Raw genomic sequence first — 54495 nt, 5'->3', positions numbered from 1 at the left:
CGTCTGGGGTCTGATCGCGTCGTTGTTTATCGCCAACCTCATGCTGGTTATCCTCAACATTCCGATGATCCGCATCTTCACCCGCATACTTGCGGTACCGAACTGGGCGCTGGTGCCGGTAATCGCCATCATCACCGCGATTGGCGTCTACGCCGTTCACGCCACTACCTTCGATCTGTTCCTGATGATCGGTATCGGAATCTTCGGTTACATCCTGCGCAAGCTGGACTTCCCGCTGTCGCCGGTGTTGCTGGGCTTTATTCTCGGCGGTCTGATGGAGCAGAACCTGCGCCGTGCGCTGTCGATCTCCAACGGTGAACTGCAAATCCTCTGGTCGAGCCCGATCACCTTTGGCGTCTGGGTGCTGACTGCGCTGATGCTGTTGTTCCCGCTGATCCGCATCTGGCGCAAGCGTTCCCTGCAGCGTCGTGCCGTGGCCGATGTCTGAGGTCACCTTTAGACACTGGTGGGGAACACCACTGGTCGGCCTGGCAGGCGGTTACCTCGCCAGCCAGATCGGCTGGCCGCTGCCATGGATGGTCGGCTCGTTGCTGGCGATCATCCTGGTGCGCTGCCTGACGCCGTGGCAATTGGCAGAAATCCCCGGCGGGCGCAAATGCGGCCAATGGGTGGTAGGCATCGGCATCGGCCTGCACTTCACCCCCGTGGTGATCGAGCAGGTGATGAGCCACTTCGGCCTGATCTTCTTTGGCGCGCTGGTCACCAGCCTGTCGAGCATTGTCGGTGTGTGGTTGATGCGCCGCAGTGGTGAAGACCGCGCCACCGCGTTTTTCTCCAGCATGCCCGGGGGCTCCGGCGAGATGGTCAACCTCGGAGCACGCAATGGTGCGGTACTCAGCCGGGTGGCGGCGGGGCAAAGCTTGCGGGTGTTGGTGGTGGTGCTATGCGTGCCGGCGGCCTTCAAGTATCTGCTGGGCGAAGGCACCCCACAACTTCATCCGGCAGCCGTCAACTGGGTCTGGCTGACGCTGCTGTTTCCCTTGGGTGCATGGGTGGCCTGGGGGTGGCAGCGTTTGCGTCAGCCCAATCCGTGGTTGTTCGGGCCGTTGCTGGTCAGTGCCATCGTCAGTATTACCTGGGACCTGCACATCGGCCTGCCCGATGGAGGTAGCCAGATCGGCCAGTGGCTGATCGGCAGTGGCCTGGGCTGCCACTTCAACCGGCAGTTCTTTCGACGTGCACCGGCGTTCATGGGCCGTACCTTGATCGGCACGGCGTTGACCATGGCGATCGCGACCCTGGCAGCGGTGGGTTTGAGTGCCCTGACACAGTTGGATCTACGCTCGCTGACCCTGGGCATGATGCCCGGCGGTATTGCCGAGATGAGCCTGACGGCAGAAACCCTGCAACTGTCGGTACCGTTGGTGACGGCAATGCAGGTAATGCGGTTGTTGTTTGTGTTGTTTCTGGCAGAGCCGTTGTTCCGGCATTGGAACCGGCAGCCGGAGAAAACCTAGAATTTTCCCTTTTTGGCGAGTGGCGCTTGTGCCCTCGCCACTTTTTTTACCCACTCACACTGGCGGCAACCGCCACTCAATCGGCGTCTCGCCGTTCTGCTCAAGAAACTTGTTGGCGCGGCTGAAATGCCCGCAGCCAATAAACCCCCGATACGCCGACAACGGCGACGGATGTACCGAGGTCAGCACCAGATGTTTGGTGGCGTCGATCAGCTTCTGCTTGCCTTGGGCATGGGCGCCCCACAACAAAAACACCAGGTGCGGCTGATGCTCGCTGACAATCTCGATCACCCGGTCAGTAAAGAACTGCCAGCCCTTGCCCGCGTGGGCGTTGGCATTGGCCCGTTCAACGGTCATGGTCGTGTTGATCATCAGCACGCCCTGGTCGGCCCAGCTTTGCAAATGGCCGTGGCTGGGGATGTCGATGTTCAGGTCGCGCTTAAGCTCTTTATAGATGTTGACCAGGGACGGTGGCGCCGGCACACCAGGCTGCACCGAGAAGCACAGGCCATGAGCCTGGCCCGGGCCGTGATACGGGTCCTGGCCGAGGATCACCACCTTGACCTTGTCCAGCGGCGTGGAATTGAGCGCGTTGAAAATCATCGGTCCCGGCGGGTAGATTTCCTTGCCAGCGGCGTGTTCCTGGCGCAGAAATTCGCGCAGCTGCGTCATGTACGGCTGGTCGAACTCATCGCGCAGGGCCTGTTTCCAGCTCGGTTCGAGTTTGATACGGTCGTCGGAGGTCATGGTTACATCCAGAGAAAACACAATGTGGCGAACCCTAGGAAAGCCCACTCCGCTTGTCAATTGATCTGATGCAGAAGCGGCACTTTCCCACGAAGGGATCATACTCAACGTTCAATTTATGGATTGAGGTCACGATGAACCTGCACTTCGAAGAGCTGACCGGCACCGACGGCGCCCGCATCGCCATCGCCAGCCTGGATGCTGAAAAGTCCCTCAACGCCCTCTCCTTGCCCATGATCCTGGCCCTCGGTGAACGCTTGGACACCTGGGCCAAGGACCCGCAAATTGTCTGTGTGCTGCTGCGCGGTAACGGACCCAAGGCGTTTTGCGCAGGTGGCGAAGTGCGAAGCCTGGTGCAGGCATGCCGTGAACATCCCGGCGAAGTACCGTCTCTGGCCGCGCAGTTCTTTGCGGCCGAATACCGCCTCGACTATCGCCTGCATACCTACCCAAAACCACTGATCTGCTGGGGCCATGGCTATGTGCTCGGCGGTGGCATGGGCCTGCTGCAAAGCGCGTCCGTGCGCATCGTCACCCCGAGCAGCCGCCTGGCGATGCCGGAAATCAGCATCGGTCTGTACCCGGATGTCGGCGCCAGTTGGTTCCTCTCACGTCTGCCCGGCAAGCTGGGGCTGTTCCTGGGCCTGACCGGCGCCCATATGAACGGCCGCGATGCCCTGGACTTGGGTCTCGCCGACCGCTTCCTGCTCGATGAACAACAGGACGAATTGCTCGACGGCCTGCTGCAACTGAACTGGCAGGAACAGACGGCGATGCAACTCAACAGCCTGCTCAAGGCCATGGCCCAGGAAGCTGCAAGCCAACTACCCGAGGCGCAATGGCTGCCGCGTCGGTCGCAGATCGACAAATGGCTGGATGTGGGTGACGTGCGCTGCGCGTGGCGAGCCCTGAGTCAACTGCGCGAGCACGCAGACCCACTGTTCAGCCGTGCTGGCAAGACCCTGAGCGACGGCTGCCCGCTGACTGCGCACCTGGTATGGGAGCAGATCCTGCGCGCCCGGCATCTTTCCCTGGCCCAGGTGTTCCAGATGGAATACACCATGAGCCTCAATTGCTGCCGGCATCCGGAGTTCAGCGAAGGGGTGCGGGCCCGGTTGATCGACAAGGATCAGCAGCCGCGCTGGCATTGGCCAGATATCAACGCTATTCCCGAGGCGGTGGTGGAGGCGCACTTTCACAAGGTGTGGGAAGGACGGCATCCGCTGGCGGATTTATCTGACTACTGACAGGTTTACATCGATACGGCGAATCGAGGATTTGCCATGGGTTGTCAGTGTTTGAAGTTATCGATGATGAACGAACAATTGTCCGGCTGGCTGTCATCGCACAGATAGACCTCTTGATCAAAAGGGCCGATGGCAAGGCGCCAGTGACTGGTATCGGTCAGCGACATGCTCAAAGGGCCATCAGGTGCCCAGTATCTCAAGGCAACTGAGCGACCACTTCCCGCCGTGTAGATGCATTTCTCCAGATAGCCCTGTTTGCGCTCAAGCCCCTCGCCGGGGATAAAGACAGCGCCGGAAAACGTGTCCAGGAAATCCCCAGCCTTCACGCTTGAACCTCTCCAGGGGCTGTCGGTGCCCGTTCCTTGAAAGTAGCCATCACGGTATTTGACCGAAGACGGATAGGGGCAACCTCGCTCCGCAGCCGCGTGGGTAATGGAGGAAAATCCTAGAAAGAGCAAAAAGAGTACGCGGATAGTCATATGCCGTTCCGTTAACCCACGTTGAGTGCGGCAAGACGCAGTGCCTTGGTCCTCAGTGGAGTACAAGCGAGGCCTATAAGGTAGCTGTGAAATATGACAGTAGCGACAGGCGGTCACCCACAAAAAAACGGCGCATTACGCGCCGTTTTAAGGAAAAGCTGATTAACGATGCCCGCCGCGCCCTCCGCCATGATTCGAACCACGGCCATCTCCTCGGCCACGGCCGCCGTTGCCCCAGTGATCGCCACCGCCCCGATTGGGGTAAGGCCGGTAGCCAGCCCTCGGCCCTGCCGGGTAGTAATGGGGCGCAGGCTGGTAATAACGCGGCGCCGGGTAGTAACGCGGCGCCGGTGCATAGTAGTCACGCCGGTACTGATAGGACGGGCCACCGCCGTAGTAATAAACGGGCGCCGGCGAGGTATAAACTTCCGAGCGGTAGTAGCTGCGACCTCCTCCATCGTAATAGGGCGCGCAAGCAGAAAGGGTTAAACCGAGCAAAGCGATAAGGAGCAGTCGACGATACATGGCGGCCTCCTGGACCGCGGAAGAGCACACACCAGCGACGCTGGGGAGCGACAATCAGCTTTCACCGAATGACGAAATATCTGACATCAAAAAGCGAATCTGGTGCGATCCTGACATAGATTGATACATCTAACGATCACTTCATTGCAGTGCAACCTCACGCCCTGCCTCTTGCGTGCAGGAGTCATCACAGGTTCGCGGCACCGCTAGGCGAAGACACACCCTAGCGGGCTAACCAACACAGCATCGACAGCCATATCGCCGGCAATCTCTGGTAGGTGCAATTGGCGGCGGGCAACGGGTGGTGGTGGTGGTGGAGCGCGATTGACCAGCCTGGGTAGCTTGCAAAGGTTCGGCGCTGTATCGTGCAAGGTACACCGGGTTCCGCCGGGACTTATCCGCTACAACCTGAACCGACCGATGACCATTCCAATACTTTGCCCGGCCTGCGGCGCCCGCAACGATTGCGCCCTGGCCGACCCGCGTACCGCCGACCAAGCGTGCTGGTGCTACAGCGTCAGTATCGACCCAGCGGTGCTTGAAGCGCTGCCCGATGAGCTGCGCAACAAGGCCTGCCTCTGCCCGCGTTGTGCCCAGGTCGACGAACAGTTGCGTGAGGCCGAGCAGCCGTAATGCGTGTCGACCGTTTCCTCAGCAGCCTGCCCCGCTTCAATCGCCAACAGGTGCGCCTGCTGCTGGTAGAACGGCGGATTAAAGTCGATGGACAAGTAGTCAGCGATCCCCATCACGACGTGCGCGAATTCAGCCGCGTGGAGTGCGACGATGACATCCTCCAGGCGGGTAAACCGGCGCGCTACTTCATGTTGCACAAACCGCCGGGCTGCGTCAGCGCCACGTCGGACCCGCAACACTCCACCGTGCTCGACTTGCTGGATGAACCGGACATAGGCGAGTTGCACATCGCCGGTCGCCTGGACTTCAACACCACAGGCCTCCTGCTGATCACCAACGATGGCCAGTGGTCGCGGCGCCTCACCCAGCCGCAAACCAAACTGCCCAAGGTCTACTACGTCGAGACCGAACAGGAGATTGGCCCGCAATATGCGACAACCTTTATGGCCGGCCTGTACTTCGCCTTCGAAGACCTCACCACCCAACCGGCGGACTTGGTGATATTGAGCCCCAGAAGTGCGCGCCTGAGCATCATTGAGGGGCGTTATCACCAGGTCAAGCGCATGTTCGGGCACTTCGACAACAAGGTGACGCGCCTGCACCGCGAATGCATGGGGCCGCTGGTATTGGATGAAAACCTCGCCCCAGGCCAGTATCGACCGCTGACGGACGACGAAATAAAGCAGGTCTGATGACCGTTCAGCCGCTGATGGCAAAAACCCATGCCCTCAACTTGCGACATGGCCCCTATCCTGCTTGAATCAAAACGCCAGCCGCAATCTGACTGGCTAGTCACCCAAACCTCCAAGAAACACTTTGCCCGCCCGCACGGCTTGATCTGCGGGCATCTTCGGCAAATTGCCCGCCATAACAATACCCGTCGGCCAGCATCAGCGGATCGACATGGGCCCTCACTTTTTTCAGGCGTATGCCTACCTGTCACAAAGCTCGTGCAGAGTTATCTGTGCGCACTACCCGCTTGCCAGGAGTCTTACGACATGAGGCCAGAAATCGCTGTGCTAGATATACAGGGTCAGTATCGGGTTTACACGGAGTTCTATCGCGCGGATGCTGCTGAAAAGACCATCATCCTGGTCAACGGCTCCATGGCCACCACCGCATCTTTCGCCCAAACCGTGAAAAGCCTACACCCGCAATTCAACGTGGTTCTGTACGACCAGCCCTACGCCGGTCGCTCCAAAGCCCACAACCGCCACGAGCAAATGCTGACGAAAGAAGTCGAAGGCCAGATCCTCCTGGAACTCATCGACCATTTCGCCGCAGAGCATGTGTTGTCCTTCTCCTGGGGCGGCGCCGCCACACTCGTCGCCCTCGCCCAGCGCCCCCGCCGGGTAGAAAAGGCCGTGATCAGCTCGTTCTCCCCAGTGATCAACACCCCCATGCACGACTACCTGGAACGCGGCGTCGGCTACCTCGGCAACCTCGACCGCCACAGCGTCGGCCACCTCGTCAACAGCACCATCGGCAAACACCTGCCCAGCCTGTTCAAACGCTTCAACTACCGCCACGTCAGCACCCTGGCCGAACACGAATACGGGCAAATGCACTACCACATGAGCCACGTCCTCAACAGCGACCGCCTGTGCTACCTCAAGTCCGCCAAACAGATCAACATTCCGGTGTTGTTCCTCAATGGGGAATGGGACGAGTACACCAGCGCGCAGGATGCGAAGTTGTTCTCGCAGCACATTGCCAACAGCAGCTTCGGCACCATCCAGGCCACCGGGCATTTTCTGGATATGGAGCACAAGGCGGCGTGCAATGACAGTCGCCTGGCGTTGATGAGCTTCCTCAAACCGGAGCAGCAACCGAGTCGACTTCGGTATCACCAGGGCCAGACACACCATGCGTTTGCCATTTGAACGTGGAGCGAACTGGCTCGCGATGATCACCAACGATACCGCGCGCTTGCTGAATAAGCGCAGCGATATTGGGTGCATCGCGAGCAAGCTCGCCCCTACAAACGGCCTGCCCGACGGCTCTGCGACAAATCGTAAACTGCACATTCTCCAAAGAAAAACTTCAAATCCACGCGCACATCTGGTACAAAGTCAGCCGCTCTGAGCGGGTGTCGTATAATGGTATTACTCCAGCTTCCCAAGCTGATCACGCGGGTTCGATTCCCGCCACCCGCTCCACTTAGATTTTTGGTCTCGCGTCAGGATGATTTTGACGAGAGATGTAGATACATAAAAAAACCGGCTCTTGGTGGCCGGTTTTTTTATGGGTGGAATTTGGAGGTTTGAGTTTTTGACGTTGTCAGTGACGGGTAAATAAATCCGTCCCCTTTTCCAACTATATCGGGGGCACGTAAGGTCATTTCACTTTGATCGCTTGGAGTCTGACGGGCTTCCAGCCGACCCGGGCGATCGACAATGACAGCAGTTGGAAACCGATGATCAGCGCCACGCAGCCGGTCCAGCCCCAATGCCCCCAGATGATCGCCGGAGCAATGGCGCCGAAGCTGCCGCCCAGGTAATAGCAGGTCAGGTAAACCCCCACAGCGCCAGCCTTGTTCTGTCGTGCGGTAGCAGTGGTGAATGCGCTGGCGGCGGCCTGGGCGAGGAACACCCCGGTGGAACTCAGGGCCAGGCCCAATACGATGCTCCACAGAGAAGGCAACAAGGTGAGGACCGAGCCGCTGATACCGAGCACTGCAGCAACCGTCAGCAATTCGGATTGCGGGCGGGATTTGTTCAGGCGGCCGGCGATGGGGATCACCACCAGTGCCAGCAGGAACACCATGTAAATGGTACCCAGCGCCGCAGGACCCAGGTTGAACGGCGGTTGGCTGAGGTACAGGCCGGCGTAGGTAAACGTCGCCACTTGAGAGAACAGCACACAAAAGCCTACGGCGTAGGCGGCCAATAGCGGCTTGGTGAAGACGCCTGCATGGGTGGCCGCAACTCCCACGGCTCGGGTCGGATTGGCCGGTAACAGGAACTGGATAAAACCGCCCACCACCAGGCTCAGCACCGCCAACAGCTCGAAGGCTTCGCGCCAGCCTACGTACTCGGTCATCACCCCGGTCACAAAACGCCCGGCAAAACCACCCAGCACGGTCCCGGCCACGTAGAGGCTGGTGACTTCGGTAACGGTGCTGCCGCTCCAGTGGTCGCCGATGTAGGCGACGCTGGTGGCGAATACCACCGGGATCAACATCCCCTCAATAAATCGCCACACCAACAATTCGGCAAAGCTATCGACATAGGCCGTCATCAGCGCCGGCTCCGCCAACAGCAACGCTGCGACGACGATCACTGTGCGTTGCTCGAACTGACCGGTGAAGCGGCTGACAAACGGTGCGGTAATTGCCACGGCCAAGGTGGTAACAGTAATGCTCCAGCCAGCCTCTTTGACGCTCACCTGAAAATCCAATGCAAAATTCTGGAGAATGCTCTGGGTTGCATAGAGGTTGAGAAAAGCCGCGCAGCCACACAGGAACAAGGCAAGACGGGCACAATGCAGGCGCGGTTTCATGAAACCTCTCGTTTTATTTTAAGAAGGCTTTATAAAATGCGCGACGCGATGAAGACCAATACCGATTTCCGACCGATCAATACCCTGGGGCCAGGATGCTCGACCTACGCAAGCTGCGTTACTTTCTGACCGTCGCCGAAGAATTGCACTTCGGTCGCGCCGCCCTGCGTCTGCACCTGGCCCAGCCGCCGTTGACCCGACAGATTTCGGCGCTGGAGACTGAACTGGGTTTTCGTCTATTTGATCGCACCAGCCGCACAGTTTCCCTTACTGCTCAGGGTCGCTCCTTCTTGCCTTATGCCCGCGCGGTGCTGGAGCAGGTCGACCTGGCCGAAGTCATCGCCGGTAAGCTGGCCGCAGGTTCCGCCGGGCAATTGGCGCTGGGTTACGTCAGTTCGATCGCCCTCTCGGACTTGTTCAGCCAGACCATCCAGGCCTTTGCCCTACGCTTTCCCGATGTACAGTTGACGCTGGTGGAATGCGCGTCCGGTAGCATGGGCTCGCAAATAACCGACGGTCGCCTGGATATCGGCCTGAGCCGGTTATTGCCGCAAAGCGGGCAAACCGAGGTACAGGCGCTGTCTCTTGGTGAGGAGCCGCTGGTTGCCGCCGTCTCCAGCGACAACCCGCTGGCTAGCCAGGCGCAGATCAGCCTGACGCAACTCAGCACGTACCCGTTGATTCTGTTCCCCAACGATTACGGCTCGGGGCTTAACCAGTCCATCGAACAACTCTACCGACGCAATGGTTTGCCGCTGCGCCCAGGCCCGTCTGGGCGGCAAATCACCTCTATCATTGCCTTGGTGGCCGCCGGACAAGGGGTCGCGCTGGTGCCTGAGTGCACCCAAAGTTTGATGAGCAAAGGTGTGACCTATCGGCCACTGACAGATCCTGATGCTTGCGCGCAACTGCTGGTGCTTACGCGTATGCAAGGGCGCAGCCTGTTGGTCGAGGCGTTCATGACGGTGATTGATGAAGTGTTACTGGCGCGCCAACACGTCTGAGCCACCTGCAAAAAATCGCAATAACTCTCTCCAGCGGCGTCCCCGCGCACTCTTACACTGCATGCACCGCCCACGGAAACATCGGTTATCGACCGTTGGTAGGTAGAGTGCTGATAATTTATTAGCAGTGGTTATAGTCACCACTAACACACCACAAGGAGGTGATGTGGACAGCCGATATTTGATAGGTCATATCGTCGCGGACGGTTGGTACCTGGTTCGGATCAGAGGTAGTCATCACCCTTTCAAACATCCAACGAAGTCTGGACTGGTAACGATTCCTCATCCCAAGAAAGACCTGCTGGACAAGACCGCGAAGAGCATTTTGAAACAAGCTCTGCTCAGTTAAACCGTCCCTGGAGAACAACGAATATGCTGTACCCGATTGCAATTTCAACCGGTGACCAAGACCACGCCTGGGGCGTTGAAGTCCCGGACATCCCTGGCTGCTTCTCCGCCGGCGATGACCTGGACGACGCCATGGCCATGGCCAGGAAAGCCATCGAAGGCCACTTCGAGATACTCGCGGAGGACGGCTCGCCGATTCCCAACGCACAGAAGGTGACCCTGCACGCAGCCAACCCACAGTACGCCGGCTGCACCTGGGCGGTGGTGGACATTGATGTCACCAAGTACCTGGGCAAGGCGCAGAAGCTCAACATCACCCTGCCCGGTTATCTGCTGAGCCGTATTGATGAATATGTGCTGCACCACCCCGAAGAAAAAAGCCGCTCAGGCTTTCTCGCTTCAGCGGCACTCAAAGTGTTGCAACAAGACCGGTGAATGCAGTTAAGCAAACTCTAAATGCAGCGGCGGGCTCAGGCCGCAATGATCGTCAGTCCTTCAAACGCTGAATCAGGAACAACCGTAATGTTCTCTCCAAACCAACGCAGTTCAGGACCTGTAATCAGGAAGGTAGTGGGCTTGGTGGTGCTGCTCCCACTGTTGCTCACATTGGTAAAATTGCCGTTTTTCCTGGCTATAACCATGAGCCTGACTGCTATCGCATCGTCCTTTTATGGCTTCTGGTTTGCCGTACGTAATGCTGGCCGATGGCTGGCGGCTTTCGCTGGGGCAATGGCGTTACTCAACCTTATCTCGTTGATTGCCATGGGCACGCCCTCGGTACTCAAAGGTCTCTATTACATTGCCTGGCTCTACGGGTACCCCATTTACTCCAACTGGGCTTACTGGAACCTTTAAGCCTTTCGTAAATTTAACCGCAAGAAACGTAGTTTCTCCATGGGCTGGCAAATCTACAGTGGCGTCGTACTCTTTCACATCTGTTCACCAAGGAGTCAGCCCATGTCTTATGAATACACACTCATGCCTTCTCCCGTCGGCCAACTGACCCTTGTTGCCCGCAGCGGGAAACTCGCCGCCATCCTGTGGGAAAACGAACGCGTCAACCGCGTACGCCTGGGCCCGTTGCAGAAGGCCAACAACAGCCCGGTGTTGCTGGAAGCGCAGCGGCAGTTGAAGGAATACTTCGCTGGTACCCGTAACCGTTTCGAGCTGGAACTGGACTTCGCCGGCACTGACTTTCAGAAAAAAGTCTGGCTGGCCTTGCTGACCATCCCCTTCGGCGAAACCCGCAGCTACAGCCAGATCGCCTTGCAGATCGGCAATCCGAAAGCCGTGCGTGCGGTGGGCGCGGCTAATGGCCGAAACCCGATCTCGATTGTTGCGCCGTGCCATCGGGTGATTGGCGCATCCGGGGGGCTTACAGGATTTGCCGGGGGGCTTGAGGCCAAGCAATATTTGCTGAGCCTTGAGGGGGAAGATCAAACGGAAATCGCCGTCTGATCCCAATCTGACCGGCGTCAGCCCACGGCAGCTTCGCCAGGGTGCGCAGCCTTGCGGCCACGCCGCTACTGCACCGTAAGCACTCTCCGAAAATCCCTGGAGAAAAACGCCAAGGCCTACTTATCCGCCTTCGAGTCCTGCATTTTTACCGATGATTTGCTGCCACTGGTGTTGTCCTGGGTTTCGTTGTTCGAACTGTCAAAACAACCTTGCAGGGCAAACACACAGCAGGCCAGACACACGCTACGGATGATGTTCATGATTACGCTTCCTGTAGAAGGATTGATGCAGTAGTGACCATCGGCGAAAGCAACACTGTCAGCCTCAACAGTAGCTGCACACCGCCGTTTTTCATTTCAGCGCCAATAACGATGCCGCAGCAATCAACCTTCGCCTCGGCGGCTCTTGCCATAGGTCAAAGCCAGCGCCCGGGCTTTTTCCAGGCGGGTTTCCAGCGTGGGCAGGGTCTCATCGACCAGGGCCTTTATTTCCGGAACATCGGACGCCGCGCCTTCCTGCTTGAACAGCGCGATGGCGTCTTCATTGGCCTTGACCTGCTGGGCGGTGTAGGCGGCGTCGAAGGAGTCGCCGTCCTTGAGTTCGGGCATCAGAGTTTCGGCCTTGTCGACGATCTTGTCCCGAGGCGCCACCGGCAAGTCGAGCTTCTTGGCGATGGCCGCCAGGTGCTGATTGGCCAGGGTACGTTCGTTGATGACCTCGATGGTGTAATCCTTGATTTCCTTGGATGAGGTCTTGGCGTGGGCCATGCGACTGGTTTCGATATCGGCCATACCCTTGGCCGAAGCCTGCTCGATGAAATCGGCAGGCGACTGGGCGAAAGCATTGCTGGCGCCGAGGCCCAGCAGCATCGCGAAACTGGCGGTGCGTAACCGGATAGCCATGCGGCTCATGATGAGTTCCTCCAGGTAATAATAAGTGCCGGGGAGCGAGCCCCGCCTTGAATCTGAATTTTCAGGGCGGCAAAGGTTTAGAAAAAACTTTTCGGTGCGACGAACGGTCATCAAACCTGCGGCGTCATCACCTTGCTTCGACGCGCCCGCTTGGCGCCGTACATGGCCTCATCAGCATGTTTGAACAACGGTTTTTCCTCGGTGCCGTGCTCCGGGTACAGGGCAACACCGATGCTCGGTTGAATGGTCAGGCAGTGGCCTTCCAGGTTCAACGCAGGTAGCAGCGCGCGCTCCACATTAGCCACGACGACAACCGCGTCTTCGGGTTGTTGGACGCTGTCCAGCAGGATCACAAATTCATCGCCGCCGATCCGCGCCACGGTGTCGGTTTCCCGGACACAGGCCGTCAGGCGATGGGCGACTTCCTGCAGCAACAAGTCGCCAACGCCGTGGCCAAACGTGTCATTGACCTGTTTGAAGTGATCAAGGTCGACATACAGCAGCGCCAGGCGGCCGCCTTCCCGGCGGGCACGGGCCAGTGCGCTGTGCAGGCGTTCATGGAGCAAGGCGCGATTGGGCAGGTGGGTCAGTTGGTCGTATTGCGCCATGTGTTGCAAGCGAGCCAGTAGCAGCTTGCGCTCGATGGCCGCCGTGACTTGGGCGCAGACGTATTGCAGCAGTTCCTGGTCCTGTTCGGTGTAGCGGGCATCCCCTGGCGCGCGTTTAACGAGCAACGCGCCGATGGTCCCGGTCAGGGCGTTGAGAGGCACACCCAGCCAGCATGTCGTCTCATGGCCGCTGAACGCCTCCAGGACGTCCGTCAGAGCCCCATGGTTGCCAGGTGTCAGCAACAGCGGCTGGCCACTGCGGATCACTTCGGCGCAGATACTGCCCGTAGCGGTGCCAGGCAGTTGTGGCTGCGGTTCACGGTCATCGACATGATAGGGAAAGCTCAACTCATCCTCGGCCTCGCTGTACAAGGCCACGGAAAAATTCGAGGCGGGCAACCATTCACCGAGAATCTGGTGGATGCGTTTGAACAGGGTCAGCAAATCCTCGGCACCATGGGCCGCTTCGGAAATGGCATACAGCGCCGTCTGCTTGGATTCCGCCAGCTTGCGCTCAGTGACGTCACGGGCGACGGCGATGCGCAGTTGATCAACTTCGGACCAACGCGCCGACCACATGATGTACACCACTGAACCGTCCTTGCGCACATAGCGGTTCTCGAAGTTGGGCTTGGCCTGGCCGGCCATGATCTCGCGCGCAGCCTCCAGGGTGCGCGCCCGATCGGCGGGATACACCAGTTCGATCATCGACCGTCCCACAAGCTCTTCGGGGGTATAGCCGAAAATGCGCTCACAGGCCGCGCTGACAAAGACGAAGCGACCGTCTACATCGACCGCACAAACGGCGTCCAGCAGAAGGTCGATGTAACTGGCTAGCGGTGCAGCGTTTCTGGTTTCCATCAAGATAGGGGAACCGTGCGATGCCAGCGTTGAAAAAGTCCCTGGACCGGTCAGGCGTCTGCGGTGCCGACCCGTGAAGCGGTTGCTCCGTGCAACGCCCTTAGGTCTTGTTGCCCAACAGGCCCGGCAACGCGTGAGCCAGGGCGTTGACGGCAAAACCGATAAACATCACGCCGCACAAACGGGTGATCATTACCTCATGGCGCTGGTACACCGCGCGTACCTGGCGAGCACCGACAATGCCAATGAGGATAGCGTAAGCGACGAGACCGCCGACAAAAATCAGCAAGATCAGCCACGGCAGCATCGACCAGGTGAGCAACTCTGCGCGGCTAGAGAGCAGCGCGGTGAAAGTCGCCACGGCCACCGGGTAGGCCTTGGGGTTGGTCAGGCCGAACAGAATGCCGTGCCAGAATGGTTGCCGCGCCGCGCCTTGGGGCGTTTCCTCGCTGCTGCGACGGGTGCGGATGGCGCGCGCACCCAGCCAGAACAGGTAGAGACCGCTAAGCACGCCCAACACATCAAAGGCGCTGCTGCCGATTTCCCGCGCACCGACGATGGCGATCAACGCGGTGCTGCACCACACCACGTCACCCAGCAAGTGCCCGCATAAAAACCCGGCACCAGCGCGACGGCCACGGGCCGCACCAATGCCGAACACTGCCAGCACGCCGGGGCCTGGGGTGATGCCATAAATAAAGCCCGAGGCGATAACAGCAAACAGCAACGATGGGGTCATGGGTAACATGCTCTGACAAAAAAAGGTGGCCGGTTGATTCTGCACAATCTGCAAGGCACTGCAATGTTAGTCAGGGTAAAACTTCATTCCCCGTACCTGCTCATTCAACCACTGCAACGCCGTATCCCCGCCCCGCCGCTTGTGCCACGCCAGCACAAACTCAAAGGACGGAATGTGAAACGGCGGCGGCACCACCAGAAGCTTTTGCTGATCGATAGTAAGCAAGCCACGAGATGACACGGTGAGAATCAGGTCCGTACCTTCGATCAGCTGCGGCGCAACACTCCAGTGAGGCAGGCTGATGGCGACATGCCGACGTTCGCGGATGGCGGTCAGTGCCCGTTCGATTTCCGGAGTGCCGCTGCCGCGCATTTCCAGCAGCACATGGGGGCGTGCCAGGTAGGTGGGCAAGTCGAGCACGCCGTCTTCCGGCAGGCTATTGCGGTCCACCAGACAGGCGTAATGCTCTTCGAACAAGGGCGTGCTGCGCAGTTCAGCAGGCAAGTCGGGAAAGACCCCAGCCGCCAGGTCGATCTCGCCGTTGAGCACGCCATCCAACATACCTTCGCGGCTGGCATGGATGATCAACAGGTCGATGCCGGGCGCTGCCCGGCGCAAGGTGCGCACCAACCCCGGCAGCAGGATCGCTGCGCCGTAATCCGACATAGCCAGGCGAAAGGTGCGCTTGGCCGAGGCCGGGTCAAAAAGGTTCGGTGCCAGCAGCGATTGCACCTGGGCCAGAGCTTCGGCCAGGGGCGCGGCCAACTCCAGGGCGCGGGCGGTGGGCACCAGGCCGCCGCCCTGACGCACCAGCAGCGGGTCTCCCAGCACTTCGCGCAACCGCGCCAGCGCGTGGCTTACCGCTGGCTGGCTCAGGTGCAGGCGTTCAGCGGCACGGGTCACGTGTTGCTCGCTGAGCAAGGCGTCGAGGATCACCAGCAGGTTGAGGTCGATGCGACGAAGGCTATTCATTACGTGCATGTTCCGCATAAGAACTTGGAATTTAAATTTGCGCGACGAATAGTTTAGAGTCCAGTGAAACCTTTGGGAGAATCTTCATGACGACGTTGCATTGGCTGGGTTTGTTGCTGTTGGCGGTGATTGCCGGGGCGGTGGTGCCGTTTCAAAGCGCGATCAATGCCAACCTGGGACGTGGGCTGGGGCATCCGCTATGGGCGACGCTGGCATCGCTGCTGGTCAGCATCGCCGTACTGCTGCCGGTGATCCTGGCCCTGCGCTTGCCGTTGCCCAGCCTGGGTTTCATCACCAAGGCACCGCTGTGGATGTGGACCGGTGGCGCGTTCGGCGTATGTTTTATTTCCCTGGCGCTGATGCTGTTGCCCAAGCTGGGCGCATCTGGATTTATCGCCCTGGCAATGGCCGGGCAGATCCTCGCCTCGTTGCTGCTGGATCACTTTGGCCTGTTCGGCCTGGTGGAGCGGCAACTGACAGCGCCCCGATTGATCGGAGTGCTGATGTTGCTGGGCGGGGTGGTGTTGATTCAGTTCAGCGCAGTGCCGGTTAAAGCATTGGCAGCCGCTTGATAAGGCATCTGCCAACCCTGGTGCAGCAAGGTTTCACCGGCATCTGCAGCATCAGGCGCGCTCGGCGGCCAGGCGATTGATGTCCTTGGGCTCGATCACTGCTTGCGGCGCTCCATGGCGAACAACCGCCAGCATCGCCCGACCCACGGTCTCGGTGCTCACCATCCAGGCCGGGCGCACGCGGCGAATCAGCGACAGCAATGGGCCGATCACGTTGTAGACCGATTGGTAGAGCGAGGTTTTCGAACGCACGCCATGCAACGGCTGAATGATCCCCGGACGAAACAGATACACCGCCTTGAACGGCAGGCGCAGCAAGGCATTCTCGGTCTTGCCCTTGATCCGCCCCCACATCACCTTGCCTGTCTCGCTGCTATCGGTGCCGGCACCGGACACGTAGATAAAGGTCATGTGTGGATTGAGCCGGGCCAGGGTGCTGGCGGCTACTAGGGTCAGATCATAGGTCTGTCGCGTGTAGGTGGCTTCGTCCATGCCCACGGAAGACACCCCCAGGCAAAACAGGCAAGCATCAAAGCCTTGCAGCAGATGCTCAAGGGGCTGGAAGTCGAACATATCGGCATGCAGCACTTGATGCAGCTTGCCGTGTTCCTGGACCAGCGACGTACGGCCGACCGCCACCACTTCCTGCACGTCGCTGGCCAACAAGCATTCACGCAACACGCCCTGGCCGACCATACCGGTGGCACCGAATAACAGAACTCTCATAAGGGTGGTTCCTTAGCGACAAGCGGTAAGCTTCAAGCTGCAAGTTAGAAGCAGTAAGAGACGAAAAACCGATCAACTTGTAGCGTGCGATTTGAAGCTTACCGCCAAAAGGAACTTTTGCCCCTTGAAAAGCGCCACTACCCTGGCAATCGCTCGCAGCGCGGCCTTCCTGTCTTTATGGTTGGTTCAGCACTTGGGGCGTGTCGGTGATGGCATGGGGGATGGCGTTGGTGATGTGCGGCAGCACGATGATGTTGCTGGGCAGTCTGTTCGCCAGCCTGCTGGCGAGTCAGCAGGCTTGGCCGTTGGCGGTACTTTGCGTAGTGCTGGCCGCAGGCGTAGCGGCAAGCCACACGCGTCAAGCCTCAAGTAAAGCAACCACTTGAAGCTTGCAACTGCCTCTATCAAAACGCGCTACGGAAGATCTCTTCAATCTGGCGCTGATCCGCACGCCGTGGGTTGGTCAGGCCGCAGGCGTCCTTGAGGGCATTGGTGGCCAACAGCGGGATGTCCTGCAACTTGGCCCCTAGCTCGCGCAGGCCGGCGGGAATATCCACGTCACGGGACAAGCTGCGAATGGCGGCGATAGCAGCCTGGGCGCCCTCTTCCGGGGTGGAGCCCTTGAGGTTGACACCGAGGGCGCGGCCGACGTCACTCAGGCGCTGGGCACTGACGCTGGCGTTGAAGATTTGCACATGGGGCAGCAGCACCGCATTGCACACCCCGTGAGGCAAGTCGTACAGGCCGCCCAACTGGTGGGCCATGGCATGAACGAAGCCAAGGGATGCGTTGTTGAAGGCCATGCCCGCGAGGAACTGCGCATAGGCCATGTTTTCCCGCGCGGCCATGTCGCTGCCGTCGCGCACGGCCAGGCGCAGGTTGGCGCTGATCAGTTCGATGGCCTTGATCGCGCAGGCGTCGGTGATCGGCGTTGCGGCAGTGGAGACGTAGGCTTCGATGGCGTGGGTCAGCGCGTCCATGCCGGTGGCGGCAGTCAGGTTCTTGGGCATGGCGACCATCAGCGCCGGGTCGTTGACCGACAGCAGCGGTGTGACGTTGCGGTCAACGATGGCCATTTTTATGTGGCGGGTTTCGTCGGTGATGATGCAAAAACGGGTCATTTCGCTGGCGGTGCCGGCGGTGGTGTTGATGGCTACCAGCGGCAGTTGCGGCTTGCTCGACTGATCGACGCCTTCATAATCGCCGATGTGCCCGCCATTGGTGGCGCACAGGGCAATGCCCTTGGCGCAGTCATGGGGCGAGCCGCCGCCCAGCGAAACCACAAAATCACACTCGCTCAGTTGCAGCAGTGCCAGGCCTTTTTCGACATTGTCGACATTGGGGTTGGGCTTGGCGCCGTCGTAGATCACCGAATCGATGTCCTGCATCGCCAGCTTCTCGGCGATCATGCTGGCCACGCCCGCCTTGGCAAGGCCGGCGTCGGTGACGATCAGCGCTTTGCGAAAACCGTAGTTACGGATGGCGGCCATGGCTTCGTCGAGACAGTCGATGCCAATGATGTTGACGGCAGGGATGAAGAAAGTACTGCTCATGGCGAATCCTCTTGAGACGGTGACGAGGGTGTCAATACCTACAGCATCAACCGCGCCCACCTGCGACATCTTGACCGGGATCAACACCAGCCCGTGATAAAGTCGCCGTCCAGCCGTTTTTGAGTAGACCCGCCGCAATGAAGGATTCCCAGGATTTTGACGTCCAGCTTGAAGACTGGAGCGCCCTGCGCAGCACCACCGCCTTCACCGGGATTCTGATCGGCAACGGCGCCAGTCGCGCGGTGTGGGAAGATTTCGCCTACGACTCGCTGTTCGAAAACGCCCGCACAGTGGAAGAAAAACCCCTGAGCCAGTCCGAACTGAGCGTGTTCGACGCAATGCAGACCCGTAGTTTCGAGCAGGTGCTGGGCGCGCTGAAAACCACCAGCCGGGTCAACAAGGCCCTGGCGGTCAGCTCGGCCGCGCCGCGTAATCGCTACTATGCAATCAAGGAAGCGCTGATCAACACCATCCATGGCGTACACATTCCATGGCGCCTGGTGCAGCCGTCGACGCTGGCGAAAATCAACCAGGAACTGGCCAGTTATCAAACGGTGTTTGCCAGCAACTACGATTTGCTCAACTACTGGGCAATCCTGCAAACCCCTGGCATCGACGACCTGTTTCGCAGCGCCGATGCCAGCTTCGACCTGCGCAATACCACCACCGACGCTACACGCATTCTGTACCTGCACGGCGGCCTGCATCTGGTGCGCAACCTCGATGGCACCGCACGCAAATTGCCGTCCACCGACAGCACCTTGCTCAGCAGTTTTGCTATCAACAATACGATCAAGACCCTGGACGATGTGCCGCTGTTTGTCAGCGAGGGCAAGGTTGAGGACAAGCTCAAGACCATCCGCAGTTCGGATTACCTGTCGTTTTGCTACGAGCAGTTGTTGAGCCATACCGGCGCGCTGTGCATCTTCGGTCATCACCTGGACGCGCAGGATTTACATCTGGTGCAGGCGATCCGACAGTCGAAGGTCAAAACCCTGGCAATTTCGGTGTTTGGCCGCAGCGCAGGGTTTATCCAGCAGCAGAAGCGGCGTTATGCAGAGCTGTTTGAGGGGATGGCGGTGGAACTGCGGTTTTTTGATGCGCGCACGCATGCGCTCGGCGATCCGGCGCTGTCGGTGCCGGTCGAGCGCTGATCGGATCACTCTTCGATACTGTGAACCACCACCAACAACTGCGCCTGAACTTCCCCCACCGACCTGATTCGGTGGGGCTTTTGCGCATTGAAATGCAGCGCATCGCCCCGCTCCAAAATCACTCTCTCATTCATGAAATCCACTTCAACCTGGCCTTCATGAACAAACAGAAACTCCTCCCCCAGATGCTCCTTGAAGGTCTTGTCGGAAAACTCCGCCGGCGGATAAATGATGAGCGGCAACAGGCTACGCTCGCTGACCTGATGGGCCAGCACCGCGTAACCGGGTGACGCCTCGGTGCCGGACAGCGGCTGACGTTCGTGGCTGCGCACCAGGCTGTAGCTGTCGAGGCTGACGTTGTCTTCGCTGAACAGCTCCTCGACCTTCACGTTCAAGGCCTTGGCCAGTTTCAGGGCAGCCGCAATCGACGGGGTGTTGAGGCCGCGTTCGACTTTGGACAGGTAACTTTCAACTGGTCAAGCAAGCACTGAGCCAGATGCAAAACACCCTAGCGGATAATACGTGGACCGACCGGCAAAAGCTGGCCCTGACCTGCCGTATTCTCTTCGAAAACGGCCACGATTCGGGACTGGCCGGGCAGATTACTGCCCGTGGTCCGCAACCCGGCACCTACTACACCCAGCAACTGGGCTTGGGCTTTGATGAAATCACCGCCAGCAACCTACTGCTGGTCAACGAAGACCTTGAAGTCCTCGAAGGCCACGGTATGCCCAACCCGGCCAACCGCTTTCACAGTTGGGTTTACCGTGGCCGGCCGGATGTGAACTGCATCATCCACACCCACCCGACCCACATCGCCGCGCTATCGATGCTGGAAGTGCCGCTGCAGGTTTCCCACATGGACCTCTGCCCGCTGTACGAAGATTGCGCGTTTCTTGAAGCCTGGCCCGGCGTGCCGGTGGGCAACGAAGAAGGCGAAATCATCACTACGGCGCTGGGGGACAAGCGCGCCATCCTGCTGTCCCATCACGGCCAATTGTCCACCGGTACAACCATCGAAGAGGCCTGCGTCATTGCGCAGTTGATCGAACCGGCGGCCAAGTTGCAGTTGTTGGCCATGGCCGCCGGCATCGTCAAGCCGATCCTGCCGGAACTGGGACGCGAAGCCCATGACTGGATCTCCAAGCCAAAGCGCCACGGTGCTGCGTTCAACTACTACGCTCGACAGAATCTGCGTCAACACGCCGACTGCCTGAACTGAAGCCCTTTTCGACCGGAAATTCTCCATGTCCAGCCCAACTATTCACGGCATCATCGGCTACACCATCACCCCGTTCAGCGCAGGCGGCGAGCGCATTGACCTCGACGCCCTGGGCCGCTCCATCGACCACTTAATTGACAGCGGCGTGCATGCCATCGCGCCGTTGGGCAGCACTGGCGAAGGCGCCTACTTGAGCGATGCAGAGTGGGATGAAGTCAGCGCCTACAGCATTCAAAAAGTCGCCAAACGGGTACCGACCATCGTCAGCGTCTCCGACCTGACCACCGCCAAGGCTGTGCGTCGTGCGCGCTTTGCCGAAAGTCATGGCGCCGATGTGGTGATGGTATTACCCGCCTCTTACTGGAAGCTCAGCGAAGCGGAAATCCTCGCCCACTACCAAGCCATCGGCGACAGCATCGGCGTGCCGATCATGCTCTACAACAACCCGGCCACCAGCGGCACCGATATGTCGGTGGAGTTGATCCTGCGCATCGTCAAGGCTGTCGACAATGTGACCATGGTCAAGGAAAGCACCGGTGATATTCAGCGCATGCACCAGTTGCAACGCCTCGGCAACGGCCAGGTGCCGTTCTACAACGGCTGCAATCCGCTGGCCCTGGAAGCCTTTGCGGCGGGTGCCAAAGGTTGGTGCACCGCCGCACCGAACCTGATCCCACAACTCAATCTCGATTTGTACCAAGCGGTACTGGCCAATGACCTGAGCAAGGCGCGGGAGCTGTTTTATCGGCAGTTGCCATTGCTGGACTTCATCCTCAAAGGTGGATTGCCGGCAACGATCAAGGCCGGGCTGCGGCTGACCGGGTTAGAAGCGGGTGACCCAAGGTTACCGGTATTTGCGTTGGGTGAAGCAGGTGTCGATCAGTTGCAGGGGTTGTTGGCAACGCTCAAGTAAACGAACGATCGTTCCTACGCTCTGCATGGGAGCGATCTTCTCAGGTGAGGCTATGTATTTTCCTGGAGACAAATAACAATAATTCTCGATATCATTCGCGACCTTGCTGCACTGCGCTTCGTCAAGAAGGATATCCATGCCTCGTCTCAAGCCCGACCCGTTGTCGGCCGATGCCTTTCGCGGGTTCTATGCAGACATCCTGCATTACCTGCGCAAACGCACGGACAACGCCAGCGACGCGGCAGACATGACCCAGGATGTCTTTACCCAATGGCTGGATTACCGCGACCGGGCCAAGGTCGAGCAGCCACGGGCATTTCTGTTTCAGATGGCACGCAATCTGCTGCGTGATCATTGGCGTAAACAGAAGGTGCGGCACATCGTTCACAACGAACAGGCCGAACGGGACGCCGAGCCGGTCACTGACGAGCAAAACGACCCCATGGCCGCCGCCCAACGCACCCAACGCCTGGAACAGTTGAAAGAAGTCCTCGCCGAACTCTCGCCCCGCAGGCGAGAAGCCCTTATGCTGCACCGCTTCGAAGGCTTGAGCCAGGCGCAGATCGCCGAGCGCATGGGCGTTTCCATCAGCATGGTGGAAAAACACATCGCCTTTGCCCTGCTGCACTGCAAGCAGCGACTTCAACGAGAACACGGCAAGGAGCAGCCAGAATGACCCGCTTGAGCGACATCGATAGCCGTGAAATTGACGAGCACGACTCCATCGATGCCCAGGCCGCCGGCTGGTTTGCGCGCAACCGCAACGGCGGCAGCCACGCCGATCGCAAGGCATTTTCCAGTTGGCAGGCGGTACCAGCCCATGCCCGTGCCTACACCGAGTTCGAACAGTTGTGGGCCGACCTTGCAGAGTTGCAACAGCTGAATAAACCCGTTGCCCTGCCCACCCCTAAACTCGCACCCTGGCGCCCGGCACTGGCCGTGGCGGCCGCGTTGGTCTGTGCCCTGCTGGCGAGCAATATCGGTGCACCGCGCGGGGTCTATCAGACAGCGGTCGCCGCCCAGGACAAAGGCATGCGTACGCTGAACTTGCCAGATGGCAGCACCTTGTACGTCAACGCCAGCACCCGGTTGCGGGTTGATTTCAACGCGCACCAGCGCATCGTCTACCTCGACCAGGGCCAGTTGTACCTGGAGGTAGCCGCCGATAAAGAGCGACCACTGTTCGTGCGCGCCGGTGATGCCAATGTACGGGTGGTGGGCACCGGGTTCGATGTACGGCGCAGTCAGCAACAATTGGTGGTCAGCGTCGCCCACGGTCAAGTCGCCTTTGAACCTGACAGCAAGGCGACCGCCACGTTGCTGGGTGCACAGCAGCGCGCCATCTACAGCTATGCCAAGGGCACCCTGCAACAACAAATCCTGGCCGCCGGTGAGGTTGCTGACTGGCGCAGCGGGCATTTGTCCTTTCGCAACCGCGAACTGGCCAGCCTGATTGACGAGTTGGGGCTCTATCGACCAAAAGCCGTGTTGCTGGCCGATGGCGCGGTGGCGCAGTTGAAAGTCTCGGGCAATCTCGATGTGAATGACCCAGACGCACTGATCAACGCGCTACCGGCGCTGTTGCCAGTAAAAACCGTGGCCCTGACCGACGGAAAAATCAGGATCGAAGCGCGCAAGTAAGACAGCCCGCCACCATTTGAGAATATTTTGCATTCGCATGTGTGGATTTTTTTTCCTGCCGCGTCTTCCTCCGGTCTGCGTTTGATACGCATGCCTTTTTGGCTACTTAGCCGCTCTGGGGGATTTCATGTTTCGCGCGCCTTGCCATGCTCAACACCTGTTTCTTCGACCGACACTGATCGCCACCTGCCTGGCCTTCAGCCTCACGGCCCAGGCCGAGTCGTTCAAACTGCAATTGCCGGCCCAATCCCTGGCCACGTCCCTGAGCCAAGTGGCGCAACAGGCGAAAATCCAGCTGCTGTTTGATGAAGACCGGTTGAAAAACATCCAGGCGCCAGCCATCAACGGCGATTTCACCCCGGAAGTGGCGATCCGCACCCTGCTGAAAAATGGCGAATTTACCCTGATCAAAGTGGGCAGCACCTATGTCGTGCGCCCCGAAGAAAGTAAGACCTCCAGCAGCATCGTGCAACTGGACGCCTTGAGCGTGATCGGCACCGGCAATCAAGTCGACTCCAGCACAGTAGGCCGTTCCACCCTGACCCAGGCCGATATCGACCGTTACCAGCCCAACAACATTCCCAGCCTGTTGCAGACGCTGCCGGGTGTAAGCATGGGCGGCTCGATGAAGCCGGGCGGCCAGACCATCAATATTCGTGGCATGGGCGAAGCCGAAGACGTACCGATGACCGTCGATGGCGCGACCAAAAGTGGTTTCGAGCGCTATCAACAGGGCACGGTATTTATCGAGCCTGAGCTGATCAAAAACATCGAGGTGGAAAAAGGCCCGCACTCGGCCTTCACCGGTAACGGCGGGTTTGGCGGTACAGTCAACATGATCACCAAGGATGCCCCCGACCTGCTCAAGGACGGTCGCAACAGCGGCGCCATGCTCAAGTACGGTTACTCCAGCAACGACCACGAACAGGTCTACAGCGGCGCCGTTTATGGCCGCACCGACGACGGCCGCTTCGATGCCCTGGCCTACCTGACCAAGCGCGACGGCGACGATATGAAGCTGGCAGATAGCCGTCCCGATCCCAGCAATCGGTTTCCGATCAACCCCAAGCGCCTGCCGAACAGCGCCCAGGATGTCGACGGCAAACTGTTCAAGCTGAACATGCACCTCACTGACGAGCACAGCGTCGGCATGTCCTATTCCCGTGCCAACAGTCAGCGCTGGACGCCGTTCTCAGCCAAGAGTTACCCGGACCCGCCGAGCCAGGCCAACATCGACCGCTATGGCTACAAGGGCGCGCTGAAACGCTTTTTGGCCAGCCGCGATACCGTCGACACCACGTGGTCCGGCAAGTACGAATACCAGCCCCTGGACAACCCGCTGGTGGACATGAAGCTCAGCTACTCGGAGTCCAATACCGACCAGACCGACGAACGCGACGCCACGGCCTTCTTCGGCCTCTCCACCGGTGGGCGCAAGATGGATACCTCCTACAAGGACAAGATCCTCGAACTGCGCAACATCAGCCTGTTTGCCACCGGACCGCTGGAGCATGCGCTGACCACCGGCGTACAGATCCGCAAGCACATCCGCCAAACCGAAAGCTGGATGCCAGGCGCAACCTACGACACCCCCAAATACAACTACGGGCATTTCCAGCCGGCCTTCATGCCCCACGGCAAGGTCGACACCAATGCGTTCTACATCCAGGACGCGGTAACTCTGGGCGACGTGACCATCACCCCGTCGCTGCGCTATGACCATGTGCGCAACCGCGGCGAAGAAAACGATGCGCCGTATTACAGCAACACCGATCCGTCCTTCGGCCACGACTACAGCGACCGCACCTACACCGGCTGGTCGCCGCGCCTGGCGGCGTTCTGGAAAGTCACGCCGGACGTGGCGATGTTTGCCAACTGGAGCCGCACCTGGCGCGCGCCAGTGATCGACGAACAGTACGAAGTTCAGGGCCTGGGCAACCGCACCGCCACCAGCGTCGACCTCGACCCGGAACGCATTACTGCCATCACCGTGGGCAACATCACCGACTTCGCCAACGTCATCGCCAAAGGCGACAACCTGCAACTGCGCACCACGCTGTTCCATAACAAGATCGAAGACGAGATTTTCAAGGCCACCGGCGTGGGCTGTGAGAATCAGACAATTGTCGGTGGGACGATTTCCGAGTCGTGCAAGGGCATGCCGGCCATGTCCAACTACCGCAACGTCGGCAGCATGACCATCAAGGGCTTCGAGGTCGAAAGCTACTACGACTCAACCTACCTGTTCGGCTCTCTGACCTACTCGTGGACCACCGGCAAACGGGAAAACCCTTACACCAACCCATGGGGCACCCACGTCTGGGCCCGTGATATTCCACCGGCCAAATGGGTCGCTGTGGTGGGCACCAAAATCCCGAGTTGGGACGCGAAAGTGGGCTGGCAAGGGCAGTTCGTGCGCAAGACCGACCGCCTGCCGAGTGACAAATACTCAGAAGGTATCGGTAGCTCCCTCGGTGACAGGTTCTATGACCAATACGCCAACGACAGCTACGATACCCAGGGCCTGTTCGCCAACTGGAAACCGCAACAGGCGTATCTCAAAGGCACCGAGGTCAACTTCACCGTCGACAACCTGTTCAATCGCAGCTACCTGCCGGCGTTGAGCGGTGACAGTGCCTACAGCGTAGGACGCAATGCCAAGATCAGCGTGACGCGGTTTTTCTGAAATACAGGACCGCGTCAACAGCCGTATCAGTTGACGAGTGGAACGAGGCTACGTAGCTGGATTTTACGAGGACTGCGTCCTCGAACGCGGCCTCGTTTCACTCGACCGCTGCTACGAGGGAATATCTGCACAAAAATCGCAGTTGTCGAGCCCCAGCGAGGCTACGTCGACCACACCACCGCCATCAGATCAGCCCCCAGCACCGAGGAACAGAGTATCTACGGGCCAGTGTGAAGACCGGCCCGTTGCCCAACTAAATCTTCAGTGCTTCGGATTTGGTGCTCACCAGGCTCAATCCCGGTATCTGGGCGCGCTGCTTGCTCAAATAGCGGGTACAACTCACCCGCAAAAACGAAGCAAAATTCACCACCTCCCCCCGGTAATCCATCACTTCTTCATACAGCTTGGTAATCAACTGATTGGTGGTCATGCCATCCACCGCGGCGATTTCGCCGAGGATGTCCCAGAACTGGTTTTCCAGGCGCAGGGTGGTCACTACCCCGCAGATGCGCAGGGAGCGCGAGCGGGATTCGTAGAGAATCGGGTCGGCCTTGACGTACAGCTCGCACATGGCGATGACCTCCGGTTTACAAGGTAATTTTCGTGCCCAGCAGGCCGAGGAAACCCGCCAGCCAGCTCGGATGCGCTGGCCAGGCCGGGGCCGTAACCAGATTGCCCTGGACATGACTGTCGGTCACCGGGATATCGATGAACGTAGCGCCCGCCAGTCGCACTTCCGGCGCGCACGCCGGGTAGGCGCTGCATTCGCGGCCTTCAAGAATACCCGCCGCCGCCAGCAACTGCGCACCGTGGCACACGGCCGCAATGGGCTTGCCAGCCTGGTCGAAAGCCTTCACCAGTTGCAGGACTTTTTCATTCAGGCGCAGGTATTCAGGAGCGCGACCGCCGGGCACCAGCAGCGCGTCGTAGTCGGCGGCGTCAACGTTGGCAAAGTCGGCATTCAAGGCAAACAGGTGGCCGGGTTTTTCGCTGTAGGTCTGGTCGCCTTCAAAATCATGGATCGCCGTGCGCACCGTCTGGCCGGCGCGCTTGTCCGGGCAGACGGCGTGGACGGTGTGACCGACCATCAGCAGCGCCTGGAACGGCACCATCACTTCATAGTCTTCGACGTAATCGCCGACCAGCATCAGGATTTTTTTCGCGGCCATGGGGGCATTCCTCCGGTTGAACGGTTGGGCAGACAGAAGTAGCCAAGATAGACCCCGGCGTTTGAGCCAGGTAATGACCCGCTACTACATCGCCCTTTGCATGAGCCAGCCCGCGCCTACAAAGGGGCGTGTTCAGTTCAAGTAACCATCCGCCCGCAGCAGGGTTTCCAGGCAGTGCTCAGTGATGTGGTAGAACGCCTTCAGCTCCTGGATTTTCACCAGCAACTGGGCATTGTCCACCGGCTCCGAGCGTTTGACGGCAAGGATCATCTTGTTCTTGTTGGTGTGTTCCAGGGAGATAAACTCGAAGACCTTGGTCTCGTAGCCGCAGGCTTCCAGGAACAGCGCCCGCAGGCTGTCGGTGACCATTTCCGCCTGCTGGCCCAGGTGCAGGCCGTATTGCAGCATCGGCTTGAGCAACACCGGGCTCTGGATTTGCAAGCGGATCTGTTTATGGCAGCACGGCGAGCACATGATGATCGACGCGCCGGAACGGATGCCGGTATGGATCGCGTAGTCGGTGGCGATGTCGCAGGCATGCAGGGCGATCATCACATCCAATTCGCTGGGCGCCACAGTGCGTACGTCACCGCACTTGAACACCAGCCCCGTGTGTTCCAGACGGGCAGCGGCGTTATTGCACAGCGTCACCATGTCTTCGCGCAACTCGACGCCGGTCACCTGGCCGTCGGCCTTGAGGGTGTTACGCAGATAGTCGTGAATGGCGAAGGTCAGGTAGCCCTTGCCCGAACCGAAATCTGCGACCCGCACTGGCTGATCCAGCTGCAACGGTGAGGTGGTCAGCGCATGGCTGAACACCTCGATGAACTTGTTGATCTGCTTCCACTTGCGCGACATCGCCGGGATCAGCTCGTGCTTGGCGTTGGTCACGCCCAGGTCGGCGAGGAACGGCCGGTTCAGGTCGAGGAAGCGGTTTTTCTCGCGGTTGTGCTCGGCAGACGGTGCTTCGCGCAGCTGTTGCGGTTTACTTTTGAACAGCGAGCTTTTGTTCTTCTTGCTGTATTCCAACTGGGCTTCGTCGGTGACCGACAGCAGGTGCGCGTTCTTGAACAAAGCCGGCAACAGCTCGGCAATCGTCGCTACGCCCTCTTCAAGGGAGAAGTTCTTGGTGATGTCGCGGGTCTTGTAGCGGTAGACGAAGGACAGGCAAGGCTGATCCTTGACCGTCAGTTGCTTGATGATCAGCCGTTGCAGCTCGGCTTCTTCACCAACGTACTTGGCCAGCACCAGCTTGATAAAGGCGTTTTGCTCAAGGCTCTCGGTCAGCAGTTCCAGGAACTGCGCATGATGATCCGGCGCGGGGCTGGCAGGTTTAGCGGTGACAGACATGAACAAAAACGCCTCGGGCTGGGAATACCGGGCATTTTAGGGGGGATAGCCCGCCAGGGCACGGAGTTATTTCCCCAACGGTAGGAGGCTGATCGCTATTCGAGCACCACCAACCGATTGGGCAACTCATTACGCGCCTGCGTCACTGGCACATGCACCTTGAGCAATTCCCCGCAGGCTTCAATACAGGCGATAAACCCGGCCAAGGTCTGGCCTTGTTTCACCTGTTGGGTAAAAGCGCTGACGATGGCGTCCCAACTGCTGTTATCCAGGCGTTTGGAAATGCCGTCATCCACCAGAATCTCTACATAACGCTCGGCCTCGCTGACAAAGATCAGCACGCCAGTGCGGCCCAGGGTGTGGTGCAGGTTCTGCTCCAGGAACTGCCGTCGCGCCAGGTTCGACGCTCGCCAATGACGCACCGAGCGTGGGATCAGCCGGGTGGTGATCTTCGGCAAGCGGAAGATCAGGCACAGCACGATGAACGTCGCCCATTGCGCCAGCAGCAAGGTGTGCATGGTCAGCCAGCCGGACAGGTAATGCACGATACCCGGCACCACCAACGCCACCAGGCTGGCCCACAACAGCGGGATATAGGCATAGTCGTCGGCGCGGGCCGCCAGTACGGTCACCAGCTCCGCGTCGGTCTGTTGCTCGACCTTGGCAATCGCTTCGGCGACCTGGCGTTGCTCATGTTCACTCAGTAATGCCATGGTTGTAGATGCTCTTTAGTTATTGTCATTACCAGCCGCCCGAGGCCCCGCCACCGCCGAAACCACCACCGCCGCCTCGGAACCCGCCGCCTCCGCCACCGCCGCCACGTCCACTGCTGCTGAGGATCGCCAGCAGGATCGCGCCTACCGGCAGCCCCATGCGATTGCACAGCCACAACACCACCAGCAGCATAATGAACAAGCCGATGGAGAACACCGGATTGTCCTTGGCAAAGTTGGCGTCCGCCACATGGGCCGGCACAGCCAGCGGGTCGCCGCCCACCACCTGCAGCATTGCCGCGACACCGTCACTGATGCCCTTGCTGAAGTTGCCGGTCTTGAACGCCGGAGCAATCACCTGATTAATGATTACCCAGGACTGCGCATCGGTGAGCACGCCTTCCAGGCCGTAGCCGACTTCAATGCGCAACTGGCGCTCATCCCGGGCAACGATCAACAGCGCGCCGTTGTCCTTGCCCTTCTGGCCGATACCCCAGTGGCGGCCCAATTGATAACCGTAGTCTTCAATAGGCACACCTTGCAGGTCGGGCACCGTGACGACCACGATCTGGTCGCCGCTGGTTTGCTCCAGCGCCTGCAATTGCTGGGTCAGTTGCTCGCGCACCGCCAGGTCGATCATCTGGGCGCTGTCCACCACCCGCCCGGTCAGCGCCGGAAACGTCAGCGCCGCCTGGGCGGTGGTCACACATGCCAGGAGCCACAGCGCCAGGCCTATCCTTAGTACACGCATCTACACCTCATTGAAGCCTGATCAGAACTTCACTTGCGGCGCTTTATCGGCATCGGCACTGGTAGCTTCGAAGTTCGCGCGAATCGGCAAGTCGCTGTACATCACGCTGTGCCACAGGCGACCGGGGAAGGTACGGATCTCGGTGTTGTAGGCCTGCACAGCAGCAATAAAGTCGCGACGGGCCACGCTGATGCGGTTTTCCGTGCCTTCAAGCTGCGATTGCAGGGCCAGGAAGTTCTGGTTGGCCTTCAGGTCCGGATAACGCTCGGACACCACCATCAAACGGCTGAGGGCGCCGCTCAAACCATCCTGGGCTTGCTGGAACTGCTTGAGTTTTTCCGGGTTGTCGAGGGTGCTGGCATCGACCTGGATCGAGGTGGCCTTGGCCCGCGCTTCAATCACGGCGGTGAGGGTGTCCTGCTCATGGGCGGCGTAGCCCTTGACCACTGCCACCAGGTTGGGGATCAGGTCAGCACGCCGTTGATACTGGTTCTGCACCTGGGCCCAGGCAGCCTTGGCCTGTTCGTCCAGAGTGGGAATCTTGTTGATGCCGCAACCGCTCAGCACCGTGCTGATCAGTAGCAATGCCGCGGCTTTCCAGCCCCATCGAAAACCTTGTGCTGCTTGCATGGTGTTTCTCCTGCCGACCCTATGGAATTTGACGACTAACCCTTTCATCACGCGCTTGGGGCATAATCTGCCACCACTGGATTGCATCGAGGCAATCAGCTAAAAGATGCCCAGCGCGAATAAGAGTTCAGAAGTGTGCTGCATTTATCTGAACAACACCCGAACAACAATAGACGCTCCCCACATTTTGGCCGAGCAGCGCTCCCAGTCAGCTCTGCACAGTGAGTCAAAAAAAGGATATCCATGAAGAAGCTGTGTTTGCTCGGCCTTGTTGCCACTCTAGCCAGTCACCCCGTATTTGCCGAGACAAAGCCTGCTGCGCTCAAGGACAAGGACGCCTTCGTCAGCGACCTGATGAAACAGATGACCCTCGATGAAAAGATCGGCCAGTTGCGCCTGATCAGCATCGGCCCGGAAATGCCTCGGGAAATGATTCGCAAGGAAATCGCCGCGGGTAACATCGGTGGCACTTTCAATTCGATCACCCGTCCGGAAAACCGTCCGATGCAGGACGCGGCCATGCGCAGCCGCTTGAAGATCCCGATGTTCTTCGCCTATGACGTGATCCACGGCCACCGGACCATTTTCCCCATCAGCCTGGCCCTCGCTTCCAGCTGGGACATGGACGCTATTGGCCGCTCCGGGCGCGTTGCTGCCCAGGAAGCCGCTGCCGACAGTCTCGACATCACCTTCGCGCCGATGGTCGATATTTCCCGCGACCCGCGCTGGGGCCGAACTTCCGAAGGTTTTGGCGAAGACACCTACCTGGTGTCGCGCATTGCCGAGGTGATGGTCAAGGCCTTCCAGGGCACCAGCGCCGCCAAGGCCGACAGCATCATGGCCAGCGTCAAGCACTTCGCCCTGTACGGCGCGGTGGAAGGCGGTCGCGACTACAACGTGGTCGACATGAGCCCGGTGAAGATGTACCAGGATTACCTGCCGCCCTACCACGCAGCGATCAAGGCCGGTGCCGGCAGCGTGATGGTGGCCCTGAACTCCATCAACGGCGTGCCCGCCACCGCCAACACCTGGTTGATGAACGACCTGCTGCGCAAAGAGTGGGGCTTCAAGGGCCTGGCCGTGAGCGATCACGGCGCCATCTTCGAACTGATCAAGCACGGCGTGGCGAAAGACGGTCGCGAAGCGGCCAAACTGGCGATCAAGGCTGGTATCCACATGAGCATGAACGACCAGCTCTACGGCAAGGAATTGCCCGTTTTGCTGAAGTCCGGCGAGATCGAACAAAGCGACATCGACAACGCTGTGCGCGAAGTGCTCGGCGCCAAGTACGACATGGGCCTGTTCGCCGACCCGTACCTGCGTATCGGCAAGGCCGAGGATGACCCGGTCGACACCTACGCCGAAAGCCGCCTGCACCGCGCCGAAGCCCGTGACGTAGCGCGCCGCAGCCTGGTGTTGCTGAAAAATCAGAACGACACCCTGCCGTTGAAAAAATCCGCCACCATCGCCCTGGTGGGCCCGCTGGCCAAGGCGCCGATCGACATGATGGGCAGTTGGGCCGCCGCCGGCAAACCCGCGCAATCGGTGACCCTGCTGGACGGCATGAACGCCGTCATCGGCGAAAAAGGCAAGGTGATCTACGCCCGAGGCGCCAACATCACTGCTGACAAAGCGGTGGTCGACTACCTGAACTTCCTCAACTTCGACGCCCCGGAAGTAGTAGACGACCCGCGTTCGGCGCAGGTGATGATCGACGAAGCGGTCAAGGCCGCCAAGCAGGCTGACGTTGTCGTTGCGGCCGTGGGCGAGTCCCGTGGCATGTCCCACGAATCGTCCAGCCGCACCGACCTGAACATCCCGCAAAGCCAGCGGGACCTGATCAAGGCCTTGAAAGCCACCGGCAAACCGCTGGTATTGGTGCTGATGAATGGCCGTCCTCTGTCGATTCTCGAAGAGAACCAACAGGCTGACGCGATCCTGGAAACCTGGTTCGCCGGTACCGAAGGCGGTAACGCCATTGCCGACGTGCTGTTCGGCGACTACAACCCGTCGGGCAAGCTGCCAATCACCTTCCCACGCTCGGTAGGGCAGATCCCTACCTACTACAACCACCTGAGCATTGGCCGGCCGTTTACGCCGGGCAAACCGGGCAACTACACCTCGCAGTACTTCGATGACACCACCGGGCCGCTGTTCCCGTTCGGTTATGGCCTGAGCTACACCAGCTTCAGCCTGTCGGACATGGCGCTGTCGTCCACCACCCTGAACAAGACCGGCAAGCTCGACGCCAGCGTGACGGTGCAAAACACCGGCAAGGTGGATGGCGAAACCGTGGTGCAGTTGTATATCCGGGACGTGGCCGGTTCGATGATTCGCCCGATCAAGGAGCTGAAAAGCTTCCAGAAGATCATGCTCAAGGCTGGGGAAGAGCGCGTTGTGCACTTCACCATCACCGAGGAAGACTTGAAGTTCTACAACACCCAGCTGAAATTCGCCGCAGAACCGGGCGAGTTCAATGTACAGATCGGGCTGGACTCCCTGGATGTGAAGCAGCAGAGCTTTGAATTGCTCTAACAGAGAAGAAGTGATGTGTTCCCTTATGGCGAGCGGGCTTGCCCGCTCGCCACAATAAGCCTTCTCGCTACAACAGCTTCTTAGCCTCTTCGGTCCAGCAAATTGACCACCAACCGGTCAATCCAACCCCACACCCGCTGTTTGACCCGTCGCCATAACGGCCGCGCCTTCCATACCTCCAGGCTCACCGCCTGGCTCTGGGCAAAGTCGCGCTCGAAACTGCCCGCCACCGCCAGCGTCAACGCAGGGTCCAGCGCTTCCAGGTTGGCTTCCAGGTTGAAGCGCAGGTTCCAGTGATCAAAGTTACACGAGCCGATACTCACCCAGTCATCCACCAGCACCATCTTCAGGTGCAGGAAGCACGGCTGGTATTCGAAGATCTTCACCCCAGACCTGAGCAGACGCGGGTAGTAACGGTGCCCGGCGTAGCGCACCGACGGGTGATCGGTACGCGGCCCGGTGAGCAGCAAACGCACATCGACACCACGCCCCGCCGCCCGGCGCAGGGAACGACGCACGCTCCAGGTGGGCAGGAAGTACGGCGTGGCCAGCCAGATACGCTGCTGGCCGCTGTTCAGCGCGCGGATTAACGATTGCAGGATATCGCGATGTTGACGGGCGTCAGCGTAAGCCACCCGGCCCAGACCATCCCCGGTGGCCGGCACCTTGGGCAAACGCGGCAGGCCAAAGTTGGTCGCAGGCTTCCAGGCGGTGCGGTCATCGTTGGCCAGCCATTGCCGGTCGAACAACGCCTGCCAGTCCAGCACCAGGGGGCCGGTGATTTTCACCATCACCTCGTGCCAGTCACAGGTATCTTGCCCCGGCGTCCAAAATTCGTCGGTCACACCCGTACCGCCAACGACGGCGACGGTCTGGTCGATCAACAGCAGTTTGCGGTGATCGCGGTAGAAGTTGCGCACCCAACGGCGCCAGCTCAGGCGATTGTAGAAACGCAGCTCTACACCGGCATCGATCAAGCGCCGACGCAGGCTAAGGGTAAACGCCAGGCTGCCGTAATCATCGAACAGGCAACGCACTCGTACGCCGCGTTCTGCTGCCTGAACCAGTGCCTGGACCATGGCCTCGGCACAAGCGCCCGCCTCCACCAGGTACAGCTCCAGCTCCACCTGTTGTTCGGCGCGGGCAATACCCACCAGCATCTGCGGGAAAAAATTGGGGCCGTCGATCAACAACTCGAAACGGTTGGCGCTGCGCCACGGGAACACCGCGCCGCTCATGTCAGCGCGCCGTGAAAATCAGCACCGCACCCACCGGCACCGATAGGCTGATCGCTTCCAGGCCCGCCGCTTTACGCAAGGCGGCCACCCCTGGCAGCAGGTCGAAATCTTCGGCGTGGAGCACCAGCGGTTCCAGGGTCACCACCTGGAAACGCCGGTCATCGAGGCGGGTCGCCAGCAGTTCGCTGTCGTAGGTCTGGGTCTTGCCGTGCAACGTCACCGACAGTGGCAGGCGCAGCTCCAGTTGCGCGCCAGCGGCCAGGTCGTTGATCGGTTGCAGATTGATCTGGGCGCTGACCAACGCGTCGGGAAAGGTCTTGATCTCGAACAGCTCATTGCGCATGCGCTCGTCACGCAGGGGAATGCCGCTGTTAACCGACTCCAACTCAACCTCAAGCTGCGCCGCGCCTTTGCTGTCGACCTTGCCGTGCAACACCAGAAAGCGGTGGACTTCAGCGATGTTGGTGTTCTTGGTGGTGACAAACGACAGGCGTGAGGATTCGTTGTCCAGATACCAGTCAGCGTGGGCAGGCACGACGGCACCGGCCAGCAGCAAGAAAGCGAAGGGTTTGAACAGGACCGTGTTGAACATAAGGACTCATGGGGCGAAAAACCTGAGCGAACAGTAGCAAAGACCCCGTGTAGGCGCGAGGGGGACGCCTACAGGCAGAGCGCCTGCTGCACATCCCGAACCGTCGATGCCAGGCTGGCCAGGTGCAAACTCAACACCCGCTCCACCGGCGCCTGGTGCATCGGCCAGTGCAGCGCCATGCTGCCCACCAGCCGGCCATTGGCGCGCACCGGCAAGGCCACGGCGCGAATCAGGAACGGCAGGCGCACCGGGTATTCCCAATGACCTTCGGTGCGCTGGCCAAAGCCCTGATGCTGGGATTGCTCGCAAGCGCGGTACTGCTCATCCGCCGCCACCTGATCACGGCCAGCCAGGCGCTGCACTTCATCGTGTGACAGTTGCGCCAGGCACGCCTTGCCCATCGCCGAGTGAAACAGGCTGGCATGCTGGCCGACGATCTGGCAGTTGTTCGGATAGAGCTTGCGCAACACCGTGGGGATCGCGCTTTCCATCACCTCCAGGCGCTCGCCGTCAAAGCTAGACAAGTCCACCACCAGCCCGGTGCGCTCGCTGAGATCCAGCAGCCAGGGCGCCGCGCTTTCCACCAGGTGGCGCTTGAAGCGTTGCTGGGTATCACCAAATAGTCGCTGGGCGCTCAAGCGATAACGCCGGTCGCTCAAGCCACGGAAAATCCAGCCCTGTTCCTGCAAGGTCAGCAACATCCGCGACACCGTGGCCTTGGGTAAGTGAGTCAGGTAATGCAACTCTTCCAGCCCCAGCGCCTGATGCTCGCCGAGCAACTCGATGATTGCCAGCGCCCGCTCCACTGAACGCACGGTGCCCGTGTCGGCGTTGCTGCCCATAGGTCGATCTCCTTTAGCCTGCGGATGATCTTTTTTCACAGCAAGATACAGGCCCACTACGACTCAGCCGGTCGAGACCAGGCACGCTGGAGGACGCCGTTGCACCCAATGCGTCAGCTGTTCATGGGCATAAGCCAGCTGCAATACCGCCCGATCCGCCTGGGCGGGGCCGATGATTTGCAGGCCCATGGGCAGGCCCTGAGGGTTGAAGCCCACCGGGATGCTCATGCTCGGCAGACCGGCCAGGGTCGGGCCGATCACCACCTCCATCCAGCGGTGATAGGTATCCATTTCACGCCCGCCAACGATGCGCGGCCAAGGTTGTTGTGCATCGAAAGGGAACACTTGGGCGGTGGGCAACAGCAGGAAATCGTAACGTTCGAACAATTTGCCGAGGGCGCGGTACCAGTCGCTGCGATTGACCGACGCCTGGTACACCTGCGCCGCACTCAGGAGCAAGCCGCCCTCCACTTCCCATTGCGCTTCGGGCTTGAGTAAACGACGCTTTTGTGGATCAGCATAAGCGGCGCCCAGGCTGCCCTGCACCAGCCAGTGGCGATGCACCAGCCAGGTCTGCCACAGCCGTTGCATGGCAAAATCCGGCTGGCAGTTTTCGACAGCACAACCAAGCGCAGTGAAATCGCCAAGGGCCGACTCGCACAAATCCAGCACGCCATCTTCCATCGGCAAATAGCCGTTGTAGTCCCCCAGCCAGCCCAGGCGCGCGCCCTTGAAGTCGCGCTGCAAGGGTTGACCAAATATTGCCGGAGCATCCTTGAGGGACAGCGGCACCCGAGGGTCGTAGCCCGCCTGGGTGCTCAACAGCTGCGCCACGTCCGCCACGCTGCGGCCCATCGGGCCTTCAGTGGCCAGTTGTTGGACAAACAACTCTGGCGCCGGCCCATGGGGTACGCGGCCCTGGGATGGGCGCAAACCAAACACGTTATTGAACGCCGCTGGGTTGCGCAGCGATCCCATCATGTCGCTGCCATCGGCCACCGGTAGCATGCGCAGCGCCAGGGCGACTGCTGCCCCACCGCTGCTGCCACCCGCCACAAGCGTCGGGTCGTAGGCGTTGCCGGTGGTGCCGAACAGCGTGTTGTAGGTCTGCGAACCCAGGCCGAACTCCGGGACATTGGTCTTGCCGATAATGATCGCGCCGCTGGCCCGCACCCGCGCCACGCTGATCGCATCTTCAGAGGGTACTTGGTCGGCAAACAGCGGCGAACCAAGGGTGGTGCGCAAGCCCTTGGTGGCCGCCAGGTCCTTGATCGCCTGGGGCATACCGTGCATCCAGCCACGGGATTGGCCCTTGTCCAGCTCCCGGTCGCAGGCCTGCGCCTCGGCCAGCACATCCTCGTGGGAACGCAATGAAACCAGCGCATTGACCGCCGGATTGAAGCGCTCGATCTGCGCCAGGTACGCTTGCATCACTTCATGGCAGGACACTTGCCGGGCATGGATCGCCCGTGACAGTTGCACGGCATCCAGTTCAACAATCTCAGGACTCAAGGTTTGACCTCACTGGATAATGGCACCGGTCTCGAAGCCCGTGGCGCCTCATGCATGCAGTAAGTACCCAGCAGTGTCAGGACGCAAGCGAACAGCACATAAAACGCCGGTGCCACCGGAGTGCCCAGGACCTTGCTTAGCCAAGTCACGATCAGCGGCGCAAAGCCACCAAACACCATCACGGCCACGTTGTAGGCCACCGACACGCCGGTGGAGCGCACTTCAATGGGAAACTGCTCGGCCAGGGCCGTCGGCGCCGGGCCGAAAAAGCCGCCAATGGCCGTGCACAGCATCACCTGCATCACCAGCAACCGTTCGATGGACGGCGCCGCCGCGACCCAGACATACAGCGGATAGACCATCACAAAAAACGCCAGGGTGAAGGCCATCAATACCGGTCGACGTCCGAGCCGATCCGAGAGCAGGCCGGACAACGGAATGACCACGGTCATCAGCGCCACCGCGAACATCTGCACCATCAGCACCTGATCCAGCGGCAGGCCAAGGTTCTTGTGGGCAAACGTCGGCATGTTCACCAGCACCACGTAGAACGACACCGTCGCCCCGCACGCCAGGCCCATGGACACCAGGATGCTGCGCCGGTGATCACGGATGACTTGCATCAGCGTCGGCGCCGGGCCTCGGGCCTGTTTGCGCGCCTCGATAAATTCTTCGGGGTCTTCCATGTGCCGGCGAATCCACAAGCCCACCGGGCCAATCAGCAGACCAAAGATAAATGGCAGGCGCCAGCCCCACAGGTCGAGGGCTTCGGGAGAAAAGAAGTGGGTGACCAGCGCCACCATCGCCGCGCCGCCAAACACCGCCATGCACTGCCCCACCAACTGCCAGGAGCCATACAACCCCTTGCGATGGGCCGGTGCGCTTTCCACCAGGAACGCCGTGGCACTGGCGTATTCGCCGCCCGTGGCAAAACCCTGGAGCATGCGCGCCACGACGATCAGCAGCGGCGCCCCCATGCCGATAGCGGCGTAGTTGGGCGCAAAGGCAATCAACGCGATGGACACCGTCATCAGGCGGATGATCAGTTGCATCGCCGCCTTGCGACCTTTGCGGTCCGAATACATGCCCAGCAGAACCCCACCCACCGGGCGCATGAAGAAGCCGACGCCGAAGGTCGCCAGGGCCATCAATAACGACGCGTATTCATCGTCAGAGGGGAAAAACTGCCGAGCGATGATGCTGGCCAGAAAGCCGTAGACGATGAAGTCGTACCATTCCAGAGCGTTGCCGATCACCGCCGCGACCACTTGCCGGGTACGGGACACACTTTTTATTGAAGTCTGCATGAAAACACTCCATTCAACCTGTTGGGGAAAGGTCCAGCGGCAGAAAAAAATGTTTCGTCAGGCAGGCTTAAGCCAGCTCTCGGCCAGCGCGCCCCAGTAGGCGGCGCCGGTCAGCAGGATGTCGTCGTTGAAGTCATAGGCTGGGTTGTGAACCATCGGCCGCGACACGCCGTTGCCGATAAACAGGTAACTGCCGGGGCAGCGTTGCAGCATCCAGGCAAAGTCTTCGCTGCCCATCAGTTTGGGGGTGTTGGCGTCGACGGCGGCTTCGCCGAGCAAGGCGACGCCGACCTGGCGGGCGAATTCAGTTTCCTCGGGGTGGTTGACCAGCACCGGGTAGGCCGGGCGGTGTTCGATCTGTGCAGTACAGCCAAAACTGGCGGCCTGGGTCAGGATGATCGCCTTGACCCGTTCCAGCATCTGCTCGCGCACCGGCGCGTTAAGGGCCCGCAAGCTCAGGCGCAGCACCGCTTGCTGGGGAATCACGTTGGCTGCCTGGCCCGCTTGTAAGGCGCCAACCGTTACCACTGCAGCTTCCTGGGCATTGATATTGCGCGACACCACCGTCTGCAGGGCCATGACCATACTGGCCGCCGCCACCAGCGGGTCCACCGTCAGATGCGGCATGGAGCCATGGCCGCCGACGCCTTCGAGGGTCACGGTCAGCAGGTCCTGGGACGCCATCATCGGCCCGGCCCGCAGGCCCAGGTGGCCGGCGGGCAGGCCCGGCATGTTGTGCATGCCGAACAGCGCATCGCAGGGAAAACGCTCCAGCAAACCGTCGGCGAGCATCGCTTCGGCGCCGCCTTGGCCTTCTTCGGCGGGCTGGAAAATCAGGTTCAGGGTGCCGTCGAACTGACGGGTCGCGGCCAGGTAACGAGCGGCGCCCAGCAGCATGGTGGTGTGGCCGTCGTGACCGCAGGCGTGCATGCAACCGCTGTGTTGGCTGCTGTAGGCGACGCCGGTGTTTTCGATGATCGGCAGCGCATCCATGTCGGCGCGAATCCCCAGTTTTCGCGAGCTGCTACCGTTGCGCAGCACACCGACCACGCCGGTCTGGCCGATACCGGTGTGGACATCAAAGCCCCAGTCTCTAAGGGATTGCGCTACGAGGGCCGAGGTGCGGTTTTCTTCAAAGCCCAATTCGGGGTGCGCGTGGATGTCCTGGCGCACGGCGTGCAGGTCGCTGGCGACATCGCTCAGCCAATCCAGAATGTGCTGGTGTGGGCTCATGGTGATTCTCCTCGCAGGCGGGTGTTCCCGTTCTTTTTCGCGGCGCGCAGCAGCGCGTTCGTGGCACACCGTCAGATAACCGCGATGGGCACGCGAGGACAATCAAAGGTGGTTCCACCCTGTGGAACATCAGGGTGTCAGTCGGCAACCCTGGCGTTCGTCCAGCCATTGGGCGCTGTGGGTGCGGCCCAGTCCGCTGACGATGACCAAGCGCTTTTCGGTGTTGTCGACGAAGGCGCTGGTGGGCACGTATTGCTTTACATAACCCTGGCAATACTCGGCCGGGTTGCCTTGCACATAACGGCAGGAGCAGTACTCCTTGGCGGTGTAGGCCGCAATGATGTCCGGGAAAGCTTGCAGGTTGGCCCGTTCGTGCCAAACCCAGCCCAACAGGGCCAGCATGAGCACGATCATCAGGCTACTGAACGGACGACGGCGGATCATGGTTGCACCTGTTGGGCCACGGCGGCGAGCACACGCTTGAGCAATTCGTTATGGCGATAGCTGCCGTCGCGGTCGTCGCCGTAGCGCACGATCACCAGGTGTTCGTCGGGCATCACGTACAGCGCCTGCCCCCAGTGACCCAGGGCCGCGAAGGTATCGGCGGGAGCATCTGGCCAAGGCCTCGCGGCGCCCTGGACTTCGCGATTGAGCCACCAATGACCACCAGGAACGGCTTCGTCCTGGCCGGGCGTGTACTTGTCAAAGGGCTGGCGGTTGAAGGCTACCCATTCCTGGGGCAGCAACTGGCGTTCACGCCAACGGCCGCCGCGCGCCATCAACAGGCCGATCCGCGCCAGGTCCCGTGCGGTGAGGTAGGCGTAGGACGAGGCGATAAAGGTTTCGTCAGCGTCGCTTTCCCAAGTGGCGTTGCGGATGCCCAAGGGATCGAACAGCGCGGTCCACGGGTAATCGACATAGGCTTTGTGGCCGAGCATGCCTTTTAATGCGGCGGACAGCAGGTTGCTGTCACCGCTGGAGTAACGGAAGGCCTGACCCGGCGCGCTGAAGGTACCGGTGTCGGCGGTGAACATCGCCATGTCGGCGCGGCCACGGGTGTAGAGCATCGCAACCACCGAGGATTTCAGCGGTGCGTACTCATAGTCTTCCTGCCAATTCAGGCCCGAGGCCCAGTGCAGCAGGTCGGCCATGGTCACAGCCGGATGCTGTTTCATCGGCGGGTAAAAACGCGCGGCCGGGTCGGTCAATTTGAAGCGGTTCTCGCCATAGGCCACGCCCAGCACTGTGGCCATCAGGCTTTTGCTGATGGACCAGGTCAGGTGCGGGGTCGTTGTCGTGGTGGGCGCTGCGTAACGTTCGTAGATCACTTCACCGTCACGAATGACCAGCAGCGCGTCGGTGCGGATGCCCTTGCGGGTGGTGTCGTCACGGGGAGGGAAGGCGTAGTCGTCGAGGGCCCGGGTGGCCGGGCCGGCAAGTTGTGGGCTTTGGGACCAGTCTTTGATAGGCCAGGTTTGGGCGTGAGCCGTGACGGCGAACAACAGGGCGGCGCACAACAGGCCTTTGAACATGGACGGGGACTCAGGGGGCATTCGAACCCGCGAGCCTAGCTGAGGTAAATGACGGTTTTGCGTCAGGCCGGGTGAGGGGTCCGTGTGTATATCCGTGCTGCGGTAATGGCTGCCTAAGGTTGCGCTCTTACAACGGCTCACTTTTAAAGAGCGCAAAAGTAAGCAAAACGCTCTTGCCCCACCACTTGGTGCCTCGCTGTGGCTCGGCATGCCTTCACTCCGGCATTGCCATCGTGGTTAACGGGGCGCCTTAGATCAAGATCAAGATCAAAAGCACGGCGGCCTGGTAGCCGACCTGAGTGGCGAAAAGCAAAAACGGATCTACTGCCCCTTGTTAACAATGACACGGGCATTTTGAATCACCTCGGAGCCCTCAGGTTCTTTGCGAGCAAGCTCGCTCATAGAAAAGCAGAAAGGACGTAACCCCAAGCCGCCGTTGCTGCAGCAACGGATATGTACTCATTCACATAGATACCAATGCTCCCGGCAGCCCCCCATCAGAATCGTGGCCAGAGCCCTGTCATCTAAGCGTCACCGTAACTTCATGGAGATGACACCGGGGGTACATAGCCTGACTTTGCACAACAAAGTCGACTGGCCGCAACCCTGGCCGGCACCTGGAGACTCGCCATGACTCAGATCGCCCGCATCAGCGACACCGGCAATGAACGCCGTCTGCAAGCCGAACGCCTGATCGGCGCCCAGGCGTTGCAGGAAGCCCAGGCCTTGCGTTTCAACGTGTTCAGCGGCGAGTTCAATGCCAAGCTCAAAGGCGCTGAACTGGGTCTGGACATGGATGACTATGATGTTCACTGCAGCCACATCGGCGTGCGGGATTTGAACAGCGGTCGACTGGTGGCCACTACTCGCCTGCTGGATCACCAGGCCGCCAGCACCTTGGGCCGGTTCTACAGTGAAGAAGAGTTCAGCCTCCACGGCCTGCGCCACTTGCAGGGGCCGATCCTGGAAATCGGGCGCACGTGTGTCGACCCGGCCTACCGCAACGGCGGCACCATCGCCGTGCTCTGGGGCGAGTTGGCCGAAGTCCTCAACCAGGGCGGCTACAGCTACCTGATGGGCTGCGCGAGCATTGCGATGCAAGACGGCGGCATCCAGGCTCACGCGATCATGCAGCGCCTGCGCGAGCGCTATCTGTGCAACGAGCACCTGCGGGCCGAGCCGAAAAAACCGCTACCAACCCTGGACTTACCGTCCAACGTCATCGCTGAAATGCCGCCATTGCTCAAGGCCTATATGCGCCTGGGAGCGAAGATTTGCGGCGAACCGTGCTGGGACGAGGACTTTCAGGTGGCCGACGTATTTATCCTGCTCAAGCGCGACGAGTTGTGCCCGCGTTATGCCCGCCACTTCAAGGCCGCCATGTGATGGGCCGGCTGCGGGTGTACGGGCGGATTGCCCGCGTGCTGCTGGTGGTGGCGCTGGGCTTGACGATGGCCAGCGTGTTTGGCCTGTTCGAGCGACTGGGGGTGGCCAACTCCATGGTTCGGCGTCAGCGCTGGTCGCGGTTTTTCATGGCGCGGCTGGGTAATGCCCTACCCTTTCGTGTCACCGTTCAGGGTGAGTTGCCGCAACAGCCGATGCTGTGGGTCAGCAACCATGTGTCCTGGACCGACATCCCGCTGCTGGGCATGGTGGCGCCGCTGTCGTTCCTGTCCAAGGCCGAAGTGCGCACCTGGCCGGTGGCTGGTTGGCTGGCGGCAAAAGCGGGCAGCCTGTTTATCCGCCGTGGTTCAGGCGACAGCCAGTTGGTTCGTAAACAGATGACCCGGCATCTGGAGCAAAAGCACCCGCTGCTGATGTTCCCGGAAGGCACCACCACCGACGGCCGCGCCCTGCGCACCTTTCATGGGCGGCTGCTGGCCAGTGCCATTGATGCCGACGTGGCACTGCAGCCAGTGGCGATTCGTTATCTGCGCGATGGGCATATCGATCCACTCGCCCCCTTTATTGGCGACGATGATTTGCTGTCGCACCTGATGCGCCTGTTCGGCAATGACCAGGGCGATGTGGAAATTCATCTGCTCAAGCCGATTGCCTGTGCCGGCCAGGAACGGGCAGCGCTGGCGTTCCAGGCGCAGCAGGCGGTGCAGAAGGCGTTGTTTGGCGAGGTGGTACAACCGGCCAAACCACGGCGAGCGGGGGAGTTGGTCGCTGCCTAAACAATGTGCTCTGCGGCAAACACCTGCAACTGGGGATAAAACACCCGGAAGTCCTCACTCAACGGCTCATACAACAGCCGTAACTCCTCCATGGCATGGCCCAGTTCCTCGGGCCGTGTCAGGCGCCGGGAAATCCCCCGAAGCACCGGCTCCATCACCGCAAATTCGCGGTAGGAGCCCAACCAGTCATCCGCCGCCATATACGGTGCAATTTGCGCCAGCCGCCCCGGCAATTGTGGTTCGGCGGCCAGTACCCGGTAAACCTCGGTGGTAAAGCGTTCCAGGGGTTGATCGGCGTACAACGCCCAATCCCGCGCCAGGCAGTGATCAAAAAACACGTCAAGGACGATGCCGGCGTAGCGCCGCCGGGTCAGGCTGAAGCGCGACAGCGCCGCCCCTATCTGCGGATGACTGTCGGTAAACCGGTCAATGCTGCGATGCAGTGCAATGGCCGACTCGACTTGCGGGCTGAACTGACCTTGCAGGCGCCCTTTGACGAAGTCGCCATAGAGGCTGCCCAGCAGTTGCGCAGGAAGTTGGCCGCCAAGGTGCAGATGTGCGAGATAATTCATACTGCGCAGTTTAGCACTGTCATCAACATATCGTTATAACCCGATATATCGATTTGGTCGTCTGTAAGACCAAAATCATATTGGTATATCGCAATATAACGATTTAAAGTTCGCCTAATCGCGATATAACGTTTTACAAAACCCGAGCACTGCCATGTCCATTGACCTCGACGAAATAATAAAAGCCCTGGCGCACCCAGTACGGCGAGACATTCTCAACTGGCTGAAAGACCCGAAAGTGCAGTTCCCCGAACAACTGCACAACCACGAGTACGGCATTTGCGCCGGGCAAATCGACCAGCGTTGCGGCCTCTCTCAGTCCACCGTCTCGGCGCACCTGGCCACCCTGCAACGGGCAGGACTGATCTCCAGCCAGAAAGCCGGCCAGTGGCACTTTTTCCGACGTAATGAAGACGTGATTCAAGCCGTCATCCAAGCCATCACCGAAGAACTCAGCCCACCGCTGTAACAGGACCCGACAATGCCTCTCTCGCTACTCATACTGGCCTTAAGCGCCTTCGCCATTGGCACCACCGAGTTCGTCATCATGGGCCTGCTGCCTGATGTAGCGGCCGACTTGGGTGTGTCGATTCCCGGCGCCGGCTGGCTAGTGACCGGTTACGCCCTGGGCGTGGCCATCGGCGCACCTTTCATGGCACTGGCTACCGCCAAGTTGCCACGCAAAGCCGCGCTGGTAGCGTTGATGGGCATTTTCATCATCGGCAACCTGCTCTGCGCCCTGGCCAGTGATTACAACGTGCTGATGTTTGCCCGTGTCGTGACCGCACTGTGCCACGGCGCCTTCTTTGGTATCGGTTCTGTAGTAGCGGCCAACCTGGTGCCAGCCAACAAACGTGCCTCGGCCGTGGCCCTGATGTTCACCGGCCTGACCCTGGCCAACGTCCTCGGCGTGCCGCTGGGTACCGCACTGGGCCAGGAAGCTGGCTGGCGTTCGACCTTCTTCGCCGTAACGGTAATTGGTGTGATCGCGCTGATCGGCCTGATCCGCTTTCTGCCAGCCAAGCGTGACGAGGAAAAACTCGACATGCGTGCTGAACTCAAGGCCCTCAAGGGCGCTGGCATCTGGTTGTCCCTGACCATGACCGCGCTGTTTTCGGCGTCGATGTTCACCCTCTTTACCTACGTCGCACCGCTGCTGGGTGATGTCACCGGGGTGTCACCCAAAGGCGTGACCTGGACCCTGCTGCTGATTGGCCTGGGGCTGACCGTGGGCAACATCATCGGCGGCAAGCTGGCGGACAAGCGCCTGGCAGCCACCCTGATCGGCGTGTTTATCAGCATGGCGGTGATCTCCACCGTACTGACCTGGACCAGCGTCGCGTTGATCCCGACTGAAATCACCCTGTTCCTCTGGGCCACCGCTTCGTTTGCCGCCGTGCCGGCGCTGCAGATCAACGTGGTGACCTTCGGCAAGGCCGCGCCAAACCTGGTATCGACCCTGAACATCGGCGCTTTCAACATCGGCAACGCCCTCGGCGCCTGGGTCGGCGGCAGCGTCATCGCCCATGGCTTTGGCCTGACCAGCGTGCCCTTGGCCGCAGCCGCCCTCGCGGTGCTGGCGCTGCTGGTAACGCTGATTACTTTCCGTCAGGGCGGCGATGCCGACCTGGCCCCTGCTACCAACTGATCACTAAAGAGAAGGGTGTATCCCATGACGACTATTTTCGATCCAATCAAACTGGGCGACCTGGAACTGTCCAACCGCATCATCATGGCGCCACTGACCCGCTGCCGTGCCGATGAAGGCCGCGTTCCCAATGCGCTGATGGCTGAATACTATGTGCAACGGGCCTCCGCCGGGCTGATCCTCAGCGAAGCCACCTCGGTGACGCCGATGGGCGTGGGTTACCCGGACACGCCGGGTATCTGGTCCAACGACCAGGTTCGCGGCTGGTCCAACATCACCAAGGCCGTTCACGGCGCAGGCGGCAAGATCTTCCTGCAACTGTGGCACGTCGGCCGGATCTCCCACGAGTCGTACCTGAACGGTGAAACCCCGGTCGCGCCAAGTGCGATCAAGCCAGAAGGTCACGTCAGCCTGGTGCGTCCGCTGGCCAATTACCCGACGCCACGCGCCCTGGAAACCGCTGAAATTGCCGATATCGTCGACGCCTATCGCGTCGGTGCCGAAAACGCCAAGGCCGCTGGCTTTGACGGCGTGGAAGTCCACGGCGCCAACGGCTACCTGCTCGACCAGTTCCTGCAAAGCAGCACCAACCAGCGCACCGACAACTACGGCGGCTCCCTGGAAAACCGTGCACGGCTGATGCTGGAAGTGACTGACGCCGTGATTGAAGTCTGGGGCGCCGGCCGTGTGGGGGTGCATTTGGCACCGCGTGCCGATTCCCATGATATGGGCGACGAGAACCTGTCACAGACCTTCACCTACGTGGCGAAGGAACTGGGCAAACGCGGCATCGCATTTATCTGCTCCCGTGAAAAAGAAGCCGGCGACAGCCTGGGCCCACAACTGAAAGCAGCGTTCGGCGGCCCGTACATCGCCAACGAACGCTTCACCAAAGACAGCGCCAACGCTTGGCTGGCTTCGGGCAAGGCAGACGCGGTGGCTTTCGGCGTACCGTTTATCGCCAACCCGGACCTGCCGGCTCGCCTGAAGGCCGATGCACCGCTAAACGAAGCGCATCCGGAAACCTTCTACGCCAAGGGCCCGGTCGGCTACATCGACTACCCGACTTTGGCGCTCTGATCCGCTAAAGCGCAAAAGCCCCGGCTTGTGAGAACCGGGGCTTTTCTGCACGTCCGTTATCGTTAACGACCTTCGCGAGCAAGCTCGCTCACAGAGCGGCGGGAAACATTCCTTCACAGCCTTGCAACAATATCGCTACAAAATACTTAGTCGACTTCCTATCAACCCTGCGCCAGCCCATATATAAAGTCATTCCACAAAATCAGGCAAAGAGACGATTGACCCACCCTGATCTTTACTGTTGACACAACTGGACGCAATTACGCATTTTGTCTTAATCGCGCAGGCTAGGGCTCAAACGCAGCATGTCCAACGCGATGTCGACCCAACGCTCTGCCTCCTGGTGCAACTGAAAGCTGTCAGGCACCAGCAGCCACTGGCCAAGGATTCCGTCGATATAGGCATGCATGCACACCGCGGCGCGTACGGTGTCGAGATTCTCCGGAAGTTGCCCGCGATGGACCGCGTTACGCAGGGCCAGGCCGATGCACAGGTTGCACTCCAGGCTGGCCGTCTGACGCTGACGGCGCAGATCACACATTTCATCGGTGAATTCGCACTTATGAAACAAAATCTCATTAATGCGCCGGGTCTTCGGGTCCAGGGCTACTTGATGGAACAGATGAATCAACAACTTGCGCATACAGCCCAGCGGGTCGACTTCATCCTCGCTCTCGCTGGCCCTGGCCATTTCATCCAGCGGCTCATGCAGGGTATCGAGCATCGCCTGCACCAGGTCGGCCTTGTTGCTAAAGTGCCAGTAGATGGCACCACGCGTCACGCCTGCCAGCGCCGCGATATCCGCCAGCGTGGTTCGCGCAACCCCGCGCTCGTAAAAAGCCTGCTCGGCGGCCTCAAGTATCTGGCTGCGCGTTTCCTGAGCTTCCTCTTTGGTACGACGAACCATGGCAGTAAAACCTCAATCAGGACACTTGGGGTGGTCGACAACGACCATCTGAATAATTATGGGACAACACCGTCATGGGTGCCGAACGTACTAGAATCTAGGCTTTCAACGGAGAGTTGTGACGAATCCGGGAAACCTGTCAAGAGTTTACAAACAACCATGAACGTAAGTATATTGCGTAGCAAGCTACTTATCCACTCAGTGCCTGTTTTTTACCCTTCCACACTTCTTGTGCGCATCCTGCGTACCTGACCCGAGGATCTTCATGCAACTTAAGCCAGCTGTTACCGCCCTGGTCACTGCCGTCGCCCTGGCATCGCTGCTCAGCGGATGTAAAAAGGAAGAGGCGGCTCCACCCGCTCAAACCCCTCAGGTCGGCGTGGTCACTATTCAACCGCAAGCCTTCACCCTGACGTCCGAACTACCGGGCCGCACCACGGCTTACCGCATCGCGGAAGTTCGGCCTCAGGTCAACGGCATCATTCTCAAGCGTCTGTTCAAGGAAGGCGCCGACGTCAAGGAAGGCCAGCAGCTCTATCAGATCGATCCGTCGGTCTATGAGGCCACCCTCAAAAGCGCCCAGGCCAGCCTGTCGCAGACCAAATCGATTGCCGACCGCTACAAGCTATTGGTCAACGAGCAGGCGGTCAGCCGCCAGGAGTACGACACTGCCGTTTCCAACCGCATGCAATCGGAAGCCAGCCTGCAAACGGCCCAGATCAACGTGCGCTACACCAAGGTATTTGCCCCGATCTCCGGGCGTATCGGTCGTTCTTCGGTCACCGAAGGCGCACTGGTCAGCAACGGCCAGACCGACGCCATGGCAGTGATCCAGCAACTGGACCCGATCTACGTCGACGTCACGCAATCCTCCACCGAACTGCTGAAACTGCGTCGCGACATGGAAAGCGGTCAGTTGGAGAAAGCCGGTGACAACGCTGCCAAGGTCAAGTTGACCCTGGAAGACGGCAGCAACTACGGCCTGGAAGGCAGACTGGAGTTCTCCGAAGTCTCGGTGGACGAAAGCACCGGTTCCGTGACCCTGCGCGCCGTGTTCCCCAACCCTGACCACACCCTGCTGCCGGGCATGTTTGTCCACGCACAACTGCAGGCCGGTGTGAACAGCAAGGCCATCCTGGCACCGCAGCAAGGCGTGACCCGTGACCTGCGGGGCATCCCGACCGCGCTGGTGGTCAACCAGGACAACAAGGTTGAACAGCGTGTACTGGTCGCCAACCGCACCACCGGCGCCTATTGGCTGGTGGAAAAAGGCTTGAATGCCGGTGACCGCGTGATCACCGAAGGCTTGCAGTTCATCAAGCCGGGCATCGAGGTCAAGGTCACAGACGCCAAAAACGCCACGGCCGCCGGTACTGCTGCTCCTGCTGCCGCTGCTGGCAAAGGGGAGTAATTCATGTCGAAATTTTTTATCGACCGCCCCATTTTCGCCTGGGTAATTGCCTTGGTGATCATGTTGGTCGGCGCTCTATCGATCCTCAAGCTGCCCATCAACCAGTACCCGGCCATCGCTCCAACAGCGATCGACATCCAGGTCACCTACCCAGGCGCTTCTGCACAAACCGTGCAGGACACCGTGGTGCAGGTCATCGAGCAACAGCTCAACGGTATCGACAACCTGCGCTATATCTCCTCGGACAGTAACTCCGACGGCAGCATGACCATCACCGCGACGTTCAACCAGGGTACCAACCCGGACATCGCCCAGGTTCAGGTGCAGAACAAGCTGAACCTGGCGACCCCATTGCTGCCACAAGAAGTGCAGCAACAGGGTATCCGCGTGACCAAGGCGGTGAAGAACTTCCTGATGATGATCGGTCTGGTGTCGGAAGACGGCAGCATGACCAAGGACGACCTCTCCAACTACATCGTTTCCAACATCCAGGACCCGATTTCCCGGACCTCTGGCGTGGGTGACTTCCAGGTCTTCGGCTCCCAGTACGCCATGCGTATCTGGCTGGACCCAGCCAAGCTGAACAACTTCAAGATGACTCCAGTGGATGTCAGCAACGCCGTCCAGGCGCAGAACGTACAGGTGGCCAGCGGTCAACTGGGCGGCCTGCCTGCCCTGCCCGGCACGCAACTGAACGCCACCATCATCGGCAAGACCCGTCTGCAAAGCGCCGAGCAGTTCGAAAAGATCCTGCTGCGCGTTAACTCCGACGGCTCCCAGGTTCGCCTGGGCGATGTTGCTCGTGTTGAACTGGGCGGCCAGAACTACAGCATCAGTGCGCAGTTCAACGGCAAGCCAGCTTCCGGCATAGCGATCAAACTGGCGTCCGGCGCTAACGCCCTGGACACCGCCAAGGCCATCCGCACCACGGTTGCATCCCTGGAACCGTTCTTCCCGCCAGGCATGAAAGCCGTGATCCCGTATGACACCACCCCAGTGGTGACCGAATCGATTTCCGGGGTAGTCAGTACCCTGGTCGAAGCGATCGTCCTAGTGTTCCTGGTGATGTTCCTGTTTCTGCAAAACTTCCGCGCCACCATCATCACCACGATGACGGTGCCGGTGGTATTGCTGGGTACCTTCGGGATCCTCGCGGCCTTCGGTTTCACCATCAACACCCTGACCATGTTCGGCATGATCCTGGCCATCGGTCTATTGGTGGACGATGCGATCGTGGTGGTGGAGAACGTTGAGCGGGTAATGGCCGAGGAGCACTTGTCGCCCAAGGAGGCGACGGTCAAGTCCATGGACCAGATCCAGGGCGCCCTGGTGGGTATTGCCCTGGTGCTGTCGGCGGTACTGCTGCCCATGGCCTTCTTTGGCGGCTCCACCGGTGTGATCTACAAACAGTTCTCCATCACCATTGTTTCGGCGATGGCGCTGTCGGTACTGGTTGCCCTGATCTTCACCCCGGCCCTGTGCGCCACCATGCTCAAGCCGATTGATCCGGAAAAACACGGCCAGCCCAAGAGCGGCTTCTTTGGCTGGTTCAACCGTACCTTCGACCGTGGCGTACTGAGCTACGAGCGCGGCGTCGGCAACATGATCAAGCACAAGTTTCCATCGTTTCTGGTCTACATTCTCATCCTCGCCGGCATGATCTGGCTGTTCACCCGTATTCCGAGCGCGTTCCTGCCCGAGGAAGACCAGGGTGTGATCTTTGCCCAGGTGCAGACGCCAGTCGGTTCTTCGGCCGAGCGTACCCAGACCGTCATCGACGACATGCGTGCCTACCTGTTGCTCGACAAGGAAGGCGAACCTGGCGAAGGCAAGGCCGTGAAGTCGGTGTTCACCGTAAACGGCTTCAACTTTGCCGGTCGTGGCCAAAGCTCGGGCCTGGCGTTCGTCATGCTCAAGCCATGGGATGAGCGCGACTCATCGATGTCGGTGTTCGAAGTGGCCAAGCGTGCCCAAGGCTACTTCTCCCAAACCTTCAAGGACGCCATGGTGTTTGCCATCGTGCCACCGTCGGTACTGGAGTTGGGTAACGCCACCGGTTTCGACGTATTCCTGCAGGATCAGGGCGGCGTCGGCCACGACAAGTTGATGGCGGCACGCAACCAGTTCCTCGGCCTGGCCTCGCAAAGCAAGATTCTTGCAGGCGTACGTCCCAACGGTGTAAACGATGAGCCGCAGTATGAGCTGACCGTTGACGACGAGAAGGCCAGCGCCCAGGGCATCAGCCTGGCGAGCATCAACCAGACCCTTTCGATTGCCCTGGGTGGCAGCTACATCAACGACTTCATCGACCGTGGTCGGGTGAAGAAGGTCTATATCCAGGGTGAGGCCGCTGGCCGTATGTCCCCTGAAGACCTGAACAAATGGTACGTGCGCAGCGACTCCGGGAAGATGGTACCGTTGTCGGCCATTGCCTCGGGCCAATGGATTTTCGGCTCACCGAAACTCTCGCGCTATAACGGTGTAGCGGCGATGGAAATCCTCGGTACACCGGCACCGGGCTACAGTACCGGTGACGCGATGGCGGAAGTCGAACGTATCGCCAAGCAACTGCCGGCGGGTGTCGGCTATGCCTGGACCGGCCTGTCTTATGAAGAACGTCTATCCGGTTCCCAGGCGCCTGCGCTGTACGCCCTGTCGTTGCTGGTGGTGTTCCTCTGTCTGGCAGCACTGTACGAAAGTTGGTCGATCCCCATCGCAGTGGTGCTGGTAGTACCGCTGGGGGTTATCGGTGCACTGATGGCAACCAGCATGCGGGGGCTGTCCAACGACGTGTTCTTCCAGGTCGGACTATTGGTGACGGTGGGCCTGGCGGCGAAAAACGCCATCTTGATTGTCGAGTTTGCCAAAGAGCTCCACGAACAAGGCAAAGGCATCGTCGAGGCGGCTATCGAAGCCTCCCGGATGCGCCTGCGACCGATCATCATGACCTCCATGGCGTTCGTCCTCGGCGTACTGCCGCTGGCGATCTCCACGGGTGCCGGTTCAGGCAGCCAACACGCCATCGGTACCGGGGTAATTGGCGGTATGATCACCGCCACTGTCCTGGCGATCTTCTGGGTGCCACTGTTCTTCGTAACCGTGTCAGCCATCGGCAGTCGGAAAAAGACTGACACTACGCAAATTTCTAAAGAGGCTGGCCAATGAGCAAGTCGCTACTTTCCCTGGCAGTTACGGCATTCGTGCTCAGTGGCTGCTCGCTGATACCTGACTACCAGCGCCCCGAAGCGCCGGTGGCCGCACAGTTCCCGCAAGGGCCGGCGTATTCGTCGGCCCAGGCGCCGAGCCAGGCCGCTGCCGAACAGGGCTGGAAGCAGTTTTTCCATGATCCTGCCCTGCAACAGCTGATCCAGACCGCGCTGGTGAACAACCGTGACCTGCGTGTCGCGGCCCTGAACATCGACGCCTATGCCGCGCAGTACCGCATCCAACGCGCCGACCTGTTCCCGGCGGTTTCGGCCAATGGCAGCGGCAGCCGCCAGCGGGTTCCAGCACGGGCCTCGCAAACTGGCGAAGCGGGCATCACCAGTTCGTATTCGGCAACCCTGGGCATCAGTTCCTACGAGCTGGACCTGTTCGGTCGAGTTCGCAGCCTGAGCGAAGAAGCGCTGCAGAAGTACTTCGCCACCGAAGAAGCCCGTCGTACAACCCAGATCAGCCTGGTGGCCAGCGTGGCCAATGCCTACCTGACCTGGCAGGCCGACAAGGAACTGCTGAAACTGACCCAGGACACCCTGGGCGCGTTCGAGGAGAGCTACAAGCTCACCTCCCGCAGCAACGAAGTCGGTGTGGCTTCGGCCCTGGACCTGAGCCAGTCGCGCACCTCGGTGGAAAATGCCCGGGTACAACTGGCGCGCTACACCCGCCAGGTGGCTCAGGACGAAAATAGCCTGACCCTGCTGCTGGGCACCGGTCTGCCGGCGAACCTCGCCAGCAAGCCATTGGCTGACGACCTGTTGAGCGAAGTACCGGCAGGTCTGCCTTCTGACCTGCTGCAACGTCGTCCCGACATCCTGCAGGCCGAGTACAACCTCAAGGCCGCCAACGCCAACATCGGTGCGGCACGGGCTGCGTTCTTCCCGAGCATCAGCCTGACCGCCAATGCCGGCACCCTGAGCCCGGATCTCGGTGGCCTGTTCAAGGGCGGCTCGGGGACCTGGTCGTTCGCACCGCAGATCAACATTCCGATCTTCAACGCCGGCAGCCTGCGCGCCAGCCTGGACTACTCGAAAATCCAGAAAGAGATCAACGTCGCGAACTACGAGAAGTCGATCCAGACCGCGTTCCAGGAAGTCTCTGATGGCCTGGCGGCACGTGAAACCTACAACCAACAGTTGCAGGCCCAGCGTGACTTCGTCACCGCCAACCAGGACTACTACCGTCTGGCCGAGCGTCGCTACCGCATTGGTGTCGACAGCAACCTGACCTTCCTCGATGCCCAGCGCCAGCTGTTCAGTGCCCAGCAATCGCTGATCACCGACCGCCTGGCGCAGCTGACCAGCGAAGTGACGTTGTATAAGGCTCTCGGTGGCGGCTGGAGTGAACAAACGGCGAAGAGTGAGCCGTTGAAAGAAGAAGCGCCGAAGTTGAAGTTGTTCTGATAGCACCTAGCTAAAACGAAGCCCACCTTTTGGTGGGCTTTTTGCTTTGCGGTATGAAGCCATTGTGGACAAGCCACCCTAAAAACCATTCCAACGACTTCCGGTCGATCACCGCCCAAAACCCGCCCCTCCCGATTGAATCCCCCCACCGCTCCCCCGCACCATTGCCGGCACCTGCAAAACCAATAACAACAGATAGGCCACCATGACTGTCCGCTCCGGCTGATATCGCTCCACCGACTTTTCCCAGCGCGTTTTTTGTCTGCGACCCCAGGTTGCGGCGATGCCTTGCTTCATCCCTAACAATTAGAGAGACCCGACTTCATGAGCACCCTCCACGCCCGCAAACTACTGTTGGCCACCGCCGTCGCCAGCCTCGCCCTCCCGGCCCTGGCCGAAGAACACGGCTTTCTGGAAGACGCCAGCGCCAACCTCAACCTGCGTAATTTCTTCTTCAACCGTAACTTCACCAACCCGACCAAGGCCCAGGGCGGTGCGCAGGAGTGGACCCAGAGTTTCATCCTCGACGCCAAGTCCGGCTTCACCCAAGGCAGCGTGGGTTTGGGCGTTGGATTTGCCCCTACAAAACCGGACACCAACTCCCTGTTAAATTGGTGCTGCCGCCAAGCGCCTGAACTCCCTCGGTGAGCGATAGTTCAAAGCGCTGTGCGGATGCTGCTCGTTGTAATGTTCAAA

56 protein-coding genes, 1 tRNA gene and 2 pseudogenes (1 of these 59 only partly in view) are annotated in these 54495 nt (G+C 60.0%); 31 read left to right on the top strand and 28 right to left on the bottom strand.

The genetic code is table 11. The annotated features are described in order from the left end of the window. Together FQ182_RS25400 and FQ182_RS25395 are read left to right on the top strand one after the other, a co-directional pair. On the top strand, positions 1-448 hold the final stretch of the coding sequence (locus FQ182_RS25400; protein ID WP_149414317.1) for a tripartite tricarboxylate transporter permease. Its footprint begins 1067 nt before the window's first position; 448 of the gene's 1515 nt are visible here — the last part of the coding sequence; its start codon lies beyond the left edge, outside the window; it ends in the stop codon at positions 446-448. Next, positions 441-1478, top strand: coding sequence for an AbrB family transcriptional regulator (locus FQ182_RS25395; RefSeq protein ID WP_149414316.1), 1038 nt, complete (start codon positions 441-443; stop codon positions 1476-1478). Before FQ182_RS25400 ends, FQ182_RS25395 begins: the two co-directional genes overlap by 8 nt. Before the next feature lie 54 nt (positions 1479-1532). Here the strand turns inward: FQ182_RS25395 and ung are convergent, their stop codons facing one another. After that, complete coding sequence (gene ung / locus FQ182_RS25390; protein ID WP_149414315.1) at positions 1533-2225, bottom strand: uracil-DNA glycosylase; 693 nt, start codon at positions 2223-2225, stop codon at positions 1533-1535. 134 nt (positions 2226-2359) lie between these two features. On the opposite strand from ung, the gene FQ182_RS25385 reads away from it, so the two are divergent. After that, positions 2360-3472 (top strand): enoyl-CoA hydratase/isomerase family protein, encoded by a 1113-nt coding sequence (locus FQ182_RS25385; protein WP_149414314.1) that lies wholly within the window; start codon positions 2360-2362, stop codon positions 3470-3472. Positions 3473-3516: 44 nt separating this feature from the next. Here the strand turns inward: FQ182_RS25385 and FQ182_RS25380 are convergent, their stop codons facing one another. Then, complete coding sequence (locus FQ182_RS25380) at positions 3517-3951, bottom strand: DUF3757 domain-containing protein (protein WP_149414313.1); 435 nt, start codon at positions 3949-3951, stop codon at positions 3517-3519. A gap of 162 nt (positions 3952-4113) precedes the next feature. Next, positions 4114-4476: a hypothetical protein gene (locus FQ182_RS25375; RefSeq protein ID WP_149414312.1), complete on the bottom strand. Its 363-nt coding sequence runs from the start codon at positions 4474-4476 to the stop codon at positions 4114-4116. A 420-nt stretch (positions 4477-4896) separates the two neighbouring features. On the opposite strand from FQ182_RS25375, the gene FQ182_RS25370 reads away from it, so the two are divergent. From FQ182_RS25370 to FQ182_RS25350, 5 genes are all read left to right on the top strand, one after another. Continuing rightward, entirely contained in the window at positions 4897-5109 is a 213-nt protein-coding gene (locus tag FQ182_RS25370) for a cysteine-rich CWC family protein (RefSeq protein ID WP_149414311.1), read from the top strand. Next, positions 5109-5801 (top strand): 16S rRNA pseudouridine(516) synthase, encoded by a 693-nt coding sequence (locus tag FQ182_RS25365; protein WP_149414310.1) that lies wholly within the window; start codon positions 5109-5111, stop codon positions 5799-5801. The genes FQ182_RS25370 and FQ182_RS25365 overlap by 1 nt, the downstream gene beginning before the upstream one ends. A 306-nt stretch (positions 5802-6107) precedes the next feature. Continuing rightward, on the top strand, positions 6108-6992 hold the full coding sequence (locus FQ182_RS25360; RefSeq protein WP_149414309.1) for an alpha/beta fold hydrolase: 885 nt from the start codon (positions 6108-6110) through the stop codon (positions 6990-6992). Then, positions 6976-7194, top strand: a complete 219-nt coding sequence (locus FQ182_RS25355) for a hypothetical protein (RefSeq protein ID WP_149414308.1) — start codon at positions 6976-6978, stop codon at positions 7192-7194. The genes FQ182_RS25360 and FQ182_RS25355 overlap by 17 nt, the downstream gene beginning before the upstream one ends. After that, positions 7195-7268, top strand: a tRNA-Gly gene (locus FQ182_RS25350). It begins immediately after the preceding gene. 178 nt (positions 7269-7446) lie between these two features. On the opposite strand, the gene FQ182_RS25345 is transcribed toward FQ182_RS25350, so the two are convergent. Further along, on the bottom strand, positions 7447-8610 hold the full coding sequence (locus tag FQ182_RS25345) for an MFS transporter (protein ID WP_149414307.1): 1164 nt from the start codon (positions 8608-8610) through the stop codon (positions 7447-7449). 95 nt (positions 8611-8705) lie between these two features. Between FQ182_RS25345 and FQ182_RS25340 the strand changes: the two genes are divergently transcribed. From FQ182_RS25340 to FQ182_RS25320, 5 genes are all read left to right on the top strand, one after another. Then, a complete protein-coding gene (locus FQ182_RS25340; protein WP_149414306.1) occupies positions 8706-9614 on the top strand; it encodes a LysR family transcriptional regulator in 909 nt (302 codons plus the stop codon). 166 nt (positions 9615-9780) lie between these two features. Next, positions 9781-9963: a type II toxin-antitoxin system HicA family toxin gene (locus FQ182_RS25335; protein ID WP_149414305.1), complete on the top strand. Its 183-nt coding sequence runs from the start codon at positions 9781-9783 to the stop codon at positions 9961-9963. A 23-nt stretch (positions 9964-9986) separates the two neighbouring features. Next, on the top strand, positions 9987-10397 hold the full coding sequence (locus tag FQ182_RS25330) for a type II toxin-antitoxin system HicB family antitoxin (RefSeq protein ID WP_149414304.1): 411 nt from the start codon (positions 9987-9989) through the stop codon (positions 10395-10397). A gap of 87 nt (positions 10398-10484) precedes the next feature. Continuing rightward, positions 10485-10817, top strand: a complete 333-nt coding sequence (locus FQ182_RS25325; RefSeq protein WP_149414303.1) for a hypothetical protein — start codon at positions 10485-10487, stop codon at positions 10815-10817. Positions 10818-10919: 102 nt separating this feature from the next. Continuing rightward, a complete protein-coding gene (locus tag FQ182_RS25320) occupies positions 10920-11420 on the top strand; it encodes a methylated-DNA--[protein]-cysteine S-methyltransferase (RefSeq protein WP_149414302.1) in 501 nt (166 codons plus the stop codon). Between the two features lie 116 nt (positions 11421-11536). Here the strand turns inward: FQ182_RS25320 and FQ182_RS29915 are convergent, their stop codons facing one another. The 5 genes from FQ182_RS29915 to FQ182_RS25300 all read right to left on the bottom strand — a co-directional run bounded on the left by FQ182_RS29915 (position 11537) and on the right by FQ182_RS25300 (position 15529). Next, entirely contained in the window at positions 11537-11680 is a 144-nt protein-coding gene (locus tag FQ182_RS29915; RefSeq protein ID WP_178114527.1) for a hypothetical protein, read from the bottom strand. Positions 11681-11803: 123 nt separating this feature from the next. Then, the gene (locus tag FQ182_RS25315; RefSeq protein WP_149414301.1) at positions 11804-12331 is read right to left on the bottom strand and encodes a DUF4142 domain-containing protein; all 528 of its coding nucleotides are present in this window, start codon (positions 12329-12331) and stop codon (positions 11804-11806) included. A 110-nt stretch (positions 12332-12441) separates the two neighbouring features. Further along, positions 12442-13800, bottom strand: a complete 1359-nt coding sequence (locus FQ182_RS25310; RefSeq protein WP_149414300.1) for a bifunctional diguanylate cyclase/phosphodiesterase — start codon at positions 13798-13800, stop codon at positions 12442-12444. A gap of 100 nt (positions 13801-13900) precedes the next feature. Beyond that, positions 13901-14539 carry a LysE family translocator gene (locus FQ182_RS25305; protein WP_149414299.1) on the bottom strand — a complete coding sequence of 213 codons (639 nt, stop codon included), beginning with the start codon at positions 14537-14539 and terminating at the stop codon, positions 13901-13903. 66 nt (positions 14540-14605) lie between these two features. Further along, positions 14606-15529 carry a LysR family transcriptional regulator gene (locus tag FQ182_RS25300; RefSeq protein WP_149414298.1) on the bottom strand — a complete coding sequence of 308 codons (924 nt, stop codon included), beginning with the start codon at positions 15527-15529 and terminating at the stop codon, positions 14606-14608. Between the two features lie 68 nt (positions 15530-15597). On the opposite strand from FQ182_RS25300, the gene FQ182_RS25295 reads away from it, so the two are divergent. Then, positions 15598-16083, top strand: coding sequence for a DMT family transporter (locus FQ182_RS25295; RefSeq protein WP_149414297.1), 486 nt, complete (start codon positions 15598-15600; stop codon positions 16081-16083). 51 nt (positions 16084-16134) lie between these two features. On the opposite strand, the gene FQ182_RS25290 is transcribed toward FQ182_RS25295, so the two are convergent. Beyond that, the gene (locus FQ182_RS25290; protein WP_149414296.1) at positions 16135-16809 is read right to left on the bottom strand and encodes an NAD-dependent epimerase/dehydratase family protein; all 675 of its coding nucleotides are present in this window, start codon (positions 16807-16809) and stop codon (positions 16135-16137) included. Positions 16810-16933: 124 nt separating this feature from the next. Here FQ182_RS25290 and FQ182_RS25285 point away from each other — a divergent pair, with 124 nt between their 5' ends. Next, on the top strand, positions 16934-17182 hold the full coding sequence (locus FQ182_RS25285; protein ID WP_178114526.1) for a hypothetical protein: 249 nt from the start codon (positions 16934-16936) through the stop codon (positions 17180-17182). 31 nt (positions 17183-17213) lie between these two features. On the opposite strand, the gene yiaY is transcribed toward FQ182_RS25285, so the two are convergent. Beyond that, the gene (yiaY, locus tag FQ182_RS25280; RefSeq protein WP_149414295.1) at positions 17214-18362 is read right to left on the bottom strand and encodes an L-threonine dehydrogenase; all 1149 of its coding nucleotides are present in this window, start codon (positions 18360-18362) and stop codon (positions 17214-17216) included. Positions 18363-18499: 137 nt separating this feature from the next. Between yiaY and FQ182_RS25275 the strand changes: the two genes are divergently transcribed. Further along, entirely contained in the window at positions 18500-19516 is a 1017-nt protein-coding gene (locus tag FQ182_RS25275) for a DUF4917 family protein (RefSeq protein WP_149414294.1), read from the top strand. Between the two features lie 5 nt (positions 19517-19521). Here the strand turns inward: FQ182_RS25275 and FQ182_RS25270 are convergent. Next, positions 19522-19986 (bottom strand): annotated as a pseudogene (locus tag FQ182_RS25270) (cupin domain-containing protein); the annotation flags it as partial. Between the two features lie 26 nt (positions 19987-20012). Here FQ182_RS25270 and FQ182_RS25265 point away from each other — a divergent pair. The 5 genes from FQ182_RS25265 (at position 20013) to FQ182_RS25245 (ending at position 25978) form a co-directional block, all read left to right on the top strand. Next, positions 20013-20738, top strand: coding sequence for an aldolase (locus FQ182_RS25265; protein WP_218575105.1), 726 nt, complete (start codon positions 20013-20015; stop codon positions 20736-20738). Between the two features lie 25 nt (positions 20739-20763). Continuing rightward, entirely contained in the window at positions 20764-21651 is an 888-nt protein-coding gene (locus FQ182_RS25260) for a dihydrodipicolinate synthase family protein (RefSeq protein WP_149414292.1), read from the top strand. A 136-nt stretch (positions 21652-21787) separates the two neighbouring features. Further along, positions 21788-22327: an RNA polymerase sigma factor gene (locus tag FQ182_RS25255; protein WP_149414291.1), complete on the top strand. Its 540-nt coding sequence runs from the start codon at positions 21788-21790 to the stop codon at positions 22325-22327. Next, positions 22324-23292: a FecR domain-containing protein gene (locus FQ182_RS25250; protein WP_149414290.1), complete on the top strand. Its 969-nt coding sequence runs from the start codon at positions 22324-22326 to the stop codon at positions 23290-23292. The genes FQ182_RS25255 and FQ182_RS25250 overlap by 4 nt, the downstream gene beginning before the upstream one ends. A 127-nt stretch (positions 23293-23419) precedes the next feature. Next, positions 23420-25978 (top strand): TonB-dependent receptor, encoded by a 2559-nt coding sequence (locus tag FQ182_RS25245; protein WP_149414289.1) that lies wholly within the window; start codon positions 23420-23422, stop codon positions 25976-25978. Between the two features lie 253 nt (positions 25979-26231). Here the strand turns inward: FQ182_RS25245 and FQ182_RS25240 are convergent, their stop codons facing one another. From FQ182_RS25240 to FQ182_RS25215, 6 genes are all read right to left on the bottom strand, one after another. Next, positions 26232-26549: a ribbon-helix-helix domain-containing protein gene (locus FQ182_RS25240; protein ID WP_149414288.1), complete on the bottom strand. Its 318-nt coding sequence runs from the start codon at positions 26547-26549 to the stop codon at positions 26232-26234. 16 nt (positions 26550-26565) lie between these two features. Then, positions 26566-27147: a DJ-1/PfpI family protein gene (locus tag FQ182_RS25235; RefSeq protein WP_149414287.1), complete on the bottom strand. Its 582-nt coding sequence runs from the start codon at positions 27145-27147 to the stop codon at positions 26566-26568. Positions 27148-27279: 132 nt separating this feature from the next. Then, positions 27280-28497, bottom strand: coding sequence for an SAM-dependent methyltransferase (locus FQ182_RS25230; protein ID WP_149414286.1), 1218 nt, complete (start codon positions 28495-28497; stop codon positions 27280-27282). A 95-nt stretch (positions 28498-28592) separates the two neighbouring features. Continuing rightward, a complete protein-coding gene (locus FQ182_RS25225; protein ID WP_149414285.1) occupies positions 28593-29210 on the bottom strand; it encodes a TPM domain-containing protein in 618 nt (205 codons plus the stop codon). A gap of 28 nt (positions 29211-29238) precedes the next feature. After that, complete coding sequence (locus tag FQ182_RS25220) at positions 29239-29961, bottom strand: YgcG family protein (RefSeq protein ID WP_149414284.1); 723 nt, start codon at positions 29959-29961, stop codon at positions 29239-29241. A gap of 21 nt (positions 29962-29982) precedes the next feature. Further along, positions 29983-30591, bottom strand: a complete 609-nt coding sequence (locus FQ182_RS25215) for a LemA family protein (RefSeq protein WP_133099310.1) — start codon at positions 30589-30591, stop codon at positions 29983-29985. A 243-nt stretch (positions 30592-30834) separates the two neighbouring features. Here FQ182_RS25215 and bglX point away from each other — a divergent pair, with 243 nt between their 5' ends. Beyond that, positions 30835-33126: a beta-glucosidase BglX gene (gene bglX, locus FQ182_RS25210; RefSeq protein ID WP_149414283.1), complete on the top strand. Its 2292-nt coding sequence runs from the start codon at positions 30835-30837 to the stop codon at positions 33124-33126. A gap of 80 nt (positions 33127-33206) precedes the next feature. Here the strand turns inward: bglX and FQ182_RS25205 are convergent, their stop codons facing one another. From FQ182_RS25205 to FQ182_RS25170, 8 genes are all read right to left on the bottom strand, one after another. Next, positions 33207-34364: a phosphatidylserine/phosphatidylglycerophosphate/cardiolipin synthase family protein gene (locus FQ182_RS25205; protein ID WP_149414282.1), complete on the bottom strand. Its 1158-nt coding sequence runs from the start codon at positions 34362-34364 to the stop codon at positions 33207-33209. 1 nt (position 34365) lies between these two features. Beyond that, positions 34366-34956 (bottom strand): YceI family protein, encoded by a 591-nt coding sequence (locus tag FQ182_RS25200; protein WP_149414281.1) that lies wholly within the window; start codon positions 34954-34956, stop codon positions 34366-34368. Positions 34957-35024: 68 nt separating this feature from the next. Then, positions 35025-35798, bottom strand: coding sequence for an IclR family transcriptional regulator (locus FQ182_RS25195; RefSeq protein WP_149414280.1), 774 nt, complete (start codon positions 35796-35798; stop codon positions 35025-35027). A gap of 63 nt (positions 35799-35861) precedes the next feature. Further along, positions 35862-37310 carry an amidase gene (locus FQ182_RS25190; protein ID WP_149414279.1) on the bottom strand — a complete coding sequence of 483 codons (1449 nt, stop codon included), beginning with the start codon at positions 37308-37310 and terminating at the stop codon, positions 35862-35864. After that, positions 37307-38617: a citrate-proton symporter gene (locus tag FQ182_RS25185; RefSeq protein WP_133099316.1), complete on the bottom strand. Its 1311-nt coding sequence runs from the start codon at positions 38615-38617 to the stop codon at positions 37307-37309. Before FQ182_RS25185 ends, FQ182_RS25190 begins: the two co-directional genes overlap by 4 nt. Before the next feature lie 57 nt (positions 38618-38674). Beyond that, positions 38675-39850 (bottom strand): M20 aminoacylase family protein, encoded by a 1176-nt coding sequence (locus FQ182_RS25180; protein ID WP_149414278.1) that lies wholly within the window; start codon positions 39848-39850, stop codon positions 38675-38677. Positions 39851-39979: 129 nt separating this feature from the next. Then, positions 39980-40294: an amidase gene (locus tag FQ182_RS25175; RefSeq protein WP_149414277.1), complete on the bottom strand. Its 315-nt coding sequence runs from the start codon at positions 40292-40294 to the stop codon at positions 39980-39982. Beyond that, complete coding sequence (locus FQ182_RS25170; protein ID WP_149414324.1) at positions 40291-41382, bottom strand: serine hydrolase; 1092 nt, start codon at positions 41380-41382, stop codon at positions 40291-40293. The genes FQ182_RS25175 and FQ182_RS25170 overlap by 4 nt, the downstream gene beginning before the upstream one ends. 630 nt (positions 41383-42012) lie before the next feature. On the opposite strand from FQ182_RS25170, the gene olsB reads away from it, so the two are divergent. Then, positions 42013-42768, top strand: a complete 756-nt coding sequence (olsB, locus tag FQ182_RS25160; RefSeq protein ID WP_149414275.1) for an L-ornithine N(alpha)-acyltransferase — start codon at positions 42013-42015, stop codon at positions 42766-42768. Continuing rightward, positions 42768-43562 carry a lysophospholipid acyltransferase family protein gene (locus FQ182_RS25155; RefSeq protein WP_149414274.1) on the top strand — a complete coding sequence of 265 codons (795 nt, stop codon included), beginning with the start codon at positions 42768-42770 and terminating at the stop codon, positions 43560-43562. Before olsB ends, FQ182_RS25155 begins: the two co-directional genes overlap by 1 nt. Here the strand turns inward: FQ182_RS25155 and FQ182_RS25150 are convergent. Beyond that, complete coding sequence (locus FQ182_RS25150; protein ID WP_149414273.1) at positions 43559-44134, bottom strand: ACP phosphodiesterase; 576 nt, start codon at positions 44132-44134, stop codon at positions 43559-43561. The genes FQ182_RS25155 and FQ182_RS25150 overlap by 4 nt on opposite strands. A 154-nt stretch (positions 44135-44288) precedes the next feature. Here FQ182_RS25150 and FQ182_RS25145 point away from each other — a divergent pair, with 154 nt between their 5' ends. The 3 genes from FQ182_RS25145 to FQ182_RS25135 are packed head-to-tail and all read left to right on the top strand — an operon-like array spanning position 44289 to position 46862. Further along, positions 44289-44603 carry a helix-turn-helix transcriptional regulator gene (locus FQ182_RS25145; protein WP_133099323.1) on the top strand — a complete coding sequence of 105 codons (315 nt, stop codon included), beginning with the start codon at positions 44289-44291 and terminating at the stop codon, positions 44601-44603. A 12-nt stretch (positions 44604-44615) separates the two neighbouring features. After that, complete coding sequence (locus FQ182_RS25140) at positions 44616-45782, top strand: MFS transporter (protein WP_149414272.1); 1167 nt, start codon at positions 44616-44618, stop codon at positions 45780-45782. A 24-nt stretch (positions 45783-45806) separates the two neighbouring features. Then, positions 45807-46862, top strand: coding sequence for an alkene reductase (locus FQ182_RS25135; RefSeq protein WP_149414271.1), 1056 nt, complete (start codon positions 45807-45809; stop codon positions 46860-46862). Between the two features lie 274 nt (positions 46863-47136). Here the strand turns inward: FQ182_RS25135 and emhR are convergent, their stop codons facing one another. Further along, positions 47137-47769 (bottom strand): efflux system transcriptional repressor EmhR, encoded by a 633-nt coding sequence (gene emhR, locus FQ182_RS25130; RefSeq protein ID WP_149414270.1) that lies wholly within the window; start codon positions 47767-47769, stop codon positions 47137-47139. A gap of 265 nt (positions 47770-48034) precedes the next feature. On the opposite strand from emhR, the gene FQ182_RS25125 reads away from it, so the two are divergent. The 4 genes and pseudogenes from FQ182_RS25125 to FQ182_RS25110 form a co-directional block, all read left to right on the top strand. Continuing rightward, the gene (locus FQ182_RS25125; protein ID WP_149414269.1) at positions 48035-49180 is read left to right on the top strand and encodes an efflux RND transporter periplasmic adaptor subunit; all 1146 of its coding nucleotides are present in this window, start codon (positions 48035-48037) and stop codon (positions 49178-49180) included. A 3-nt stretch (positions 49181-49183) separates the two neighbouring features. Next, positions 49184-52345 (top strand): efflux RND transporter permease subunit, encoded by a 3162-nt coding sequence (locus tag FQ182_RS25120; RefSeq protein ID WP_149414268.1) that lies wholly within the window; start codon positions 49184-49186, stop codon positions 52343-52345. Then, positions 52342-53799 carry an efflux RND transporter outer membrane subunit EmhC gene (emhC, locus tag FQ182_RS25115; protein WP_149414267.1) on the top strand — a complete coding sequence of 486 codons (1458 nt, stop codon included), beginning with the start codon at positions 52342-52344 and terminating at the stop codon, positions 53797-53799. Before FQ182_RS25120 ends, emhC begins: the two co-directional genes overlap by 4 nt. Before the next feature lie 324 nt (positions 53800-54123). Next, a pseudogene (locus FQ182_RS25110) lies at positions 54124-54369 on the top strand (OprD family outer membrane porin); the annotation flags it as partial. Between the last annotated feature and the right edge of the window lie 126 nt (positions 54370-54495).

The sequence above is a fragment of the Pseudomonas sp. ANT_H4 genome, assembly GCF_008369295.1.
Classification (GTDB): Bacteria; Pseudomonadota; Gammaproteobacteria; order Pseudomonadales; family Pseudomonadaceae; genus Aquipseudomonas.
The sequence above is the reverse complement of the archived record's forward strand: the minus strand, read 5'-3'. Positions and strand labels throughout refer to the sequence as shown.

What these genes read in the sequence shown, in the direction of transcription:
- FQ182_RS25300 (WP_149414298.1), bottom strand. Translation starts at nt 15,529, where the DNA reads ATGCGGAACATGCACGTAATGAATAGCCTTCGTCGCATCGACCTCAAC.
- emhR (WP_149414270.1), bottom strand. Translation starts at nt 47,769, where the DNA reads ATGGTTCGTCGTACCAAAGAGGAAGCTCAGGAAACGCGCAGCCAGATA.
- yiaY (WP_149414295.1), bottom strand. Translation starts at nt 18,362, where the DNA reads ATGAGCAGTACTTTCTTCATCCCTGCCGTCAACATCATTGGCATCGAC.
- FQ182_RS25305 (WP_149414299.1), bottom strand. Translation starts at nt 14,539, where the DNA reads ATGACCCCATCGTTGCTGTTTGCTGTTATCGCCTCGGGCTTTATTTAT.
- FQ182_RS25155 (WP_149414274.1), top strand. Translation starts at nt 42,768, where the DNA reads ATGGGCCGGCTGCGGGTGTACGGGCGGATTGCCCGCGTGCTGCTGGTG.
- FQ182_RS25195 (WP_149414280.1), bottom strand. Translation starts at nt 35,798, where the DNA reads ATGGGCAGCAACGCCGACACGGGCACCGTGCGTTCAGTGGAGCGGGCG.
- FQ182_RS25225 (WP_149414285.1), bottom strand. Translation starts at nt 29,210, where the DNA reads ATGGCATTACTGAGTGAACATGAGCAACGCCAGGTCGCCGAAGCGATT.
- emhC (WP_149414267.1), top strand. Translation starts at nt 52,342, where the DNA reads ATGAGCAAGTCGCTACTTTCCCTGGCAGTTACGGCATTCGTGCTCAGT.
- FQ182_RS25290 (WP_149414296.1), bottom strand. Translation starts at nt 16,809, where the DNA reads ATGAGAGTTCTGTTATTCGGTGCCACCGGTATGGTCGGCCAGGGCGTG.
- bglX (WP_149414283.1), top strand. Translation starts at nt 30,835, where the DNA reads ATGAAGAAGCTGTGTTTGCTCGGCCTTGTTGCCACTCTAGCCAGTCAC.
- FQ182_RS25255 (WP_149414291.1), top strand. Translation starts at nt 21,788, where the DNA reads ATGCCTCGTCTCAAGCCCGACCCGTTGTCGGCCGATGCCTTTCGCGGG.
- FQ182_RS25295 (WP_149414297.1), top strand. Translation starts at nt 15,598, where the DNA reads ATGACGACGTTGCATTGGCTGGGTTTGTTGCTGTTGGCGGTGATTGCC.
- FQ182_RS25245 (WP_149414289.1), top strand. Translation starts at nt 23,420, where the DNA reads ATGTTTCGCGCGCCTTGCCATGCTCAACACCTGTTTCTTCGACCGACA.
- FQ182_RS25120 (WP_149414268.1), top strand. Translation starts at nt 49,184, where the DNA reads ATGTCGAAATTTTTTATCGACCGCCCCATTTTCGCCTGGGTAATTGCC.
- FQ182_RS25205 (WP_149414282.1), bottom strand. Translation starts at nt 34,364, where the DNA reads ATGAGCGGCGCGGTGTTCCCGTGGCGCAGCGCCAACCGTTTCGAGTTG.
- FQ182_RS25180 (WP_149414278.1), bottom strand. Translation starts at nt 39,850, where the DNA reads ATGAGCCCACACCAGCACATTCTGGATTGGCTGAGCGATGTCGCCAGC.
- ung (WP_149414315.1), bottom strand. Translation starts at nt 2,225, where the DNA reads ATGACCTCCGACGACCGTATCAAACTCGAACCGAGCTGGAAACAGGCC.
- FQ182_RS25250 (WP_149414290.1), top strand. Translation starts at nt 22,324, where the DNA reads ATGACCCGCTTGAGCGACATCGATAGCCGTGAAATTGACGAGCACGAC.
- FQ182_RS25230 (WP_149414286.1), bottom strand. Translation starts at nt 28,497, where the DNA reads ATGTCTGTCACCGCTAAACCTGCCAGCCCCGCGCCGGATCATCATGCG.
- FQ182_RS25345 (WP_149414307.1), bottom strand. Translation starts at nt 8,610, where the DNA reads ATGAAACCGCGCCTGCATTGTGCCCGTCTTGCCTTGTTCCTGTGTGGC.
- FQ182_RS25315 (WP_149414301.1), bottom strand. Translation starts at nt 12,331, where the DNA reads ATGAGCCGCATGGCTATCCGGTTACGCACCGCCAGTTTCGCGATGCTG.
- FQ182_RS25200 (WP_149414281.1), bottom strand. Translation starts at nt 34,956, where the DNA reads ATGTTCAACACGGTCCTGTTCAAACCCTTCGCTTTCTTGCTGCTGGCC.
- FQ182_RS25380 (WP_149414313.1), bottom strand. Translation starts at nt 3,951, where the DNA reads ATGACTATCCGCGTACTCTTTTTGCTCTTTCTAGGATTTTCCTCCATT.
- FQ182_RS25320 (WP_149414302.1), top strand. Translation starts at nt 10,920, where the DNA reads ATGTCTTATGAATACACACTCATGCCTTCTCCCGTCGGCCAACTGACC.
- FQ182_RS25340 (WP_149414306.1), top strand. Translation starts at nt 8,706, where the DNA reads ATGCTCGACCTACGCAAGCTGCGTTACTTTCTGACCGTCGCCGAAGAA.
- FQ182_RS25385 (WP_149414314.1), top strand. Translation starts at nt 2,360, where the DNA reads ATGAACCTGCACTTCGAAGAGCTGACCGGCACCGACGGCGCCCGCATC.
- FQ182_RS25355 (WP_149414308.1), top strand. Translation starts at nt 6,976, where the DNA reads ATGCGTTTGCCATTTGAACGTGGAGCGAACTGGCTCGCGATGATCACC.
- FQ182_RS25240 (WP_149414288.1), bottom strand. Translation starts at nt 26,549, where the DNA reads ATGTGCGAGCTGTACGTCAAGGCCGACCCGATTCTCTACGAATCCCGC.
- FQ182_RS29915 (WP_178114527.1), bottom strand. Translation starts at nt 11,680, where the DNA reads ATGAACATCATCCGTAGCGTGTGTCTGGCCTGCTGTGTGTTTGCCCTG.
- FQ182_RS25215 (WP_133099310.1), bottom strand. Translation starts at nt 30,591, where the DNA reads ATGCAAGCAGCACAAGGTTTTCGATGGGGCTGGAAAGCCGCGGCATTG.
- olsB (WP_149414275.1), top strand. Translation starts at nt 42,013, where the DNA reads ATGACTCAGATCGCCCGCATCAGCGACACCGGCAATGAACGCCGTCTG.
- FQ182_RS25185 (WP_133099316.1), bottom strand. Translation starts at nt 38,617, where the DNA reads ATGCAGACTTCAATAAAAAGTGTGTCCCGTACCCGGCAAGTGGTCGCG.
- FQ182_RS25375 (WP_149414312.1), bottom strand. Translation starts at nt 4,476, where the DNA reads ATGTATCGTCGACTGCTCCTTATCGCTTTGCTCGGTTTAACCCTTTCT.
- FQ182_RS25170 (WP_149414324.1), bottom strand. Translation starts at nt 41,382, where the DNA reads ATGTTCAAAGGCCTGTTGTGCGCCGCCCTGTTGTTCGCCGTCACGGCT.
- FQ182_RS25325 (WP_149414303.1), top strand. Translation starts at nt 10,485, where the DNA reads ATGTTCTCTCCAAACCAACGCAGTTCAGGACCTGTAATCAGGAAGGTA.
- FQ182_RS25360 (WP_149414309.1), top strand. Translation starts at nt 6,108, where the DNA reads ATGAGGCCAGAAATCGCTGTGCTAGATATACAGGGTCAGTATCGGGTT.
- FQ182_RS25125 (WP_149414269.1), top strand. Translation starts at nt 48,035, where the DNA reads ATGCAACTTAAGCCAGCTGTTACCGCCCTGGTCACTGCCGTCGCCCTG.
- FQ182_RS25175 (WP_149414277.1), bottom strand. Translation starts at nt 40,294, where the DNA reads ATGATCCGCCGTCGTCCGTTCAGTAGCCTGATGATCGTGCTCATGCTG.
- FQ182_RS25150 (WP_149414273.1), bottom strand. Translation starts at nt 44,134, where the DNA reads ATGAATTATCTCGCACATCTGCACCTTGGCGGCCAACTTCCTGCGCAA.
- FQ182_RS25370 (WP_149414311.1), top strand. Translation starts at nt 4,897, where the DNA reads ATGACCATTCCAATACTTTGCCCGGCCTGCGGCGCCCGCAACGATTGC.
- FQ182_RS25140 (WP_149414272.1), top strand. Translation starts at nt 44,616, where the DNA reads ATGCCTCTCTCGCTACTCATACTGGCCTTAAGCGCCTTCGCCATTGGC.
- FQ182_RS25235 (WP_149414287.1), bottom strand. Translation starts at nt 27,147, where the DNA reads ATGGCCGCGAAAAAAATCCTGATGCTGGTCGGCGATTACGTCGAAGAC.
- FQ182_RS25395 (WP_149414316.1), top strand. Translation starts at nt 441, where the DNA reads ATGTCTGAGGTCACCTTTAGACACTGGTGGGGAACACCACTGGTCGGC.
- FQ182_RS25145 (WP_133099323.1), top strand. Translation starts at nt 44,289, where the DNA reads ATGTCCATTGACCTCGACGAAATAATAAAAGCCCTGGCGCACCCAGTA.
- FQ182_RS25220 (WP_149414284.1), bottom strand. Translation starts at nt 29,961, where the DNA reads ATGCGTGTACTAAGGATAGGCCTGGCGCTGTGGCTCCTGGCATGTGTG.
- FQ182_RS25265 (WP_218575105.1), top strand. Translation starts at nt 20,013, where the DNA reads ATGCAAAACACCCTAGCGGATAATACGTGGACCGACCGGCAAAAGCTG.
- FQ182_RS25310 (WP_149414300.1), bottom strand. Translation starts at nt 13,800, where the DNA reads ATGGAAACCAGAAACGCTGCACCGCTAGCCAGTTACATCGACCTTCTG.
- FQ182_RS25275 (WP_149414294.1), top strand. Translation starts at nt 18,500, where the DNA reads ATGAAGGATTCCCAGGATTTTGACGTCCAGCTTGAAGACTGGAGCGCC.
- FQ182_RS25330 (WP_149414304.1), top strand. Translation starts at nt 9,987, where the DNA reads ATGCTGTACCCGATTGCAATTTCAACCGGTGACCAAGACCACGCCTGG.
- FQ182_RS25260 (WP_149414292.1), top strand. Translation starts at nt 20,764, where the DNA reads ATGTCCAGCCCAACTATTCACGGCATCATCGGCTACACCATCACCCCG.
- FQ182_RS25135 (WP_149414271.1), top strand. Translation starts at nt 45,807, where the DNA reads ATGACGACTATTTTCGATCCAATCAAACTGGGCGACCTGGAACTGTCC.
- FQ182_RS25365 (WP_149414310.1), top strand. Translation starts at nt 5,109, where the DNA reads ATGCGTGTCGACCGTTTCCTCAGCAGCCTGCCCCGCTTCAATCGCCAA.